The 53,154-nt window shown below is 63.9% G+C and carries 61 protein-coding genes and 6 pseudogenes; 33 read left to right on the top strand and 34 right to left on the bottom strand.

Annotated elements, in window-relative coordinates:
• Positions 1 to 304: 304 nt before the first annotated feature.
• Positions 305 to 466, top strand: a complete 162-nt coding sequence (locus AUC69_RS17330) for a hypothetical protein (protein WP_158008017.1) — start codon at positions 305 to 307, stop codon at positions 464 to 466.
• Here the strand turns inward: AUC69_RS17330 and AUC69_RS04950 are convergent.
• From AUC69_RS04950 to AUC69_RS04920, 7 genes and pseudogenes are all read right to left on the bottom strand, one after another.
• The gene (locus tag AUC69_RS04950; RefSeq protein ID WP_069441329.1) at positions 463 to 888 is read right to left on the bottom strand and encodes a VOC family protein; all 426 of its coding nucleotides are present in this window, start codon (positions 886 to 888) and stop codon (positions 463 to 465) included. The genes AUC69_RS17330 and AUC69_RS04950 overlap by 4 nt on opposite strands.
• Positions 885 to 1,802: an alpha/beta fold hydrolase gene (locus AUC69_RS04945; RefSeq protein WP_069441169.1), complete on the bottom strand. Its 918-nt coding sequence runs from the start codon at positions 1,800 to 1,802 to the stop codon at positions 885 to 887. The genes AUC69_RS04950 and AUC69_RS04945 overlap by 4 nt, the downstream gene beginning before the upstream one ends.
• Positions 1,803 to 1,853: 51 nt before the next feature.
• A complete protein-coding gene (locus tag AUC69_RS04940) occupies positions 1,854 to 2,096 on the bottom strand; it encodes a TOBE domain-containing protein (protein WP_083239103.1) in 243 nt (80 codons plus the stop codon).
• Between the two features lie 17 nt (positions 2,097 to 2,113).
• Positions 2,114 to 3,314, bottom strand: a pseudogene (locus tag AUC69_RS04935) (pyridoxal phosphate-dependent aminotransferase).
• Between the two features lie 173 nt (positions 3,315 to 3,487).
• The gene (locus AUC69_RS04930; protein WP_069441327.1) at positions 3,488 to 3,976 is read right to left on the bottom strand and encodes a YciE/YciF ferroxidase family protein; all 489 of its coding nucleotides are present in this window, start codon (positions 3,974 to 3,976) and stop codon (positions 3,488 to 3,490) included.
• A gap of 209 nt (positions 3,977 to 4,185) precedes the next feature.
• Positions 4,186 to 4,374, bottom strand: a complete 189-nt coding sequence (locus tag AUC69_RS04925) for a hypothetical protein (protein ID WP_069441168.1) — start codon at positions 4,372 to 4,374, stop codon at positions 4,186 to 4,188.
• A gap of 713 nt (positions 4,375 to 5,087) precedes the next feature.
• Entirely contained in the window at positions 5,088 to 5,981 is an 894-nt protein-coding gene (locus tag AUC69_RS04920) for an SRPBCC family protein (RefSeq protein ID WP_069441167.1), read from the bottom strand.
• A gap of 132 nt (positions 5,982 to 6,113) precedes the next feature.
• Here AUC69_RS04920 and AUC69_RS17325 point away from each other — a divergent pair, with 132 nt between their 5' ends.
• Positions 6,114 to 6,284 carry a hypothetical protein gene (locus tag AUC69_RS17325; RefSeq protein WP_158008016.1) on the top strand — a complete coding sequence of 57 codons (171 nt, stop codon included), beginning with the start codon at positions 6,114 to 6,116 and terminating at the stop codon, positions 6,282 to 6,284.
• Positions 6,285 to 6,351: 67 nt separating this feature from the next.
• On the opposite strand, the gene AUC69_RS04915 is transcribed toward AUC69_RS17325, so the two are convergent.
• Positions 6,352 to 6,729 (bottom strand): DMT family protein, encoded by a 378-nt coding sequence (locus AUC69_RS04915; protein WP_069441166.1) that lies wholly within the window; start codon positions 6,727 to 6,729, stop codon positions 6,352 to 6,354.
• A 322-nt stretch (positions 6,730 to 7,051) separates the two neighbouring features.
• Between AUC69_RS04915 and AUC69_RS04910 the strand changes: the two genes are divergently transcribed.
• Complete coding sequence (locus AUC69_RS04910; protein WP_141700592.1) at positions 7,052 to 7,735, top strand: hypothetical protein; 684 nt, start codon at positions 7,052 to 7,054, stop codon at positions 7,733 to 7,735.
• A gap of 268 nt (positions 7,736 to 8,003) precedes the next feature.
• Here the strand turns inward: AUC69_RS04910 and AUC69_RS04905 are convergent, their stop codons facing one another.
• Positions 8,004 to 8,717: a peroxiredoxin-like family protein gene (locus AUC69_RS04905; protein ID WP_069441164.1), complete on the bottom strand. Its 714-nt coding sequence runs from the start codon at positions 8,715 to 8,717 to the stop codon at positions 8,004 to 8,006.
• A 143-nt stretch (positions 8,718 to 8,860) separates the two neighbouring features.
• Positions 8,861 to 9,613 (bottom strand): bestrophin-like domain, encoded by a 753-nt coding sequence (locus AUC69_RS04900; protein WP_158008015.1) that lies wholly within the window; start codon positions 9,611 to 9,613, stop codon positions 8,861 to 8,863.
• Between the two features lie 166 nt (positions 9,614 to 9,779).
• Between AUC69_RS04900 and AUC69_RS04895 the strand changes: the two genes are divergently transcribed.
• From AUC69_RS04895 to AUC69_RS04880, 4 genes and pseudogenes are all read left to right on the top strand, one after another.
• Positions 9,780 to 10,631 carry a formate/nitrite transporter family protein gene (locus tag AUC69_RS04895; RefSeq protein WP_069441162.1) on the top strand — a complete coding sequence of 284 codons (852 nt, stop codon included), beginning with the start codon at positions 9,780 to 9,782 and terminating at the stop codon, positions 10,629 to 10,631.
• Positions 10,632 to 10,743: 112 nt separating this feature from the next.
• Entirely contained in the window at positions 10,744 to 11,049 is a 306-nt protein-coding gene (locus AUC69_RS04890; protein WP_083239101.1) for an MAPEG family protein, read from the top strand.
• A gap of 330 nt (positions 11,050 to 11,379) precedes the next feature.
• A pseudogene (uvrB, locus tag AUC69_RS04885) lies at positions 11,380 to 13,602 on the top strand (excinuclease ABC subunit UvrB); the annotation flags it as partial.
• An 88-nt stretch (positions 13,603 to 13,690) separates the two neighbouring features.
• Positions 13,691 to 14,098, top strand: a complete 408-nt coding sequence (locus AUC69_RS04880; protein ID WP_069441161.1) for a nuclear transport factor 2 family protein — start codon at positions 13,691 to 13,693, stop codon at positions 14,096 to 14,098.
• A 12-nt stretch (positions 14,099 to 14,110) separates the two neighbouring features.
• Here the strand turns inward: AUC69_RS04880 and AUC69_RS04875 are convergent, their stop codons facing one another.
• The 4 genes from AUC69_RS04875 to AUC69_RS04865 all read right to left on the bottom strand — a co-directional run bounded on the left by AUC69_RS04875 (position 14,111) and on the right by AUC69_RS04865 (position 16,732).
• Entirely contained in the window at positions 14,111 to 14,563 is a 453-nt protein-coding gene (locus AUC69_RS04875) for a DUF2267 domain-containing protein (protein ID WP_069441160.1), read from the bottom strand.
• A 111-nt stretch (positions 14,564 to 14,674) separates the two neighbouring features.
• Entirely contained in the window at positions 14,675 to 14,821 is a 147-nt protein-coding gene (locus AUC69_RS17730) for a hypothetical protein (RefSeq protein ID WP_193427401.1), read from the bottom strand.
• Between the two features lie 100 nt (positions 14,822 to 14,921).
• On the bottom strand, positions 14,922 to 15,869 hold the full coding sequence (ligD, locus tag AUC69_RS04870; RefSeq protein WP_069441159.1) for a non-homologous end-joining DNA ligase: 948 nt from the start codon (positions 15,867 to 15,869) through the stop codon (positions 14,922 to 14,924).
• 407 nt (positions 15,870 to 16,276) lie between these two features.
• Positions 16,277 to 16,732 (bottom strand): hypothetical protein, encoded by a 456-nt coding sequence (locus tag AUC69_RS04865; protein ID WP_069441158.1) that lies wholly within the window; start codon positions 16,730 to 16,732, stop codon positions 16,277 to 16,279.
• Positions 16,733 to 17,488: 756 nt separating this feature from the next.
• Between AUC69_RS04865 and AUC69_RS04860 the strand changes: the two genes are divergently transcribed.
• Both AUC69_RS04860 and AUC69_RS04855 read left to right on the top strand, forming a co-directional pair.
• The gene (locus tag AUC69_RS04860) at positions 17,489 to 17,968 is read left to right on the top strand and encodes a cupin domain-containing protein (RefSeq protein ID WP_069441157.1); all 480 of its coding nucleotides are present in this window, start codon (positions 17,489 to 17,491) and stop codon (positions 17,966 to 17,968) included.
• An 82-nt stretch (positions 17,969 to 18,050) separates the two neighbouring features.
• Positions 18,051 to 19,265, top strand: coding sequence for an MFS transporter (locus AUC69_RS04855; RefSeq protein ID WP_069441156.1), 1,215 nt, complete (start codon positions 18,051 to 18,053; stop codon positions 19,263 to 19,265).
• A gap of 876 nt (positions 19,266 to 20,141) precedes the next feature.
• Here the strand turns inward: AUC69_RS04855 and AUC69_RS04850 are convergent.
• From AUC69_RS04850 to AUC69_RS04840, 3 genes are read right to left on the bottom strand one after another with little or no spacing between them, the layout of a single operon-like run.
• Positions 20,142 to 20,372, bottom strand: a complete 231-nt coding sequence (locus AUC69_RS04850) for a hypothetical protein (RefSeq protein ID WP_069441155.1) — start codon at positions 20,370 to 20,372, stop codon at positions 20,142 to 20,144.
• An 11-nt stretch (positions 20,373 to 20,383) separates the two neighbouring features.
• The gene (locus tag AUC69_RS04845) at positions 20,384 to 21,637 is read right to left on the bottom strand and encodes a patatin-like phospholipase family protein (protein WP_069441154.1); all 1,254 of its coding nucleotides are present in this window, start codon (positions 21,635 to 21,637) and stop codon (positions 20,384 to 20,386) included.
• Positions 21,638 to 21,676: 39 nt separating this feature from the next.
• Positions 21,677 to 22,498, bottom strand: a complete 822-nt coding sequence (locus AUC69_RS04840; protein ID WP_069441153.1) for a 3-hydroxybutyrate dehydrogenase — start codon at positions 22,496 to 22,498, stop codon at positions 21,677 to 21,679.
• Between the two features lie 370 nt (positions 22,499 to 22,868).
• On the opposite strand from AUC69_RS04840, the gene AUC69_RS04835 reads away from it, so the two are divergent.
• Positions 22,869 to 23,756: a LysR family transcriptional regulator gene (locus AUC69_RS04835; protein WP_069441152.1), complete on the top strand. Its 888-nt coding sequence runs from the start codon at positions 22,869 to 22,871 to the stop codon at positions 23,754 to 23,756.
• Here AUC69_RS04835 and AUC69_RS04830 read toward each other — a convergent pair.
• Entirely contained in the window at positions 23,753 to 24,460 is a 708-nt protein-coding gene (locus AUC69_RS04830; RefSeq protein WP_069441151.1) for a peroxiredoxin-like family protein, read from the bottom strand. The two genes, AUC69_RS04835 and AUC69_RS04830, sit on opposite strands and share 4 nt — an antisense overlap.
• A 113-nt stretch (positions 24,461 to 24,573) precedes the next feature.
• On the bottom strand, positions 24,574 to 25,287 hold the full coding sequence (locus tag AUC69_RS04825; RefSeq protein WP_069441150.1) for a peroxiredoxin-like family protein: 714 nt from the start codon (positions 25,285 to 25,287) through the stop codon (positions 24,574 to 24,576).
• Between the two features lie 255 nt (positions 25,288 to 25,542).
• On the opposite strand from AUC69_RS04825, the gene AUC69_RS04820 reads away from it, so the two are divergent.
• The gene (locus tag AUC69_RS04820; protein ID WP_069441149.1) at positions 25,543 to 26,004 is read left to right on the top strand and encodes a DoxX family protein; all 462 of its coding nucleotides are present in this window, start codon (positions 25,543 to 25,545) and stop codon (positions 26,002 to 26,004) included.
• Positions 26,005 to 26,067: 63 nt separating this feature from the next.
• Here AUC69_RS04820 and AUC69_RS04815 read toward each other — a convergent pair whose 3' ends face one another.
• The 4 genes and pseudogenes from AUC69_RS04815 to AUC69_RS04805 all read right to left on the bottom strand — a co-directional run bounded on the left by AUC69_RS04815 (position 26,068) and on the right by AUC69_RS04805 (position 28,173).
• Positions 26,068 to 27,240 carry a lytic murein transglycosylase gene (locus AUC69_RS04815; protein ID WP_069441148.1) on the bottom strand — a complete coding sequence of 391 codons (1,173 nt, stop codon included), beginning with the start codon at positions 27,238 to 27,240 and terminating at the stop codon, positions 26,068 to 26,070.
• 94 nt (positions 27,241 to 27,334) lie between these two features.
• A complete protein-coding gene (locus AUC69_RS19260; RefSeq protein WP_342018530.1) occupies positions 27,335 to 27,556 on the bottom strand; it encodes a YbhB/YbcL family Raf kinase inhibitor-like protein in 222 nt (73 codons plus the stop codon).
• A 92-nt stretch (positions 27,557 to 27,648) separates the two neighbouring features.
• Positions 27,649 to 27,801 (bottom strand): annotated as a pseudogene (locus AUC69_RS19255) (YbhB/YbcL family Raf kinase inhibitor-like protein); the annotation flags it as partial.
• Between the two features lie 135 nt (positions 27,802 to 27,936).
• Positions 27,937 to 28,173, bottom strand: coding sequence for a DUF3072 domain-containing protein (locus AUC69_RS04805; RefSeq protein WP_069441147.1), 237 nt, complete (start codon positions 28,171 to 28,173; stop codon positions 27,937 to 27,939).
• 572 nt (positions 28,174 to 28,745) lie between these two features.
• Here AUC69_RS04805 and AUC69_RS04800 point away from each other — a divergent pair.
• The 5 genes and pseudogenes from AUC69_RS04800 to AUC69_RS04780 all read left to right on the top strand — a co-directional run bounded on the left by AUC69_RS04800 (position 28,746) and on the right by AUC69_RS04780 (position 32,486).
• Complete coding sequence (locus AUC69_RS04800) at positions 28,746 to 29,126, top strand: septal ring lytic transglycosylase RlpA family protein (protein ID WP_425283506.1); 381 nt, start codon at positions 28,746 to 28,748, stop codon at positions 29,124 to 29,126.
• Positions 29,127 to 29,515: 389 nt separating this feature from the next.
• Complete coding sequence (locus tag AUC69_RS04795) at positions 29,516 to 29,830, top strand: hypothetical protein (RefSeq protein ID WP_069441146.1); 315 nt, start codon at positions 29,516 to 29,518, stop codon at positions 29,828 to 29,830.
• Positions 29,831 to 30,063: 233 nt separating this feature from the next.
• Positions 30,064 to 30,279, top strand: coding sequence for a cold-shock protein (locus tag AUC69_RS04790; protein ID WP_069441145.1), 216 nt, complete (start codon positions 30,064 to 30,066; stop codon positions 30,277 to 30,279).
• Between the two features lie 102 nt (positions 30,280 to 30,381).
• Positions 30,382 to 31,807 (top strand): annotated as a pseudogene (locus AUC69_RS04785) (M20/M25/M40 family metallo-hydrolase).
• Positions 31,800 to 32,486 carry a ribonuclease T2 family protein gene (locus AUC69_RS04780; RefSeq protein WP_069441144.1) on the top strand — a complete coding sequence of 229 codons (687 nt, stop codon included), beginning with the start codon at positions 31,800 to 31,802 and terminating at the stop codon, positions 32,484 to 32,486. The pseudogene AUC69_RS04785 and the gene AUC69_RS04780 overlap by 8 nt, the downstream one beginning before the upstream one ends.
• Here AUC69_RS04780 and AUC69_RS04775 read toward each other — a convergent pair.
• The 4 genes from AUC69_RS04775 to AUC69_RS04765 all read right to left on the bottom strand — a co-directional run bounded on the left by AUC69_RS04775 (position 32,483) and on the right by AUC69_RS04765 (position 34,840).
• Positions 32,483 to 32,887 carry an outer membrane protein gene (locus tag AUC69_RS04775; protein ID WP_069441143.1) on the bottom strand — a complete coding sequence of 135 codons (405 nt, stop codon included), beginning with the start codon at positions 32,885 to 32,887 and terminating at the stop codon, positions 32,483 to 32,485. The two genes, AUC69_RS04780 and AUC69_RS04775, sit on opposite strands and share 4 nt — an antisense overlap.
• Positions 32,808 to 33,167, bottom strand: a complete 360-nt coding sequence (locus tag AUC69_RS17320; RefSeq protein WP_158008014.1) for a hypothetical protein — start codon at positions 33,165 to 33,167, stop codon at positions 32,808 to 32,810. Before AUC69_RS17320 ends, AUC69_RS04775 begins: the two co-directional genes overlap by 80 nt.
• 197 nt (positions 33,168 to 33,364) lie before the next feature.
• A complete protein-coding gene (locus AUC69_RS04770) occupies positions 33,365 to 34,048 on the bottom strand; it encodes a methyltransferase (protein WP_083239098.1) in 684 nt (227 codons plus the stop codon).
• An 81-nt stretch (positions 34,049 to 34,129) separates the two neighbouring features.
• Positions 34,130 to 34,840, bottom strand: a complete 711-nt coding sequence (locus AUC69_RS04765; protein WP_158008013.1) for a TorF family putative porin — start codon at positions 34,838 to 34,840, stop codon at positions 34,130 to 34,132.
• Between the two features lie 490 nt (positions 34,841 to 35,330).
• On the opposite strand from AUC69_RS04765, the gene AUC69_RS04760 reads away from it, so the two are divergent.
• The 6 genes and pseudogenes from AUC69_RS04760 to AUC69_RS04735 all read left to right on the top strand — a co-directional run bounded on the left by AUC69_RS04760 (position 35,331) and on the right by AUC69_RS04735 (position 39,728).
• Positions 35,331 to 36,080, top strand: a complete 750-nt coding sequence (locus tag AUC69_RS04760) for an SDR family oxidoreductase (protein WP_069441141.1) — start codon at positions 35,331 to 35,333, stop codon at positions 36,078 to 36,080.
• 97 nt (positions 36,081 to 36,177) lie between these two features.
• Entirely contained in the window at positions 36,178 to 38,100 is a 1,923-nt protein-coding gene (gene uvrC / locus AUC69_RS04755; RefSeq protein WP_069441140.1) for an excinuclease ABC subunit UvrC, read from the top strand.
• A gap of 39 nt (positions 38,101 to 38,139) precedes the next feature.
• Positions 38,140 to 38,747 (top strand): annotated as a pseudogene (gene pgsA, locus AUC69_RS04750) (CDP-diacylglycerol--glycerol-3-phosphate 3-phosphatidyltransferase).
• Positions 38,748 to 38,750: 3 nt separating this feature from the next.
• Complete coding sequence (gene moaD, locus AUC69_RS04745) at positions 38,751 to 39,002, top strand: molybdopterin converting factor subunit 1 (protein WP_069441139.1); 252 nt, start codon at positions 38,751 to 38,753, stop codon at positions 39,000 to 39,002.
• A gap of 1 nt (position 39,003) precedes the next feature.
• Positions 39,004 to 39,465: a molybdenum cofactor biosynthesis protein MoaE gene (locus tag AUC69_RS04740; RefSeq protein ID WP_069441138.1), complete on the top strand. Its 462-nt coding sequence runs from the start codon at positions 39,004 to 39,006 to the stop codon at positions 39,463 to 39,465.
• A gap of 80 nt (positions 39,466 to 39,545) precedes the next feature.
• Positions 39,546 to 39,728, top strand: coding sequence for a hypothetical protein (locus AUC69_RS04735; RefSeq protein WP_069441137.1), 183 nt, complete (start codon positions 39,546 to 39,548; stop codon positions 39,726 to 39,728).
• 9 nt (positions 39,729 to 39,737) lie between these two features.
• On the opposite strand, the gene AUC69_RS04730 is transcribed toward AUC69_RS04735, so the two are convergent.
• Together AUC69_RS04730 and bluB are read right to left on the bottom strand one after the other, a co-directional pair.
• Positions 39,738 to 40,079, bottom strand: coding sequence for a hypothetical protein (locus AUC69_RS04730; protein ID WP_141700589.1), 342 nt, complete (start codon positions 40,077 to 40,079; stop codon positions 39,738 to 39,740).
• A gap of 98 nt (positions 40,080 to 40,177) precedes the next feature.
• A complete protein-coding gene (bluB, locus tag AUC69_RS04725; protein ID WP_069441135.1) occupies positions 40,178 to 40,867 on the bottom strand; it encodes a 5,6-dimethylbenzimidazole synthase in 690 nt (229 codons plus the stop codon).
• Positions 40,868 to 41,045: 178 nt separating this feature from the next.
• Between bluB and AUC69_RS04720 the strand changes: the two genes are divergently transcribed.
• The 3 genes from AUC69_RS04720 (at position 41,046) to AUC69_RS04710 (ending at position 42,618) form a co-directional block, all read left to right on the top strand.
• Complete coding sequence (locus AUC69_RS04720) at positions 41,046 to 41,795, top strand: hypothetical protein (RefSeq protein ID WP_083239096.1); 750 nt, start codon at positions 41,046 to 41,048, stop codon at positions 41,793 to 41,795.
• A gap of 20 nt (positions 41,796 to 41,815) precedes the next feature.
• Complete coding sequence (locus tag AUC69_RS04715) at positions 41,816 to 42,163, top strand: DUF2019 domain-containing protein (protein ID WP_244500094.1); 348 nt, start codon at positions 41,816 to 41,818, stop codon at positions 42,161 to 42,163.
• A gap of 134 nt (positions 42,164 to 42,297) precedes the next feature.
• Positions 42,298 to 42,618 (top strand): DUF2019 domain-containing protein, encoded by a 321-nt coding sequence (locus AUC69_RS04710; RefSeq protein WP_069441133.1) that lies wholly within the window; start codon positions 42,298 to 42,300, stop codon positions 42,616 to 42,618.
• 166 nt (positions 42,619 to 42,784) lie between these two features.
• Here AUC69_RS04710 and AUC69_RS04705 read toward each other — a convergent pair whose 3' ends face one another.
• Positions 42,785 to 43,672 carry a branched-chain amino acid aminotransferase gene (locus AUC69_RS04705; RefSeq protein WP_069441132.1) on the bottom strand — a complete coding sequence of 296 codons (888 nt, stop codon included), beginning with the start codon at positions 43,670 to 43,672 and terminating at the stop codon, positions 42,785 to 42,787.
• Between the two features lie 172 nt (positions 43,673 to 43,844).
• Here AUC69_RS04705 and AUC69_RS04700 point away from each other — a divergent pair, with 172 nt between their 5' ends.
• From AUC69_RS04700 to AUC69_RS04685, 4 genes are all read left to right on the top strand, one after another.
• On the top strand, positions 43,845 to 44,339 hold the full coding sequence (locus AUC69_RS04700; RefSeq protein ID WP_083239140.1) for a MarR family winged helix-turn-helix transcriptional regulator: 495 nt from the start codon (positions 43,845 to 43,847) through the stop codon (positions 44,337 to 44,339).
• Between the two features lie 85 nt (positions 44,340 to 44,424).
• A complete protein-coding gene (locus tag AUC69_RS04695; protein WP_069441323.1) occupies positions 44,425 to 45,138 on the top strand; it encodes a response regulator in 714 nt (237 codons plus the stop codon).
• A 71-nt stretch (positions 45,139 to 45,209) separates the two neighbouring features.
• The gene (locus tag AUC69_RS04690) at positions 45,210 to 46,523 is read left to right on the top strand and encodes an ATP-binding protein (RefSeq protein ID WP_244500093.1); all 1,314 of its coding nucleotides are present in this window, start codon (positions 45,210 to 45,212) and stop codon (positions 46,521 to 46,523) included.
• Between the two features lie 20 nt (positions 46,524 to 46,543).
• Positions 46,544 to 46,900: a hypothetical protein gene (locus AUC69_RS04685; protein WP_069441130.1), complete on the top strand. Its 357-nt coding sequence runs from the start codon at positions 46,544 to 46,546 to the stop codon at positions 46,898 to 46,900.
• A 12-nt stretch (positions 46,901 to 46,912) separates the two neighbouring features.
• Here the strand turns inward: AUC69_RS04685 and AUC69_RS04680 are convergent, their stop codons facing one another.
• The 4 genes from AUC69_RS04680 to AUC69_RS04665 form a co-directional block, all read right to left on the bottom strand.
• Entirely contained in the window at positions 46,913 to 47,596 is a 684-nt protein-coding gene (locus AUC69_RS04680; RefSeq protein ID WP_069441129.1) for a hypothetical protein, read from the bottom strand.
• A 91-nt stretch (positions 47,597 to 47,687) separates the two neighbouring features.
• Positions 47,688 to 48,509: a pyrroline-5-carboxylate reductase gene (gene proC / locus AUC69_RS04675; RefSeq protein ID WP_069441128.1), complete on the bottom strand. Its 822-nt coding sequence runs from the start codon at positions 48,507 to 48,509 to the stop codon at positions 47,688 to 47,690.
• On the bottom strand, positions 48,506 to 49,003 hold the full coding sequence (locus AUC69_RS04670) for a type III secretion system chaperone family protein (RefSeq protein WP_069441127.1): 498 nt from the start codon (positions 49,001 to 49,003) through the stop codon (positions 48,506 to 48,508). The genes proC and AUC69_RS04670 overlap by 4 nt, the downstream gene beginning before the upstream one ends.
• A gap of 220 nt (positions 49,004 to 49,223) precedes the next feature.
• A complete protein-coding gene (locus tag AUC69_RS04665) occupies positions 49,224 to 49,496 on the bottom strand; it encodes an accessory factor UbiK family protein (protein WP_069441126.1) in 273 nt (90 codons plus the stop codon).
• Positions 49,497 to 49,669: 173 nt separating this feature from the next.
• Here AUC69_RS04665 and lgt point away from each other — a divergent pair, with 173 nt between their 5' ends.
• The 4 genes and pseudogenes from lgt to AUC69_RS04645 form a co-directional block, all read left to right on the top strand.
• Positions 49,670 to 50,494 carry a prolipoprotein diacylglyceryl transferase gene (lgt, locus tag AUC69_RS04660; RefSeq protein WP_069441125.1) on the top strand — a complete coding sequence of 275 codons (825 nt, stop codon included), beginning with the start codon at positions 49,670 to 49,672 and terminating at the stop codon, positions 50,492 to 50,494.
• Complete coding sequence (locus AUC69_RS04655) at positions 50,494 to 51,618, top strand: class I SAM-dependent methyltransferase (protein WP_083239095.1); 1,125 nt, start codon at positions 50,494 to 50,496, stop codon at positions 51,616 to 51,618. The genes lgt and AUC69_RS04655 overlap by 1 nt, the downstream gene beginning before the upstream one ends.
• Before the next feature lie 37 nt (positions 51,619 to 51,655).
• Positions 51,656 to 52,423: a peptidoglycan editing factor PgeF gene (gene pgeF / locus AUC69_RS04650; RefSeq protein WP_069441321.1), complete on the top strand. Its 768-nt coding sequence runs from the start codon at positions 51,656 to 51,658 to the stop codon at positions 52,421 to 52,423.
• A gap of 275 nt (positions 52,424 to 52,698) precedes the next feature.
• A pseudogene (locus tag AUC69_RS04645) lies at positions 52,699 to 53,154 on the top strand (hypothetical protein); the annotation flags it as partial.

Here is a 53,154-nt window from a genome sequence, read left to right as displayed (position 1 = left end):
GCGTGACTTTGAGTGCCGCCGCCGCCCCGGCTTTGATGCCGGTCACGCCGTCGGGCGCGCCGGACCAGCTTGTGCTGGATGCCAAGATCATCTGCGGGGATACCGGGGACGGATATAAGTGCCGGACCGAACCGGGGGCCTTACGGAGAGGCAAGATGCGGCCGATCCCCACCAGCCCGTCCGACAAGTCCAGCGGGGGCTGGTTCGGCGGCAGCAGCAGCGACGACTCCGACGCATTACCCCCCGCACCGGGCGATACAAGCGGCACGCAAGCGCGCCCGCCACCTGTCCGAGCAATACCGAAATGCTTGCCGGGCACTGCATCCCCTATACCCAGACCTGCAATCGCGGCCTGGCCGCCAATGCCAACCCGCAAGCGTGCCGAGCCGCCGAGGAGAAGCAGGTTTGCAGTTTCCGCGCCGACGGGCTGAAGGATTGCTGCTGCCGCATCTACAGCAAGTTCTAGGCGCGCCGCGGCTCGTCCTTGGCGTGCGGGCCCAGCGGCTGGCCGTATGAAAACTCGATGATGTAGCCGGTCGGGTCCTTGACGCCGCAGAGATAGCCGGTCGGCGGAGCATAATCGCGCGGCTCCCAGTGCAACAGCCCCTCGGCCTTCGCTTTCGCCGCGATCGCGTCGATGTCCGCCCGCGACGCGACGCCGAAACCGTAATGAGTCATATCGTCGGCGTCCTGGTCGCGCGGCGGCCCACCGCCGAGCAGGACCAGCACGAAGCGTTGCTCGGCGCCGGGGCTCGCCAGCCACACCACGCGCTTATCGCACGCGCCATGCTCCTTGACGATCTTCATGCCGCAATAGCGCTCGTAGAAGTCGATGGACTGGCCGAGATCCGCCACATGCATCGCGCAATGGGTGAATGACGGTGTCATGGCTTGCTCCATGCCGCCCGCACCGTATCGAGCACGAGGCCGAACTTCCCGAAGATCCAATAATGGCCCGCGCCTTCGATGACCTCGAGCCGGCAATTGGGCAATAAACCGGCCAGGCGATACGCCGCGTCGGCGGGTACGATGGTATCCTCGCTGCCTTGCCACATGAAGGCCGGGATAACGATCTCGGCGAGATCGAGGTTCCACGGTGCGCAATAGAGCCGCAAATCCTGGAGCGGGCCCTCGGCCCCGTTTCGCAAGGCTTCCCGCATCGTCGCTTGGAGATTGGCCCTGACCTCGGGACGAGCAAGTACGTCGCAATCCGTCACCGTCACCCGCTGCGTCAAGATGTGGTAGGCGACGCCGGGCGCCCAATCGAGCAGCATCCGTAGCCCCGCGAAGAACGCGCCCGCCGCGTGATGGGACGGCGCCATGCGGGTGAAGATGAGATGGTGCATATGCGACATGCGGATATGCTCGCCGCAATCGGCGATGGGCCCAACGGGGCCGATCAGCGCTAGGCGCAGCACCCGATCCTTGAGCAGCGCCGCGGCTGCCACCGCATGGGGTCCGCCGCCCGAGACGCCGACAAGGGCGAAGCGGTCGAGCCCGAACGCATCGACGATGGCTTCGACGTCGTGAGCGGTCTCGCCCAGCGTGCCGACATGATGGGTGTCGGAGAGACCGTAACCGGGACGCTCCGGCGCGATGAGCCACAACCCCCGCGCTCTCGCCGCCTCGTCGGTGAGCGCGAACATGAAGCGGGAGCCTGGCGTGCCGTGCAGCGCGATCACCGGCAGCCCGTCCGGGTCGCCGTATTCCGCGTAGCCGATGCGGCGCCCGTCGGGTAGACGGTGGACCCGCGACGTGCGGTCTCGCGTGCTCGGTCTCTCCGCTGTGACGATGCTGTCCATGGCTCCCCGCGATGGGCCGCGAGGCCCGCCTCCAGGGCCAAGCCCAAAACGCTAGTCGCAGCCGATCATGATGTCGCTGGGATTGATGATCAGCGCCACCGTCTTGCCTTCATAGAGCTTGAGCGTCTCGAGCGAAGCAATGGTGACGCTCGCCTCGACCATGGTGTCGTCGGCGATCTGCACATAGACGATGGCGGTCACGGCCCCTTTGCGGATCTCCATGATCTTGCCTTCGATCTGGTTGCCCGTGCTGAGCTTGCTGAATTTCATGCTCTCGCCCTCTGCTTTATCCATGCCGATTATTGACAACCCTAGCTGAGACTGGCGCAAAAGCGCTGGATGCGGCGGCACGCCTCTTCCAGCGCTTCCATGCCGGTGGCGTAGGAGATGCGGAAGAACGGCGACAGGCCGAAGGCCGCGCCGTGCACGACGGCAACGCCCTCCTCGGCCAGCAAAGCCACGGCGAAATCCTCGTCGTTGCCGATCACTTGCCCCTTCGGCGTCTTCTTCCCGATACAGCCCTCGCAGGACGGGTAGACGTAGAACGCGCCTTCCGGGGTCGGACAGCTAATGCCGGTCGCCTGGTTGAGCATCGACACCACCACTCGCGCCGCTCCTGGAACGACTTCACCCAGTCCTTGAGAAAATCCTGGGGACCGCGCAGCGCCTCGACCGCCGCCCACTGGCTGATGGAGCACGGGTTGGAGGTCGACTGCGATTGCAGCTTGCCGATGGCCTTGATCAGCTCCGCCGGACCACCCGCATAGCCGATGCGCCAGCCGGTCATCGAATAGGCCTTGGACACGCCATTCAGCGTCAGCGTGCGGTCCTTGAGCTTCGGCTCCACCTGCGCCGGCGTCGTGAAGTCGAAGCCGTCATAGACGAGGTGCTCGTAGATATCGTCGGACAGCACCCAGACGCGCTCGTGCTTGAGCAGAACGTCGGTCAACGCCTTGATCTCATCGCGCGTATAGGCCGAGCCGGTCGGGTTCGACGGCGAGTTGAAGATGAACCACTTGGTCTTGGGCGTGATCGCCTTCTCGAGCGCCTCCGGCGTGAGCTTGAAGCCGTCCTCGACCTTGGTCTCGACGACGACGGGCTCCGCACCGGCCAGCAGAACGATATCCGGATAGCTCACCCAATAAGGCGACGGGATGATCACCTCGTCGCCGGGGTCGAGGGTCGCCAGCAGCGCGTGTAGAGCACGTGCTTGCCGCCGCTGCCCACGGTGATCTCGGCGGGCTTGTAGTCCAGGCCGTTCTCGCGGGCGAACTTCTCGACGATCGCCTGCTTGAGCTCGGGGATGCCGTCGACGGCAGTGTATTTGGTCTCGCCGCGCGTGATGGCGTCGATACCCGCCTGCTTGATGTTGTCGGGGGTATCGAAATCGGGCTCGCCGGCGCCAAGGCCGATGACATCGAAACCGGCGGCTTTCATTTCGCGCGCCTTGTTCGTGATGGCCATGGTCGGAGAAGGCTTGACCCGTTCAAGCGTGCGGGAGACCAGTCCCATGAAGAACTCCTGGAAGAATGTCTAAGGGCTTCGGGAAAAAACGTCGCAACCCTATGCGGGCGCAGAAGGGCTCGCAAGTGCAATGCACAATAAGCCCGTGCAAAAGAAAGACGCAGCGCCGAGCAGGACCCCGCGCTGCGTCAATCTTAGGCAAAAAGGCCAGGAAACCTGGGTTACGCGGCTTCCTTGTTGAGCTGCCCCTCGGCCAGCTTGCTCAGCAGCTGGTCGGCTGCGTATTCCTGGTCAAGCGTCTCCTGGAGCAGCTTAGCGGCGTCGTTCTTGCCGAGTTGCTTGGCCCAGGCGATCAGCGTGCCGTAACGGGTGATCTCATAATGCTCCACGGCTTGGGCATCGGCGATCATGGCCGCGTCGCGAACATCCGGATCCTTGGAATCCTTGATGCCCTCGTCGCCTTCCTTGAGGATGCCGTCGATGGCCGGGCAGGTCTCGCCCTTGGCCTTCTCGCCGACGATAAAGACCTGCTCCAGGCGTTTCACCTGACCTTCGGTCTCCTTCAGATGGTCGTCGAATGCCTTCCGCAGCTTGGCTGAGTCGCACTTCTTCGACATCTTCGGCAGCGCCTTCAGCACCTGCTTCTCGGCGTAATAGATGTCCTTGAGGTGATGCAGGAATAGATCCTCCAGGTTCTTCATATTGGACATGGTGTTGGCTCCTTGGGTCACGGGGGTAAGCGGGGGTGTGGGCTGCCCAGCAAGGCGGCAGGGCGGCCCGGTATCATCAATGATGTGTTGTCAGTTACGCGGGGAGAAACGTGCGGACCCGTGTCCGGTTCCTCGCCCAAGCGAGCCGCCGAGCGGGCACCCATGGCCACAGTTGTGGCTAACAAGTGCTTTTTAGGGCCACATTACGGTTAAGCCTGCGCCCCATTGCCGTGGTCGATTAACCCTCGTGCCAGCCTCGAGGGATAGGCGATGACTGTGCGACGCAAAGCGCCGAGCCTCAATAAGACATTGGTAGCATTGTCTTTTTTGTTGCTGAGCGTGGCGGTCATGCGCGCCTTGCCGCCCATCGAGCCCTCGAATCCATCGGTCGCGGCCACCCCCGCCGCCGCAGAGCCAGATGGCGAACTTGTTACCAGGACGAACCTGCCCCTGAGCCTTCCAGACAGCCGGGTCTATGATAGACTTACGGCTCAAGTCCTTGGCGCTGAGCCATCGACCCGAAACGGCAAGACAGGACAATTCTCAATGTTCGTCCTTCTATTCACCTTCCTAAGCGCGGTGACGCTGGTTTTCTGGCGTCACCACCGCCGCGACTATGCCTCCCCGCGGCGGATCGGGAGGAGGATCTGATGCCGAAACGGGGGTCGGTGCAGCTCCTCCTCCTTTTCCTTCGCCCGCGCGCGACGCTCGGGTGGGGCATGGGAGCAGCTGTCGCCATCGGTCTCGTCGCCGGTCTGGTGCACTGAACGGGACTGCGCCTTTGCTGGATAAGGCTGGACTCGCGCAGACACTCCGCCAGGGCGCCTGGGAGAAGGCGCTTGCCGGTCAATCGACGCCGGCGCGCTGGCCGTGGCAGGACATGTCGGAGAACATGTCCTTCGCGCCCGGTGCGAAGGTTCCGCGGCTCGGCCTCAGCGCCGCCATGCTCAATCAGACCGTCGAGGTGCCGCAAGCGGCCGTCTCGGAGCCGTACCGCCCTGCTCATGCGAAGTCAGACAAAGACGTCGAAGCCGCCGGCGACGTGGCGATCGGCGACGTGAGAGATCGGCGACAGCATCACCTTCACGGCGGCCGACGGCGCCACCTGCGTCTACCGGGTCACCGGGCGCCGCGTGGTGGACCCGCATCTCGCCGATGGCGAGGCGATGCGCGCCGATGGCGAGGCTCCCTGTTCAATTGCGGGCCGCTCGATCGCTTGATCATGCAGGCGACGCAAGGCGAGCCCCCGGTCACGCCGCAAGCGACCGGCGACCAGCAGAAGCTCTAACCGCCCAGTCTCGAGAGATCCGCGGGTCCGCTGCGGGCTACCGCCGTTGTGGCGGCGGCGGACTTGCTGCGGGCGCGGCACCTTCCGCCGGCGCGCGGCGCGTGGCACCGCCGTCTCGCCCTCAGCCGGTGCGGCCTGTGGCGGCGGAGCTGGCGGCGGCACGACCGCCGGCTGTGCTGTCGGACGGCGATCTTCCTCGACCCGCGCCTTCAGCTTCGCAAGCCCGTTGCTGTATTCAGCCCCGACAAAGCCGTCGAGCATCAGCGCCTTCCAGCGCTTCAGCGGGCTCGAGCCCGTCGCATAACCGAAGGTCCAGGTGACCTTGCTGCCGGAGCCTGCCGGTGCCAGGTCGAAACCGCTGGTGCCCTCGAGCCCGTTGAAATTGGCGGTCATGCCGAGGCTCTTGGACTGTTCCGCCTCGACGATCTCCAAGCTGCCGGTGCCGACCGACGGCTCGTCGCTTTCCCACACGAGCTTCGAGCCCACACCTTCAGGCGGCCCCGAATAGGTCACCTTCATGTTCGGGTCCCTCGCCGCCCATGGCGACCAGGTCGAGAACCGGCGAAGATTGTTGAGATAAGGGTAGATCGCGTATTCCGGCGCATTGATCACCACCGACCGCGCCACCGTGACATGCGCCGGCAGTCCTAAAGACACCGCCGCGAAAATCACAACGAGCACCCCGAGCCCGAGGATCAGCCGCATCATTGGCGCCATTACAGTCCCTCCCTAAGCCTCGGCTAAACCCCCGCGAAGCGCCGTTTTCGTCACGTTTCAGCCACCCAAACGCGCTCGCTTTTTCACAAAAAACGATTACAGTCCGCTCGTCAACAAGAGGGAGGGCTGAAGATGAGTCTGTCACCACCGACAACCGTCGTCTTCGTAATTTCGATCTTTCTGGCCCTATTGGCCATCATCGGTAACTTCGTCGCGATTCCGTTCGTCACTGAGCACGGTTTCTGGGTCGCCGTCGTCGCCTATATCATCCTGGCTTGCGGCAATATCTTTAGAGGTTTCTAGCCTCGACTGACCTCCGGCGGGGGCCTCCCTCCGGAGGTCGAGCCGCAAGACCGGCCACGACAGACGCTCATGTCTGGCCGTAGAAGACGAGCGCCGCGCCCAGCGCGATCAGCAAAAATCCCCCACCCTGCATCCAACTCAGCGGCTCGTTGAAATAGACGGCGGCAAAGCCCGCAAACACGACCAGAGTAATCACCTCTTGGATCGTCTTGAGCTCGGCCGGCGAATAGACCGCACTGCCGAGGCGGTTCGCCGGCACGGCGAAGCAATATTCGACGAAGGCGATGCCCCAGCTGATCAGCACCACGGTGACCAAAGGCACGGACTTGTATTTCAGGTGGCCGTACCACGCCAAGGTCATGAACAGGTTGGAGCAGATCAGCAGCAGGACCGGCAGCAGATAGGGCAGCAGCCCCGGCCTGAGAAAACCGGAAAGAAGGGTCATGGGAGCCTCGGCTGAAAATCAAGAGAGTCACGCGCAAGGCGGCCACCTCGCAAGGCGGTCGCGCTTCGCTTTGCGTTTTAGCGGGAGAGAGTCTTTGGCGAATGCAAAAAGAAGGGCCGGCGCTTTCGAGCCGGCCCTCTTTGTCGATCTAGTCGGCGTCCCGGCCTAGTCGTCGTCGTCTCTCGCCCAGGACGGCCGGTACGGCAGCGGGGTCGGGCTCGGACTCGGGCTCGGACTCCCGCCTGGCGGCATCGATGGACGCGGCGAGCCGAAACCGGGCGAACCGCCCATCGGACTCGCCGGACGCGGCGGCGTGCTCGCCATGCCGCCCGACGGCGGAGCCATCGGCCGGGGCGCGGGCGGCGCCATTGGCGGAGCCGGTCTCACCGGCGCCGCGGCCATGGGCCTAGGCGCGGGCGCGGCCGGCTTGGCCACGACGGCGGCCTGCGGCTTCGCCGCTACGGGCTTCCGCTTCGCTGCCGGCTTGGACTTTGCCACCGCCGACTTGGCGGCCGGTTTGCGAGCCGGCGCTTTTCGAGCAGGCTTCTTCGCCGCCGGTTTACGCGCCGTCTTTCGCGCAGACTTCTTCGCCGCCGGCTTACGGGCGGTGGTCTTCCGCGCAGTCTTGCGGGCCGTCTTCCTGGCCGCCGGACGCCTGGTCGCAGTCTTCTTCCGCGCGGTCGACTTCCGAGCGGTCTTGCGAGCCGTCGTCTTACGAGCAGCCTTCTTCGCAGCAGGCCGCCTTGCGGTGGTCTTGCGAGCACTCGTCTTGCGCGCGGTGGTCTTCCGGGCGGCTGCAGTGCGGCGCGCCGGGCTCTTACGAGCAGTCTTCTTACTCGTCGTGCGTTTCTTCCCAGTTGTTCTCGTCGCCATAGCTTTGCTCCGATTCTGTTTTGATGACGCCATCTACCCGTTCAACAGGACGCGTACATCGAATCACGCTTCACTTGGTCCAGGCTTGCCGTCCCACATGGCAAGTCAATTATTTTTTTTGAGTATAAGCTGATCGCAGCAGAAAATGGCAATTTGGCGGGCACTCTTCGCGGAACTTCAACAACCAATTCTTTCCAAGCGCACCACGATGTGCCGGAAATTGTGCATCCGCTGCACAAAAACGAATCGCCTCGTTAAATACAAAAGCGTGCGCGCCGACGCGCAGCACCCGCATATCGGCCCGCGCGCAGGCGCTTGAGGGCATGTTGCAGTGCGGCCGTGAAGTTCGGAAAAGACTTTGAAGAGAAGAAAGTCGCGCACCGATGCGGACCGCGCGGCTCCTAGCGCAGGTCGTCGCTGACCGCCGCCATGATATCCTCGGTCTTCATCCGGCGACGGAAGTCGGGATCCACGAAGCGCGCTTTGACATGACCATCCTGGCCGACGATGAGAGTCGCCGGAATGGGCAGAAGCCACCCGCCATTTCCCTGGAACCGTTCGAGATCGATGCCGAACTGCTGGTACATGCCCTTGATCTTGTCACCAACCCAGAACACCAGGCCGAGCGAGAAGGCGTACATCAAGTCGACGTCAGTTAGCACGGAGAAGGGCAGACTGCGCTTGGCCTGCAGATCGCGCGCATACTGGCCGAGCTCGGGCGTGACGGACACCACGTCCGCACCGGCGGCGGCGATATAAGGATAAGCCCGCGCCAAGGCATGGAGCTCGAGGCCGCAATAGTCGCACCAAGGCCCACGATTGAAGCTGATCACCAGCGGGCCTCGCTTTAGATAGGACTCCAGGCCGACCAAGCGGCCCTCGCTATCGGCCAGTAAGAAGTCGGGCATCTTGTGGCCCACGGCCGGGACCAGCGTGCCGGCCCCGTTCTCCCGAATGCGCCCGACCAGATCGTCGTAGGTCGCCTCCAACTCGGGCAGAAGCTTGCGCGTTTCCCCCAGATAGAAGTCCAACCGCTCCGGCAGAGGTGCCTGAAGTGCGTCGGCCTGATGAAAGGCTTGGGTGAGCGCGTCTTCGCTTGTTGCTTGTTCACTCATGGGTCACCCGTAGTAGCGACCTTCCATCCCGCGAGCCAGTGCAAACCAGGCCGCAGCGGCCCAGCGCGGCCCTATCGTTTACGGATATCCTTTCCAGGGCCTAAACCCGGATCACCGCACGCCCCAAGCGAGCCGCGCCTTCTTTATTGGGACGGCGGCAGATTGGCGGACATCTGCTCCAACGCCTGATCGAAGGGCGAGACGGAGATGTGAGGATTTCCGGTGAAAGGGAAATCGAACGCCAGTCCAAGCAGGAGAGACAGCGCCACCAGCGCCGCAAGGGACGCGGTCATGAGAACCTGGGCTCCGAGATTGGACGATGCAAAGAACGCGGGATAGCCGAGGGTGATCGCACCGCCCACGATTAGCACGAACCACAGAATCCTGGGTACCGAACCGTTGGCGCTATCCAGACGCTCGGCGCGGCTATCGGTTATCACCGTCAGAAGCGTAAGAGCCCGCTGATAGAGGGCCAACTCTCGCCGCCCCTTGGGCTGTACGGCAAAGATGGCGGCGCTGAGCGTGTTCAGATCGTCGGCGACGGTGCTGCTCGCTTTGCCTGTTGCCATGGTTCGCCATTCGTCGTTCCGCACGGCTTTGACGTAGGTGAGCAGACTGCTTCTGATGTCTTCGCCGCCCTCCTCCGGGAGCGCAAACGTCACCCGGTACAGATCGCCGACCGCTTTTGCCTCGTTGCGCACGGCGGCCTCGGTGTCCCGGTACTCCTCCCACACCGCGATCACCACGAAGGCCAGAAGGACCGCATAAAAGACCCCGACCACGGCGAACTTAAAGCCTGCCACCTCGTTGTTGAGGCTCAAACGGCTGACGCCATAAGTATAGCGCGTGAGCAGCATGAGCCCCACGGAGAAGGTCTCCGCCAGGAGGACGATCATGAGCGCCATTGCCCAAAGGGGAATCTCATGCATTACGGGAAGCAAAGGCATCCTCCACGGCGGGCCTGGATGTCGGCCCCATCGTTGTAGCGGAAACCATCCCGATAGGAACGCCCCGTTCGCCGTCAATTTCGCCTAGAATCAGTCGATTCGCCAGGAAACGCCGATGACCAAGAAGAACCCGAAGCCGCCTGAGGCCCCGGCTCCGCCAGAGGGCCTGACCCGGGAGGAGAACAAGTCCGTCAAGGAGCGCAAACGGCTGCGCGCCGCGGTGGTCTACGAGATTATCCGGCATGAGGGTGAGGCGGAGCTTGCCCGTAAATTCACGGCGCTGTGGTGGTCGGCGCTGGCCGCCGGCATTTCCATCGGCTTCTCGGTGCTTTCGCAAGCTCTGCTCGAGGCGCGATTGCACGGCCTCCCCGGAGCCTCCGTCATCGCCGATCTCGGCTACTGCGTCGGCTTCCTCATCGTCATCCTCGCCCGCCAGCAACTCTTCACTGAGAACACGCTGACGGCCGTGCTACCCATCATGGTGCGCAAGGACTGGAGCGGCATCTGGGATGTCTTGCGCCTATGGGGGATCGTGCTCGGCGGAAACCTGGTGGGCTGCTTCCTGTTCGCCGCCTTCCTCGCTTATTCAGGGGCCTTTAGCCAGGAGACCCAATCGGCGATCACCGAAATCGGCAGGCACCTAATGGCCAACACCCCGAGCGAAATGTTCGTCAAGGGCATCATGGCCGGCTGGCTGATCGCGGCGCTGGTATGGATGTTGCCCTCGGCGGAAAGCACCGAGATCTTCATCATCACCCTGATCACCTACATTATAGCGCTCGGCGACTTCACCCACATCATCGCCGGCTCCGTGGAGGCGATCTATATGTGGTTGGTCGGTGAGGCGAGCCTTGGCCAAGTGGCCGGCGGCTTCTTCCTCCCCACCCTTCTCGGCAACGTGGCCGGCGGCACCGTGCTCTTCGCCGTCGTCAGCTACGCCCAGGTCCGCGAGGAGTTGGAAGGCTGAGCAAGCGGCGCACCCTCCGAGCTGAGGCTCCCTAGCCAAGACGCCAGCGTGCCGCCATAGTCCGGGTCATGCCCCAGCGCATTGCCAGGTCAGTCCGCCAGAGGGTCCGCCCGTGACCACGCCGCTTTGGGTTCTGCTGGCCTTCGTGGTCTGGACCATCCTGGTGCTCTTGGCCGGGGTCGGCATCCACCGCTGGAGCCTGATTCTGACTCGCCGGGCCGGGCCGGCCGACTTCCCCGGCGGCGTGGTCGAGGGGGCGCCAGCCTATCGCCGCGCCACCCGCGCCCACGCCAACTGCGTCGAGAATCTGCCGCTTTTTGCCGCCATAGCGCTCACCGCCGCAGTCGCCGGGATCGACACGCCCCGCTCGATCAGCTCGTCATCGTCTTTCTCATCGCGCGCGTCGGCCAGACCCTGACCCACATGCTATTTCTGGAGACTCACGTCACCGTGGGGATTCGTTTCAGTTTCTTCTTCGCCCAGGTCGGCGTCATGTTGTGGATGGCGGCGATCATCGCCGTGACGGCGGCGTTCGGCCTCAGCCCCTAGCCAAGGCCCTCCCCGCCGCCATATTCCGGCGATGTCTCATCGCGTGCCCAAGACCTTCGGCTCCCGGGCCGAACCGCGCGCCGTCACCGGCGAAGCCAGCGGCTTGCCGCTCGGCGCCGACCGGCGCACGCCCGGCTTCGGGGATGCAGCGCAACCGCTGATCCAAAATCATCCCTTGGTGACCGGCGCGATTCCCGACTTCACCCCCCACCGACCGCCGCGCCCCGAGAAGTCCGAGGGCGGCATTCCGATCAGGCTCCAGACGGAACTCGAGCCGAAAGGCGACCAGCCGACCGCGATTGCCGAGCTTGTGGCCCAGGTCGATGCCCGTGAGCGCGATCAGGTACTGCTCGGCGTCACCGGCTCGGGCAAGACCTTCACCATGGCTAAGGTGATCGAACAGACGCAGCGTCCGGCCCTGATCCTCGCCCCCAACAAGACGCTGGCCGCCCAGCTCTACGGCGAGTTCAAGAGCTTCTTCCCCGACAATGCGGTCGAGTATTTCGTCTCCTATTACGACTACTACCAGCCGGAAGCGTATATCCCGCGCACCGACACCTATATCGAGAAGGATTCGTCGATCAACGAGCAGATCGACGCATGCGCCACGCCGCGACCCGGGCGCTGATCGAGCGCGACGACGTGATCATCGTGGCATCCGTGTCGTGCATCTACGGTATCGGCTCGGTCGAGACCTACACGGCCATGACCTTCAGCCTGAAGCGCGGCGACAAGGTCGAGCAGCGGCAATTGATGGCCGACCTCGTGGCTCTGCAATACCGCCGCAACGACGTGAACTTCGTGCGCGGTTCGTTCCGCGTGCGCGGCGATACCATCGAGCTGTGGCCGGCGCATTTGGACGACCGCGCCTGGCGCATCTCGCTGTTCGGTGATGAGATCGAGACGCTCGTCGAGTTCGATCCCCTGACCGGCGCCAAGACCGACGAGTTCAGCTCGGTCAAGATCTACGCCAACTCCCATTACGTGACGCCAAAGCCGACGCTGAAGCAGGCCATCCGCGGCATCAAGGAGGAGTTGAAAGCGCGGCTGACCGAGCTCAACGGCGCCATGCGCCTGATCGAAGCCCAGCGGCTCGAGCAGCGCACGCTGTTCGACCTGGAGATGATCGAGGCCACCGGCTCCTGCGCCGGCATCGAGAATTACTCGCGCTACCTCACCGGCCGCCGGGCCGCGACCCACCGCCGACCCTGTTCGAGTATCTTCCCGACAACGCGCTGGTCTTCGTCGACGAGAGCCATGTCACCGTGCCGCAAATCGGCGGCATGTTCCGCGGCGACTTCCGGCGCAAATCGACGCTCGCCGAATATGGCTTCCGCCTCCCCTCCTGCATGGACAACCGGCCCATGCGCTTCGAGGAATGGGACGCCATGCGGCCGCAGACCGTCTACGTGTCGGCGACGCCCAGCGCCTGGGAGCTGGAGCAGACCGGCGGCGTGTTCGCCGAACAGGTCATTCGCCCCACCGGCCTGGTCGATCCGCCGGTCGAGATTCGCCCGGCCACCACCCAGGTCGACGATCTCATCGACGAGACGCGCAAGGTCGTGGACCAGGGCTACCGCGTGCTGGTCACCACGCTCACCAAGCGCATGGCCGAGGACCTGACCGAGTATATGCACGAGCAGGGTATCCGCGTGCGCTACATGCATTCCGACGTGGAGACGCTGGAGCGCATCGAGATCATCCGCGATCTTCGGCTCGGCGCCTTCGACGTGCTGATCGGCATTAACCTGTTGCGCGAAGGGCTCGACATTCCCGAATGCGCCCTGGTCGCCATTCTCGACGCCGACAAGGAGGCTTCCTGCGTTCGGAGACGTCGCTGGTGCAGACGATCGGCCGCGCCGCGCGCAACGTGGACGGCCGCGTCATCCTCTATGCCGACGGCATCACCGGCTCCATGGAGCGCGCCATGGCCGAGACGACGCGCCGCCGCGAGAAGCAGACGGCGTGGAACGAGGCGAACGGCATCACGCCGGAAAGCATCAAGAAGAATATCGGCGACATACTCTCCAGCGTGTATGAGCGCGACCATGTGCTGGTCGATGCCGGCACCGGGTTCGCCGACGGCGAGCAGACGCCCTACGGGCACAATATCGAGAGCGTCATCGCCGACATGGAGAAGCGCATGCGCACCGCCGCCGCCGATCTCGAATTCGAGGAAGCGGCGCGGCTGCGCGACGAGGTCAAGCGACTACGGCAGATGGAGCTGGCCATCGCCAACGATCCGCTCGCGCGGCAAGGGGAACTGGAACGCAGCGCCGCCACGGTGGACCTGACGCGGCCCCACAAACCAAGCCTCGATGAGATGGGCCCGCATAACCGCGAAATGCCGCTCAAGCGCTCCCGTCCGCGCTCGAGCGCCGGCAAGCCCGGCACCCGCGCCTTCAAGGGCAAGAGCCGCTAACTTTAGCGTGTTTTCCTCTTTCGCGGCTACGTTCTGTCAACCCTGGCGTGTTTAGCCTCAGGAAGCGGAGTAGCGAAAGAGGCCGGGAATGACCGCTAAGACCACTTTGATCGACATCTACGACGCCTGGCGCGCGAAGGATTTCGATTGGCTCGGAACCTATCTGCCGGCCGATTTCCGTCATTCGATGAACATCCCGCCCGAGACGCTCCGTCTGGGAGGAACGCGGCACGGCAAAGGCGCCGCGCTCAACCGCCTCCGTGAAATCTTCGAGGCCTACGACACGAGGCAATTCGAGGTGAAGACGCTGATCGTTAAGGCGGACCGCGCCCGCGTCGAAGTCACCACGCGCTGCCTGCTCAGGGGAACCGGCGCGTGTCTGCACACGACGAAGACCCATATTTGGCGGCTCGAAGACGGCTGGCCCGTGCAGCTTTCCGAATTCTACGACCTTGAAGAGTTCAAAGCCTTCATGAAGCAGGCATTGGCAGCCTGACCCGCGGCCGCCTCAGCCGCCATGCGCCGCCTGTTGGATGAAGGCAGGCCAGAACTTCCGCAGCTCCTCCGGAAACATGCCGGCGATCTTGATCGCCGCGCCACGGTCGATGTGCTTGGAAAGCACGTCGAGCACGGCAAGCGTCCCCTGCTCCACCTCGTCCGCGGAGGCGCGTGGCAACTCCCGGGCGATATGGGCGAGGAAGGCGTCTTCGTGGCGCTCTTTGGTCGGCTTGCCCGTCGGGTCCCAGCCTTCATAGAACAGGCCGCGCAGCAACATGGGCAGTTGCGCGCCGAGATGCGCGGCGCTCTCCGCGCCGATGCGATCGCGCAAAGCGTGCAGCACCGCGCGCAAGGTGGAATAGGCATGATGGCGGTCGTCGCTCTCCAGCCGCTCCATGATGGCCTTCAGCCAGAGATTGGACTCTTGAACGGTCTTGTCGAACGTATCGAGGCCGGTGCTCATAGGCTTACTCCTTTCGAGCAAGCCTATGGCGGGGCGATGGAGGCGCCTTGACCTCGGTCAACCCGTCCGCAGAGGAAAAATCGGCCCCTCCCGGCAGGCCTGGAGACGTGGCTATTTCTTCTTTTGACCGGTGCCCTTGGCGGCCTTGTCGCGCTGCTCGTTCGAGGCAAAGGGCGAAACGGACGCCGGCGGAAGCTTCTTCTTGTCTTGCTTCGGCTTCTTTTTCTCGCGATTGCTTTTCTGCTGACCTTTGGCCACATCAACCTCCCTGACCGAAAGCCACGGACGCCACGCGTCCAGTCAAGCCTCGGCCTCAAGCCAACCTTGTACCGCAAATGACGGCCCTCCGGGTCAAAGACTATGGGGAGGACTTCACGACCCTGAGGGACTTCGGCACTTCGCGGATCACCTCGCTCGCTGGCTTGTCAGTCCGCAATCCCAAAAACACCGGATGGCGCATCTCCCCGCCCGCCGTCCATTCGGTGAACTTGATCTCAGCCACGAGCTTCGGCTTGACCCAGGTGGTGTTGGCTTCGCTCGGCACCTTCTTGTCGATGGGCTTGGCCCGGGTAATCAGCGGCACCAACTTGGCGTAGATCTCGCGCAAGCTCTTCTCGCTGAAGCCAGCGCCCACCCGCCCCGCATATTTCCACCGCTTGCCATCGCGCACCGCGAGCAGCAGCGCGCCGAAACAGTTGCGCGAGCCGCGCGGTTTGGTGAAGCCGACGATCACTACCTCCTGCTCCTGGCTCGCCTTGACCTTGAGCCAATCGCGCGTGCGCTTGCCGGACAGGTACGGGCTGCTGGCGAGCTTGGCGATGACGCCTTCTTCTTGCGCGCGCTTGGCCTTGGTGAAGGCCTTGAGGCCGTCGCCCGTCACATGAGCGCTGTACAGCAGCAATGGGCTCTTCGGCAGGACCTTTTCCAGTGCTTCTTTCCGTCTCAACAGCGGCCACGCGCGCAGGTCCTGACCGTCGAGATAGAGCAGATCGAACACGCAATAGAGCAATCGGGCGGACTCGCGTCCGGCGTTCTGCAACAGCTGGAACCGGGAACGGCCATGGGCGTCGAGCGCCACGACCTCGCCGTCGAGCACGGCTTCCTTCTTGATGGCGGCAAGCGCCTCGCAGATCGCCGGATATTTCTTCGAGATGTCGTTGCCGTTGCGGGAATAGAGCGCGGCCTGACCTGGCGCGGCGACGGCGACAGCACGGAATCCGTCCCACTTCGTCTCGAAGATCCAGTCGGGATCGTCGAACGGCTTGTCGGTAAGCGTCGCCAGCATGGGATGGAGATCGTAGGTCATTTTTGTCGCCTAGGAGTTCCCCGGGTACCCGCGACGCTAGCACAGTCCTTGCCCTGGTCGCATCGACGCCAGCGAAGTTCCAAGTTTCGTGGTAGCCTGATGGGGAATCGAGGCTCGGGGCAGCGATGAATAAGTCCGATACCATTATCACCGACATCTACGATGCTTGGCGTATGCAGGACTTGGAATGACTCGGCTCCTACCTTCCGGACGATTTCTGTCATGCCGTGCTGTTTTCAACCCAGCTTGATGCCCGCGCGGGCGAGTGCCGCGGCAAGCCGAAGGTCCTCGAAGCTGGCGCGGCTATATGGAACTCTGTATGACGTCGACTGCATTGACGCGTTCGCCGCGGAGGTCCGCGCCCGAGCCTAGACTGGACCCATGTCTAGCGACCTCCTGAGCTATAATCAGGCCATGCCGCGCCTCTCTGTTTTTTTTACCATTCTGCTCATCCCTTTCGTCGCCGTTGCGATCCAGCTAGACGACGGCACATTCTTGTTTGATGAGGAAACGCCTATGCCGCCGCGCGTGATGGCGACGCAGAACTGCCGGCGACGACGAAGATCTTTGGCAGTCGCAGACCGTTCGCTGGCGGCTTCATTTTCACGATCAGGTGCGCAAGCAACAACGAGAACTTCAACGAGACACTCGTCTTCGCGGCAGACGCGCAAGGCAAAGACGCGCGGCTCCTGCTCTTCCCAGGTCCGGAAGGACGCCGTAACGGTTTCGAGGATGTGCTTTCGAATATCCGCTGGCACCCCGACAAGAACGAAATCGGTGAACTCGCGGTCGACAGTGATCCCGACTCGCGGCCAACCCCAAATGTCTGCCGCAGCGAAGGACAGTGGCGGCTCGAAGGCCAACCGCCTGAGCCCAAGCTCGTGTTCTGGCGCGAGACGGCTGATTGCAGGGGCAAGACCGGATGGACAGTTACGCTCGGAAGGCGGTAAGGCGCAGCATCTCAGGCCGGGAGGTGCAAGCGTCGGCCCAAATGCAATTCGGGCGCCCACTCTTGCGAGAGGACGCCCGAACCGGGGGGCGTAGGCTGGCCGCTCTGCGGCCACGCACGCATCGGATGATCCGTTTAGCGGCTCATCGTAGTGGCGTAGGGGTTCTCGAAGGTCTGCGCCGCGGCAGGGGCGGCAAGGCGCAACGACGAGAGCGGCGGCGATGAGAAGGTTCTTCATGGGGGTTATCCTTTCAGGGGTGTGGTATCAGGGGTGATGACGATCCGTTTAGCGGCTCATCGTGGTGGCATAGGGGTTGGAGAAATTCTCGGCCATGGCGGGCGCGGCGAAGGCGACAACCAGGGTCACGGCGATCAAGAGCTGCTTCATTTTTAGTCTCCGTTGTGTTGTTGGCCTTTGCGGGTTTCACGACGCCCCGAAGCGGATGGCCATAGTGTCCGTCGGAACACCCCCAAGGTAGGGACGGACACCCCTGCTTGCCCAATACCTTGTCGCTATCGAATGCGTGCATCTGCTGCACGGAATAGCGTTCGGCTATGGACTCGGAAGCCAACCGGCATTTCCGTCCGTGGCGGCTTCCGGCGATCCTCATGATTATCGACGCGGCCATTTCCTTCGGCCGACGCCATCAGCCAAAGGAGCAAGACGGACATGTTTCAAGCGAGCGAAAGAAGCGGTCACGGCCGCGGCCTTCTCACCGCCGGCGTCCTTGCCGGCCTCATGCTTGGTGCGAGCCTGATCGCGACCGGCGCATCGGCGGGCGAGTGCCCCGCCGGTCAGACAAAGCCCAACGCGCGCGAAGCGGCCGATGTCGGCCATGACGGCACGACCGACACGGTCATTGCCACGCTCGACGTGGACAAGGAGCAAGGCATCAAGGGCCGCAATTTCCGCATGCGCCGCCTCGTCATCGAGCCGGGCGGCACCGTACCCTGGCACAGCCACGCCGAACGCCCCGCGATCATCTACATCGTCGAGGGCACCGTCGAGGAATACGCCAGCAACTGCGCCGCCCCCATCGTGCACAAGGCGGGCGACGTCACCGCCGAGACCAAGGACATTTCCCATTGGTGGAAGAACACCGGCGACGAGACCGTGGTGCTGATTTCCGCCGACCTGCCGAAGATGTAAGATTCCTCCCCCCTGGATGTGGCGCCTGCCTCCCCCCGGAAGGCGTCACATCCCTCCTTTTCCGCCGAGGAGACCGGCAGACATGACCGAAGCGCCGGCCGACGCTGTGCCGAGCGGGATGCCGCGCAGCGGTGCGGCGCTCCTGCGCTTCGTCATCATCGCCGTGACGGCCTTTCTCACGCTCGTCGATCTTTTCGCGACGCAAGCGATCCTTCCCGAGCTCACGCACCATTACGGCGTCTCGCCTGCCGCTATGGGCACCGCCGTCAACGCCAGCACTTTGGGCATGGCCATTGCCGGCCTCTCGGTCGCCTATTTCAGCAACGCCATCGACCGGCGCTTGGGTATTTTACTCAGCCTAGCGCTCCTCGCCATTCCGACGGCGCTGCTGGCGCATGCGCCGGATCTCTGGACCTTCACCGCGCTCCGCGTCGTGCAGGGCCTGTGCATGGCGGCGGCCTTTACCCTCACCCTGGCTTATCTCGGCGAGCATTACAGCGCCGCGGACTCTGCCACCGCGTTCGCCGCCTACATCACCGGCAACGTGGCGAGCAATCTGATCGGCCGCTTCCTCGCTGCCGGCGTGACCGATCATTTCGGGCTCGTCTCGAACTTCTATTTCTTCACCGCGCTCAATCTGCTCGGCGCAGTCCTCGTGTTCTTCACCGTCGAGAAGACAACGCCAATGAAAGTGATGCACGAAACGCCGCGCTCCCCATTCGCCGCCTGGATCGAGCACCTCAAGAATCCGGCATTGCGCGCCAGCTTCGCCATCGGCTTTTGTATCCTGTTCGCCTTCATCGGCACGTTCACCTATGTCAACTTCGTTCTGGTCGAGCCGCCCCTCGGTGTCGGCATGATGACGTTGGGCCTCATCTATTTTGTCTTCGTGCCCTCGATCCTCACCACGCCGCTAGCCGGCCACGCCGTGAAGCGTTTCGGCACGCGGGCCACTTTCTGGGCGTCGCTCGTGGTGGCGGGTGTCGGTCTGCCGCTGCTGATCCTGCCCAACTTAATTGCGGTGCTCGTCGGCATGGTGCTGGTCGGCGTCGGCACCTTCTTCGCGCAAGCCTGCGCCACCGGCTTCGTCGGCAGCGCGGCGACCTCCGACCGCGGCTCGGCGAGCGGGCTTTATCTGGCAAGCTATTTCTTCGGCGGCCTCATCGGCAGCGCGGTGCTCGGCGTCGTCTTCGACATGTTCGGCTGGACCGCTTGCGTCATCGGCATCGGCCTCTCGCTCATCGTCGCCGGCCTGCTGGCGATCTCGCTTCGAACGCCGCTCTCACCGGAAGCCTGACCTGGGTCAGTTTCGACGCGCAAGGTGCATTTGATCTAACGCAAAGTCGATCCAGCGGATCGGCTCCACGCTCGACCTGGGCCGAGGCTGTCGCTTGTATGCGTGTCTTCCACCTCGCCCCGGCGGCCCGATCGACTCGGGCGAACGTGACGATCAAGGCCGCCGCACGGTTGCATTTGCCTACCCCCCTTACCCAGGTGGGCAACCCATCGAAAGAGAAGCTCGGCCTTTCGCCGGGCTTCTTTTTTGCGCCTGTGCGCCGGCGCGCCGCGGCCCGTTCTAAAATGGTCCGCGCATTAACCATTTTCTAAGCGGATCAGAGTGAGATGGGTGACGTACTCGAGTGTGGAGTACTCAGTAGCGTAAAGGGAATCAGTTATGCGCACCATCCTTGCTCTTGCGGTCATCACCGCGACCATCGCCCTTGGCGGGTGTTTCCATCACGGCCAGCAGACTTACGTCACGGAACTGCCGCCGGCACCCGTTCCTTACAAATAAGTCTTCCAGCCCGGTTCGGCCGTCATGGCCCATAAGGGTCGGCTTCGGATTGGAAGACGAGAGTTCTGCGTAAGAAGCCCGGCCGACCCGCCGGGCTTTTTTTTTAACGCCTGTAAACACCTCGGGCGGAACCATGACCTTTCGGCCGCGTTTCTAAGGCAATCCCGCTCCAACCAAATGGCTATTTGGCCGGGAGAACCTGAAAGCGGCGCGCTTGAGACCGGCGCGCGAGGATGGTGAGATGCCTTCGAACCGAAATCGCCCCGAGCAGGATCGGCTGAAGCTCCCCGCGTCGAGCTGGTGGATCCCGTCACTGACGTTTTTCGTCGCCCTGCTGGCGGTGGTCACCGCCTTCGCCTAGGGCCGGCGAGACCGGCTTCAGAACGCACCATTGGTGCAGACGTTCACCCAAACCCAGAGCAGTGCCGCCGCGCCGACGCCGCCCATGGCGACGAAGGCGTTGAGCCATCCGCGCTTGCGTAGCGCGCCGTGGATATCGTTGGGATCATTGGCCCGCACCCAGAACATGTCCAGCGACAGCACGACCAGCAGGAAGCCGAAGGCCGCCGCTAGAAGCTGTATCGCCGAGATGCTGGTGCAGGTGTCCATCGTCCGCGCCCCTATTCGGCTGCGAGCTTGCGCCCGTCCTGCCCCGGCGCGCCATGCCCCGGCCCGTCATGTCCCATTGTTTCCGGCGCCTGGCCCGGCTCGAACGCGGTGGCCGGCTCCGCGCCCGGCGCGGGTTCATGCAGGATGACGCCCTCGAGCGCATCGAACTCGCCGAGCCAGGCTTGCGCCTCCAAGGCGCGGCACGTGTCGGCATAGCCTGCCTGCCACCGCGCGCGAATGCCGGCGGGCGAGAAGTCGATGTCCTTAATGTGACTTTCATTGTCGAGACGTGGCGCCAGCAACCGCACCACATGCATACGCGTGCGGCAGGCATATCCGGCGAGCTCCCTCACCTTGGGATCGAGCTGCGCGTCGTCCGGCACATATTTCAGAAGCTCGGTGATGACATGGCGCAAGCGATGCGCCTCGCGCTGGCGGACAATATGGTTGGCGATCCGGCTCGAATATTGGATGTCCTTGTGGCGGTGCAGCGTGTCCCAGATGGTCGACGGCTCGGGCCCGGTGGGATTCCACAGATGCACGGCGAAGATCAAACCGTTGCGCCGCGGATTGTCCTCGAAGATGCGTTCCGCCGGAGTGTTGGACAGGATGCCGCCATCCCAATAGAGCTCGCCGTCGATGCGCACCGCCGGAAAGGCCGGTGGCAACGCGCCGGACGCCATGACGTGGCTGACGGTCAACGGCATGTCGCGGGAGTCGAAATAATGCATCACGCTGGTCCGCACATGCGCCGCCCCCACCGTAAGACGGACATCGCCCCGGTTGAGCAGATTGAAGTCGACCAGATCCTCCAGCGTCTTGCGTAACGGCGCAGTCGAGTAATAACCCGCATTGTCGGCACCGAGCGGCGTATGAGCGCCGAGAAAGGCGCGCGTGTGCGGCTCGAAGAATCCGGAGATGCCGGCGGTCATGGTCATCCAGGACGACAAGGCATCCGCCGCCCCGCCCCATGCGGGGAACGCGCCCCAATAATCGGCCGCCTCCACGCGATGCCAGAATTCCCTGAGCCGCGGCAGGCGCTGCTCGGGCTCGTTTCCGGCAATGATGCTGGCATTGATCGCGCCGATCGAGGTGCCCACCAGCCAGTCGGGCTCGATGCCCGCCTCGTGCAGCGCCTCGTAGACGCCGCCCTGATAGGCGCCGAGCGCGCCGCCTCCTTGCAGCACGACGACGACCTGGCCGTTATTGTCGTTGCGGATCTCATTGACCGCGTCGAGCGGTGACAGACGTTTGGCCGTGGTCATTGATGTTCCTCCCGGCTCACTGCCTTGTTGTCTCAGCCCTTAATGTGCCGTCCAGCCGCCATCGGCGGCAATCGTGGTGCCCGTGATCGACGCCGCCGCCTCCGACGTCAGAAACACGGCGATGCCGCCGAGCTCGTCGGTCGTGGCGAAGCGCTTATTGGGCTGCTGCGCCAGGAGCACGTTGCGGATGACCTCCTCGCGCGGGATGCCATGGGATTTCGCCTGGCCTTCGATCTGCGCTTCGACGAGCGGGGTATAGACGTAACCCGGGCAGATAGCGTTGCAGGTGATCCCCTGCTCCGCCGTCTCCAGCGCAGTCACCTTGGTCAGCCCGAGAACGCCGTGCTTGGCCGCCACATAGGCCGACTTGAAGGGCGAGCCCACCAATCCGTGGGCGGAGGCGATGTTGATGATGCGGCCCCAGCCTTTCTGCACCATGCCGGGCAGCGCCAGCCGCGTGGTGTGGAACGCAGAGCTGAGATTGATGGCGATGATGGCGTCCCATTTGGCGGGCGAAAACTCGGGTAGCGGCGCCACGTGCTGGATGCCGGCATTGTTCACGAGCACATCGACCGCGCCGAATTGGGTGAGCGCCATCTCCATCATCTCGGCGATCGAATCCGGCTTCGACATGTCCGCCCCGGAATAGGCAACAGGCACGCCCAGTTCGGCGATGCCGGCTTGCGCCGCCTCGATCTCCTCGGGCTTGCCGAAACCGTTGAGCACTACGGCCGAACCGGCGGCGGCAAGCGCCCGGGCAATGCCGAGGCCGATGCCACTGGTCGACCCGGTGACCAAGGAAACCTTGTCCTTGAGCGGCTGTGTCGCGACAGCCCCACGCTCTGCCATGGTGACGTTCATGAAACCGGCTCCCTTTCGGCTTTAGGCACACTCTATCGTGAGCAACATGATGCCGCGCCCGGGCACCAACGGAAAATGCCCATTCGCTACGGAGTCGATAGGGGCGCGCTATGGGCATCGCCGCCAGGAACACATGGAGAATCTATCCCCGGGGACAGCTCACGTCCGCTCAAATATGCGGGAAGAGCTTTCAAATCCCTCGACGGCAAAGATGCATCAAGCGTAAAAGCGGCTTTAGGCATGATGCGAACACGCCGCTGGGGACAATGACGGTCGACATGCTAAGACAAGTGAACGAACAGCGGCGGATTGGCGATGCTGCCGATGCGATTCTCCAACGGGTAGAGCAGGATTAGGCGGAGCGAGCTGCATGGAGATGCATCAGGTCCGCTATTTCCTCGCCGTGGCGCGAGCGCTGAACTTCACGCGCGCGGCGGAGGAGTGCAATGTCGCCCAGCCGTCTCTGACGCGGGCCATCCGTCAGCTCGAAGGCGAACTCGGCGGCGATCTCTTCCGGCGCGAGCGGCCCCATGCCCAACTGACCGAGCTCGGCGAGCGCATGCTGCCCCTCCTCAAGCAATGCTACGACAGCGCGCTCAGCGCCCGCTCGCTCGCCAGCGCCATCAAGAAGGGCGAGGTCGGCTCGCTTAGGCTCGCCTTGTCACGCTCCATCGATCCGGCGCTGGTCACCCCCCACGTCGTCGAGCTCGGCAAGCTGTTCAGCGGCCTGGAGCTGAAATTGTTGCGGGGCAGCAGCGCCGAGGTGCTCGAATATCTCAAGAGCGGCGAGGTCGAACTCGCCATTGCCGGCCCCGTGGACGAGGAATGGGACCGCCTGGACAGTTGGCCCCTGTTCACCGAATCCTTCCACCTCGCCGTCAGCAGCGACCATGCCCTGGCCAAGACCGCTGCCGTCGCGCTCGACGATCTGCGCCACGAGCGGCTGATGCTGCGCACCTATTGCGAGAGCACGGAAACCCTACTCGATCTCTTGCGCGGGCAAGAATTCGATGTCGGACGGTTCCACGAGGTGAGCGCCGAAGCGGATCTCCTGTCATTGCTGGAAGCGGGATTTGGCGTGGCCTTCGTACCGAATAGCGCTCCGAATCCGGCCACCTTGACGCGCATCTCCGTGGCCGGGGTCGATCTCGAGCGCACCATCTGCCTCTATGGCGTCGCCGGACGGCAACGCACCGCCGTCGCCTCATCGATGATGAAGATGCTGCGTGCTTACGACTGGACGCGGCTCGACGCCTAGGGCGCATCCCTCAGCGCCGCGACTAGATCCTCGATCGCCATACGCTTCCGGTAGTCCGGGTCGACGAAGCGCGCTGTGACGATCCCGTCGGTGCCGACGACAAAGGTGGCGGGAATCGGCAGCAGCCAGGTGTCGCTGCCTTGCGACGGGGCCACGTCCCAGCCCGCTTGGGTCATCAGCGCCTGCATCTCGGTGCCGACCCAGAACGCAAGACCCAGCGACATCGCGTAGCCGTTCTCGAAATCGGTGAGGATCGGAAAGCTGGCATCCGACTCCGCCTGGAGCCGCGCGGTGTAATGCTGGCGGTCCGGCATGATCGCGGCGATCTGGCCGCCGGCAGCGGCGATCTGGTCCTGCGCCTCGGCGAGCGCCCTGGTGTTGATCCGGCAATAGGGGCACCAATGCCCCCGATGGAAGGTAACCGCGACCGGCCCCCTTTCCAGAAGGTCTTCGAGGCTGACGAGGTGACCGTTCTCGTCGGGCAACACGAAGCTCGGCATCGGCTCGCCGGGCTTGGGCGCGTGCTCCCCCACTTCGAAATCGCGCAACCTTGCCACCAACGCATCGACGGAGTCTTGGAATACGGCGCCCATCGCCCGCACCTGATCGGCGAAGGCCTGAAGCCGGTCGGCCAGGGACGCATCCATGTCGCGCGACTGGATAAACGCGGCCTCGAGCAGTTCCGATAGCGGTCGGGCGGTCATACCCAACTCCAAATAAACAGCGGTGTGGCGGTCTTCGCGGCCCCGACGATCCCCGGTTTCCTACGTCTTATCCGGGCTTTCTCGATACCATCTGGCGCCACGTCTGGGTAGTCCTAGGCTTGTGCCCGCGCGGCCCGCAGGGCGGCGAGAAGATCCTCCACGGCCATGCGCTTGCGGTAGTCGGGGTCGATGAACCGCGCCACGACGCGGCCGTCTTGCGCAACCACGAAGGTCGCCGGGATCGGTAGAATCCAAGCCTCGTTGCCTTGATAACTCGGCAGATCCCGGCCCGAGCGAGCCATCAAATCCTGCACCTCCTCCCCCACCCAGATCGCCAGATTGATGGACAGCGCATAGCCGTTGTCCATGTCGGAGAGCACGGGGTAACGCAGGCCTGCGTCCGCCTTGAGGCGCGCGGCGAAATGCTCGCGCTCGGGAACGATGGCGACGATCGACGAACCGTCCGCGAGGATGGCGTCTTGAACCTCCGACAGCGTCCGCGTGTTGATCCGGCAAAAGGGACACCAATGGCCGCGATGAAAGGTGATCGCGGCGGGACCGCCGGCCAGGAGCGCATCGAGAGTGACGATACACCCGGTCTCGTCCGGCAGCGCGAACGGTGGCATGAGATCTCCCGGCCCCGGCGACAAGGCTCCGGCCTCGTGCGCCCGTAGCCGCTCCACCATGCGGTCGACGGCCTCTTGCGATTCCGGCCGTAGCGCGCGCGAAGCCTTGGCGAACGCATCGAGCCGCTCGCTCAAGGATGCATCCAGGTCACGACAGTAGACGAAGGCCTCTTCGACGGTGGCGAAAGCCGGTTGCTTCATTCACAGGGTCCCCCGGAGCCGGCGTCTCGAACCTGAGATCACGCTTCTTTCCACTTCAACAGACGATGGCCGAGTCCTCTACTCAAGACCTTGTGAGGAGATATGAGCCGCAATTGAACGCGAGGTCCAATAGCGTCCGGCTATGGTGTTTATCGGCCTTCGGTAGTTCCCCGCGAGGGCCTGCCGGACATAGCTTGCGTCATGGAAATCGCAGGATTTGGTCTCCGCGCGGGGCCATCAGGAGGGAGACGAGAGATGTCCATGCTCATCAATTCGCTGGAAGCCGGCCGGCGCCTCGCCGAACGTATTCCCTACAGCATCGTGGCGCTGGTGGCGCGGCTTGCCGCGGCCAGCGTGTTCTGGCGCTCGGGGCAAACCAAGGTCGAAGGCTTCCACATCACGGACAACACCTTCTTCCTCTTCGCCGAGGAGTATAAGGTCCCGCTCCTGCCCCCGGACCTCGCCGCCTACCTCACAACGTTCGCCGAGCACATCTTCTCGGTCGGCCTCATCGTCGGCTTAGCCTCGCGCCTCTCCGCGCTCGGCCTGATCTTGATGACGCTGGTGATCCAAGTCTTCATCTATCCCCAAGGCTGGCCGGAGCACATCCTCTGGTTCGCCGCGCTGCTGCTGATCTTGGCGCGCGGGCCCGGCGCCATCTCGCTCGACCATCTGATCTGGTCGCGCGCGGAAGGCGCGCCCGCCCCGGCGCGCTAGGCGCAACGGGAGGACCGGACAGAAGAAGCGTGCCGCTGCGTTAGCGGCCGCGCTGCAACTGCCTCAGCAGCTCATGACTGGGATAGAATCCGCGGGAAGCCCATACTTGATCTGCATGGCGCGAATGGCCTCGCGGGTGCCGGCGCCGATCACGCCGTCGATCTTGCCCACGTCGAACCCTTGCCGGGCGAGCAGTGTCTGCAACTGCTTGGTCTCCGCTGCGGTGAACGGTTCCGGGTTGCCACGATTGAGCGGCGGCGCCCCGGCGAGCCGCGTGGCGTAGTAGGCCGCGGTCGTCGAATAGACGAGCGAGTTGTTCCAATCGAGATAGACCGTCGTGAAGTTCGGATAAGCGAGGAACGCCGGCCCGTTGCGCCCCATGGGCAGGAGCAGCGACGCCTGCAGATTATCGGCCGGGATTGGCTTGCCGTTGCGGTAGGTCACGCCGTTCTGCGCCCAGAACGCGCGCGGCTTCCGGATGGTCACGTCGGCCTGGTCCCACGGCACGTTGCCCGAGACGCGAACCTCCTCGAGCCAAGGCTGACCGGGCTGCCACCCTTTCGACCGGAGATAGTTCGCCGCCGAGGCGAGCGAATCCGGCGCGCTGCGCACCAGGTCGCGATGCCCGTCACCGTCGAAATCGACGGCGTAGTTGTAATATGTCTTCGGCTGGAACTGGAACTGACCGACCTCGCCATGGGCAGGTCCGCGCATCTGTCCCGGCTGGAGATCGCCGCGGTCGATCACCTTCAGCGCGTACATCAGCTGTTCCCGGAACTCCTCGGGACGGCGGCAGTCATAGCTCAAGGTGGCGAGCGATTGGATGCTCGGCAGATTGCCCATCACCTTGCCGAAATCGGTCTCCAGCCCCCAATAGGCGACCATCACCGGTCCGGGCACGCCGTATTGCTGCTCGATCCTGTTGAACACCGAGGCGTATTTCCGGAGCATCGCCTTGCCGACCTGCAGGCGATTGTTCGACACCATGCGGCCCTGGAATGTCAGAAAATCCTGGGCAAAGACGCCCTGGCGCCGGTCGTGGGCAATGGCTGTCGGAAAATACGTGACGCCGTTGAGCGCCGAGGCGACCGTCTGAGGAGAGATGCCCTCGGCGATCGCTTGCTGCTTGAAGCCCTGCAGCCATTTGCCGAAACCAGCGGGGCCGGGACAAGCGGCAAGGGCGCTCGAAGCTGAACCGAACAGCACCGCCGCGCAGAGGCCAGCGCGCGCTGTCATAAGGGTGACGCGTGTCAGGGGGTGTCTAGCCATGCGCGTCACTGAACCCAGTCGGGAGGCTCCAGTCAAGCTAAGAGGTCGTCATGTTCACGGCCTAGGGGTCACCTTTCTGATAGGTGCCCATGAGCTCCGTCTGCGCCAGAATGTGACCGTCCATGGCCGATTCCAGCTCCGCCTTGGTCATCGCCCTTCCGGGAAGCACGGTATCCAGCGCATAGAGCTTGTGAAAATAGCGATGCCGCCCAATGGGCGGGCACGGCCCCCTGTAGCCCGTCTGCTTCCAGTCGTTGAGACCGTCCACAGCGCCTGGCGGCAACCCCGTGCTGCTCGCATTCTCCGGCAGAGCTCCGTCGCGGGAGGAAGATTGTAGGCGACCCAGTGCACCCAGACGCGCCTCGGCGCTTTGGGATCGGGAGCGTCGGGATCGTCGACAATGAGGGCCAAGCTTTTCGTTCCGCTCGGCACGCCGGCAATCGCCAGCGGCGGGGACACGTCCTCACCCTCACAGGTGTATTTTGAAGAAATCGTGCCGCCGGGCTCGAAGGCCGGCGATGTCAGCATGAGAGTCATGACGGCGCTCCCAGCCCAAGCAAACATGAGGGCGAGAAGGGCAACAAGCCCGAACACAGGCCGCCGAAGATTTGCCGATGTCGGCCCAACAACCATCGTCCCCCGCTTCCGAAACAGCGGGCGCGACTAGTCGGTGTGCGGCGGCAGCTCACCGATGCGAAGCCGCTCCATCAGCGCATTGATGCGCCGGGAAGCCTCGCGCTTCGTCAAGTCCTGCCGATATGCCCCCGGCTCCTCAACCTCTTCAGCCAGCGACTTGAGGTAGGACGCCTGCGCCCCGGTCATCGGCTCCCATGCGGGAGCCTCCGCCGGTGAAAGCTGTTGGCTTTCCTGGTGCTCAGGAGCTCTCTTCTTCTGTTGCATCGCAATAAATCCTGGACCGTCCTTGGTGTTTCCCTATGGGATTCTTTTTCTACACATGATTGTTACAGTAGGAATCGAAAAGGGCAAGGATTTGGCGCTCCTTGGCCAAGGTTTGGGCATGGCGATCTTCCGCTCAGCAAACAGGCGCTATTCGGCTGCCCTCACCCAACCCATCCAATGAGTCTTAGATCGGCTTTCCCGGGCCGCGCTTGATTCAGCGCAAATCCTCACGCCGGACTGCCGAGCCTGTGGGGCGCGCCGAATTCCCGGCGCATCGGGTGGAATCGGCCCCTTCAGTCCCCGCGACTTGTTGAAGCAGGCAACGCCAGATTCATTTTAACATGCTGTAAAGCATAGAGAAAAAAGTCTAAAACGCCTACAAATCGCCTTCCAATAAACGTCGGCCAGCCGATCTTTCGCCCCCTTTTCCCGTAGTTTATTGCACTGCACCAACGCGTGCGCGACCGATTCGAATCGTCATCGGTCCTCAAAAAAAACCTCCCAGAAAATTGGAAGTGTAAGGAGCACAACGCATGGTCAAAGTGCGAGCTAAAATGATGTCGGTGGGGCTTATGGGCGCTGCAATGATGCTGCCGCTGAATGCCGCCAAGGCAGACCAGGTTGGCCACGCCTCCTGGTATGCCCTGACATCCCAGACAGCCAGCGGGGAACGGATGAACCCGAATGAGCTGACCGCAGCGCATCGCTCGCTGCCGTTCGGCACCAAAGTCCTGGTGGAGAATCTCAGCAACGGCCGCTCCGTAGTCGTGCGAATCAATGACCGCGGTCCGTTTATCGGTGGCCGCGTGATCGACCTGTCCAAGGCCGCTGCCGCGCAGATCGGCATGATCGGTTCCGGCACCGCCAAGGTGCGGATCACCAAGGCCAGCGGCGGCTCTCTCGAGGCCCTGGGCAAGGCGACGTCCAAGTCTCGGCGCACCGCCAAGAACTAAGCCTGGGGGGTGGCCGGGCAGACCCGATCCACCCCTCAAGCAACTGAATTATAAGAACGATTGGCGCCTTCGGCGCCACCCACGAAGAACAAGAACGCCGGGCCAGCGCCCGGCGTTTGCCGTTGTAGTCTCGCCATCGCCACCGGCGGCGCGGTAGAGCCCCCTCTGATAGCGCCCGTCGCGAAGCCCCCGCCGCGCAAAAGATCGCCGCCACCTGTTGCACAGATGCGCTAGGCAGCCGAACCCAAAGTCTGCATAGTTGCCCAAACGGGCTTTCGGTAGCTGAATCGCTGGATCCTTATCGGGGACGTGGTGACGCAATCGTAACCAACAAAGTTCAGGATTCGCAGGGGCTTGGATGCCCCACCCCGATGGAGTCACGATCAGACATGGCCATGCTTCCCGCACTTCGCAAAGCCCTCCCCCGCGCGGCGATCGTCGCCGCCGCTCTTTTCGCCCTCGCCGCCGTCGACACGACCGAAGCGCAACAGCGCCGCGGCGATGGGAACGGCTATGGCAACGGAGCGTCCAGCAGCGACCGGGGCCGCACGCGCGGCGTCGGCGGAACGTCCTGGACCTTGAGCGACGTGTGGGGCGAGCCCAAGATGCCGCCGCCTGCCAACGATTTCGGGCCCGGTTTCGACTATCAGGGCGGCGGTTACAACTTGAACGGCGTCCCCAACCAGTCTCCCTATCCCAACTAATCCCGCGCGTTCATCCAACCTAGCGGGTTCGCGTCAAAGTAGATGGGTCTTGCACACAATAGCCTCGCGCTTTTACAGTGAGGCGCTTTGTGGGCAGACAGCGAACCAGGGTGGAGACTGGCCGCGTACTACGCTCCTTGGGAAGCAACGCGGTTTCTTTCCCCGTTTCCTAGACTTGCCTGATTTTCCGTGCGCGTCGCACGGACCATTTGGAGGGGAAAAGGAGCTTCCCAATGCGTCAGACCGGCACGGTCAAATTCTTCAATCATTCTCGGGGTTTCGGCTTCATCACGCCGGACGATGGCGGCAAGGATGTGTTTCTGCACATCTCCGCCTTGCAGAAGTCGGGACTTCCGGCGCCGGATGAGGGCGCGCGCATCTCATTCGAGACCGAACCAGATCGCCGCGGCAAAGGTCCTCAAGCGATCAACGTGCAGCTCGGCGAATAGCTCAGCTTCGCAAATCGAACATTTGCCCCGCTGCGGTAGTGGCGTCTTTTGACACCGCTATTGTCAGCGGGATTTTTTTGGCCTCGCCGCCGGCGAGAAATGATGGAGGGTTCACGCGTGTCAGACCGCGCGCTTGACGGCGTGCTCAATCGTCTTGCCGAGGGACGCAAGGGTGCTCTCGAACGATTGTTTGAGTTCCTCGCCATCCCGAGCATCTCGACCGACCCGGCTATCACGAAGCCTGCGTGCAAGCTGCGGAGTGGTCGGCGAACGCCTTACGCGAGATCGGCTTCACCGCCACCGTCGAGCCGACCGCCGGCAAGCCCATGGTCCTGGCGCATTGGCGCGATCCCGATGGCGGCGCGCGTCCGCGCGTTCTCTTCTACGGGCATTACGACGTGCAGCCGCCCGACCCGCTCGAGGCCTGGACCGCGTCACCCTTCGAACCGCAGCTCGTCGAGAATCCGCAACATGGCGAAGTCATCGTCGCGCGCGGCGCTTCCGATGACAAAGGCAGGTGATGACATTCATCGAGGCCTGCCGCGCTTGGCGCGATGCCCATGGCGCGCTTCCCGTCGACGTCACCGTGCTGCTCGAAGGCGAGGAGGAATCCGGAAGTCCGAGTCTGGCGCCGTTTCTCGCCACCCATGGTGAGGCCTTGCAGGCTGACATCGCCCTTGTCTGCGACACCGGCCAGTGGGATGCGGCCACCCCCGCCATCACCGCCTTCTTGCGCGGCCTCGCCTTCTCGGAGATCACCATCACCGGGCCGTCGCGCGACTTGCATTCGGGGATCTATGGCGGCCCGGCGCGCAATCCCATCCGCGTTCTCGCCGAGATCGTGACAGCGCTCCATGACGCGCAAGGCCGCGTCACCATCCCGGGCTTCTATGACGATGTACAAGACCCTTCGGCCGAGCAGATTTCCGCGTGGCGGAAACTCGGATTCGACGACAAGAGCTTTCTCGGCGAGGTGGGTCTCAGCACACCGGCCGGCGAGACGGACAAGAGCATTCTCGAACAGCTCTGGTCGCGGCCGACGGTCGAGGTCAACGGCATCGTCGGCGGCTATACCGGGCCTGGTACCAAGACGGTGATCCCCGCCAAAGCCTCGGCCAAACTGTCCTTCCGCCTCGTCCCCAATCAAGATCCCGGCAAGATCCTCGACGGCCTGCACCGCTTCGTCGCGAGCCTGCTTCCCGCCGACGCCGGCGTCTCCTATGCCGGCGAAGGCGGATCGCCCGCGGTCGGCTTCGATGCCGAAGCGCCGGCCTTTCGCGCCGCCTCGCGCGCGCTCGCCAACGAATGGGGCAAGGCGCCGGTGATCGTCGGCTGCGGCGCGTCCATTCCCATCGTGGAATCGTTTCGCACGCTGCTTGGCATGGACGCACTCCTTGTCGGCTTCGCGCTGGAGGACGATCGCATTCACTCGCCCAACGAGAAATACAATCTGACCAGCTTCGAGAAGGGCGCGCGCAGTTGGGCGCGGATTCTCGCGAGCCTTGGAGACACCGATACCGATGTTTGATCTGCGCCGCACCGGCATGGTTCTCACGGCCGTCGCCTCGCTCATGTCCGGCAACGCCGCGGCCTATGACGACGACGGCTTGCACGCCTATCGTTACGCCGAACCCGGCAACTTCGATTACTATGTGCTGGTGCTCGGCTGGTCGCCCGCCTACTGCCTCAAGGAAGGCGATGCGCGCGGCGACCCGCAATGCGACACCAAACTATCGCACGACTTCGTTCTGCATGGACTGTGGCCGCAATACGCGAAAGGTTGGCCCGAGGATTGTTATCAGGGGGAGCGTCCATGGATCCCGTCGCAAGTGCTCGACGAGATGCGCCCCATCATGCCGAGCAAGGAGCTCATCATCCACGAATACAAAGCGCACGGCACCTGCACGGGGCTGTCGCCGGAGAAGTTCTACGACGCCGCACGCGCCGCCTACGACAAAGTGAGCGTACCGGCAGGCTTCGACGATCCCGAAACCCAGCGCTTTCTATCGCCCGATAACATTGAGGCTGAGTTCATCGCGGCCAATGCGTGGCTCAAGCCGGACATGATCGCGGTGACCTGCCGGCGCGGGAACCTCTTCGACATCCGGCTCTGCTTCGATCGCGACCTTAGTCCGCGCGCATGCGGCGCGAATGTCGATCAGCAGCGCCTCTGTCCGCTGAAGCGGATCACCGTGACGGTTCCCTAGAAGCGGTAGATCACCGAACCGCGGAACTGATTCATGTCCGGGTCGAATGTTGCCTTGCCACCAGGATAGTTGAGCGTCTCGGAGCCGAAATCGGTGAACTGATAGTCGAACCGCGCGCTCCAATTCGGATTGAGCGCGACCTCGGCACCGGCGCCGGCGCTCCAGCCGAAGAAGGTCGTCTCGCGGAAGGCGCCGCCGGGCCCGGAGATCGCGAGGTCGGCATCGGCCCATGCACCGCCAAAGGTGCCGAACAGCAGGATGTTCGGCCGGATAGCGTAACCGGCGCGAAGGCGCACATCCCCCATCGTGTCGATGCTGGTGTCAGCCTTGTTCAGACCTCCATTGAAATGACGGCTTCCGGTGATGTCGGCGGCCAGGAAATCGCCCTCGACGCCGAGCACGAAAGGACCGCTCTGGAAGCTGTAGCCGCCGATCCGCGCCGCCGAGCACGCCGCTCGAGGAGACGGAGCCGTTCGCCGGCTCGAGATCGTAGCTCACCGAGGCGCCACCGATGGTGCCGCCGAGATACCAGCCTTCGAAGATGTCCTGGGGCGGAATAGGCGCCGCGTCGTAGATCGGCGGCGTATCGTAGAGATCGGCACTGAATGCTGGGGTTGAGGCCGTGGCGCCGGCCGTTAACACGGCGGCAACAGCCGCCACCTGGTACAATCGCCTACGCATGACAGACTCCCTCACGATTGGAGGCTCGGTCCGTCCGCCGCGCAGCACGGGAGAATCGTGCTGGACCAAGCGCTCACGGCCCCAGGGTAGTGCCCCACCCTTACCGACTGTTAACAACGAACCGGGGCAAAAACGGGCAAGGTAAGCGGCAGGTTAATGACGATCCCAAGGCGGGATTGGTACCTGAGCGAAGCCCTTCAGCTGGCGCGGAACAGGGCCACGCAGCCATGCCTGTCGATCTCGACGGTGTCGAAACGCGCTTTGAGTCCCTGGGTCAGGGTCTCGATGTCGTCCTCGCGGTTATCGAACACGCCTTTGGCGTTATAGATGTCGAGCAACGCCCGCGCCGGCGCGTTGACCGGCACGCCACGGCCGAGAATCGTGGCCCCGAACAGCACCGCCCCTTCGGCCATTAGGGGCCGGAGATGGTCGAGCACCACGAGCTTGTCTCCCAGGGCGCCCGGCAGGCAATGCAGCACATAGGTGAGGCCGACCGAGTCGAAGGACCCGCCTGCGATGGGCTCGAGGGTAGCCAAGAGATTCGCCTGGCGGAGCGCCGGCTTGAAACGGACGAGCCGCCGGGCGGCACGTTCCAGGCAGTGCTCGTTGATGTCGAGCAGGACCAAGCGGTCGAAATCGATACCCGCGCGGTCGAGAAACAGACCCGTTCCGGGCCCCGCTTCGAGATGATTGGCCGAGAGATTGGCCGCGTAGAGCTCAAGCAGCCGTTTCGTCGGACATCGCCAGGCGAATCGGTTGGACAGCCCATGCACCACGACGTCGTAGAAGGCGAGCGCCAAGGGCGTATACACCGCATGCGCCCGGGCGATGGCGTCGGGGTCGGCCGCGCGACTGGCCCGATATGCGAGATCCTCAGCCATTGTCTGCATCCGGCACCAAAAAAAGGGCGCCGAAACGGCGCCCTTTTAGGTGGGAAGTGCTTTTGGGGAAGTTATTAGGCCTTAGAAGGAGGCCGAAATGGTTCCCACAACACGTGCGTCGCAGTTGGGTCCGCCACAAGTGGCGTCGCCAATATCGGTGTCCCAGTAGCGGATGTCGGCTGACCAGTTCTCCATGAAGCCGAGGGTCAGGCCGGCGTTCCAGTAAGTGTAGTCCACGCCTTGATCAACCCACTGCCAGCCAACGAGGCCGCTGACGCTAGGCGTGAAGAAGTTGAAGAGTTTGTTGCTGAAGGCATACTCGCCCGACAGTTCCAGAGCGTCGGCATCGCCGGTCTCACCGAAGAATTCCGGCGACCAGTAGTTGCTCACGCCGACGGTGAAGGCCTCACCGAACGTGTAGGACGCAGCGGTCTTGAATTCCCAATAGTCGAACTCTCCACCCGGGTCATAGGCACCAGGGTAGGTATAGTAGAGAGCGCCGAAGTCGAAGCTGATGCCCTTCCACTCCGGCGTGATGCCGGCGTAGTAGTCGATTTCGAGATTGGCGATGTCTTGGCCGAACGGACCGCCGCCGAAGTCGACGTTGGAGCCCCACATACCGGCATAGAAGATGCCATAGCTCGCATCGATCGAAGCCTGCACCGCCGGGTTCTGCATCGTCTGCGAGATACCACGGAACACGTAGTCAGTCGTGAACGTGGCGGAGCCGCCAAGCGTGAGCTCTTCGGCCTGTGCCGGCAGTGCCAGACCGCCGATAAGAGCCGCGCTCAAAATCCCAAGTTTCAAAGTCCCCACTTCCCGAGCCATTGTCCAGTCTCCTGCTTTTTTCGCCTGTCCCTGCGATATGATTTCGTTATGTGGGGATGTGCTTCTGCCTGCGTGACCGCAGTGCAACGTCCCCCGTTCCATTGACAATAGTCAGAGGCCCCCTTGAAGCAATGAAAAAGCAAGGCTTTCTAAAAACATCTCGGCCTGTGTGACTATTCTGCAATGGTCCAAGCACTTTGATGCCACATTGGGCTCATAGGGCTCGTGGCGCTGCACAAATGCTCAATCAGATTGCACATTCGTAAGGCAAATGCCCAACGTCGAGGCGCGATCCAATCAGCGCGCGGTTTCATGGGCTTGGCCGTCTCGCCTTCTCACCTGTCTGCGCCGCCGCCTGCTGCGCCTTGTTCGGATTTAGACGGTCCCCTAGAGTGCCGTTTCGCCAGTGCGAGACGCTTGACAGTTCGATTCGACACCTTCCTCCAAGGCAGCCATGGCTCACGACAACACTGACGCGACCGTGCTGGTGACCGGCGCGGGGCGCCGCCTCGGCCGGGCCATTGCGCTCGATTTGGCGGCCCGTGGCTGGCGGGTCGGGGTCCATTTTCACGCCTCCACGGCGGCGGCGGCGGGCCTCGTCGACGAAATCGAGGCCATGGGCGGTCAGGCCGCGGCCCTGCAGGCCGATCTCGCCTGCCTCGATGACCTCCCGGCCCTGATCGAGGCCTGCGGCCAGGCGCTTGGGGTCCCCACCTGCCTCGTCAACAATGCCGCCTGCTTCGAGCGGGATTGCGCGGATTCGCTGGATGCCGAGAGCTGGCGGATGCATCTCGACATCAATCTGCGTGCGCCGGTGTTCTTGAGCCAGGCCTTCGCCAGGCAGACCCCCGACGGCGTCCCGGCCAATATCATCAACCTGCTTGACCAAAAGGTCCGGCGGCTCAATCCCGACTATTTCTCCTACACCATCGCCAAATCGGCCCTGTGGACCGCAACCCGGACCCTCGCCCAGGCCCTGGCGCCGAAAATCCGCGTCAACGCCATCGCGCCGGGGCCCGTCTTGCCGTCACGGGACCAAAGCGAGGCGGATTTCGCCGCCGAATGCCGCTCGACGCTCCTGAAGCGCGTGGTTTCGACCGATGACGTGACCGCCACGGTCCGCTTCCTATTGGAGACCCCCTCCATCACCGGCCAGATGATCGCCCTCGACGGGGGTCAACACCTGGCTTGGAACGGCGACTGACCGCCTTCGGCCCTTGAATGGTTTGGGGCTTAGACCTTACCTTCACTCAGGTATGGCGCATGCTTGCCCGGCATCGCGCGAAAGCCCTCATGATCCCATGCCATTAGAGAACCCCGACAGCGCCCCCTCGCTCCTTTCGCGCGCGAAAGACGCCTTACTCGGCCCGGAGACCGGCGCCACGGTGATCGCCCGATTCGCCAAGACCGCGCCCGCGGGCCCGGGCGTCTACCGCATGTTCAATGCCGAGGGCGAGGTGCTCTATGTAGGCAAGGCGCGGCACCTGAAGAAGCGCGTGCAGAGCTATGCCAGGGGCACCGGCCACAACAACCGCATCGGCCGGATGATCGCCGACACGGCGACCATGGAATTCGTCACCACGCGAACGGAGATTGAGGCTCTTCTTCTGGAGGCCAACCTCATCAAGCGATTGAAGCCCCGCTACAACGTGGTGCTTCGCGACGACAAGTCCTTCCCCTTCATCCTCATCGCCCGCGACCATCCGATCCCGCAGATCCTCAAGCACCGCGGCGCGCGCAACCGCAAGGGCGACTATTTCGGGCCCTTTGCCTCGGCCGGCGCGGTCGGCCGCACCGTCAACACGCTCCAGCGCGCCTTCCTGCTGCGCTCCTGCACGGACTCCTACTACGAGACGCGCACCCGGCCTTGCCTGCTGTTCCAGATCAAGCGCTGCAGCGCGCCCTGCACCGGCGAGATCTCCGAGAAGGACTACGGATTGCTGGTCGACGAGGCGCTCGGCTTCCTGCGCGGCGAGAGCGACGAGGTGAAGCACCGGCTGCACGCCCTGATGGACGAAGCGAGCGCACGCCAGGACTATGAGCGGGCGGCGAGCTTCCGCGACCGGCTGACGGCGCTGAGCCACATCCAGTCGCGCCAAGGCATCAATCCCCATACCCTGAAAGAAGCCGACGTCTTCGCCGCCCATCAGGATGCGGGGCAAACCTGCATCCAAGTGTTCTTCTTCCGCAGCGGCAACAACTGGGGCAATCGCGCTTATTACCCCCGTGCCGACAAAGCCCTTCCCGCCGAGGAGGTGCTGGAAGCCTTCATCGCCCAGTTCTACGACGACAAGCCGCCGCCGAAGCTCATCCTGCTGTCGCATGAGATCAAGGGCCGCCGGCTCCTGGCCGAAGCCTTGTCTCTGAAAGCCGACCGCAAGATCACCGTGACAACGCCCCACCGTGGCGAGAAGCGCGAGCTCGTCGACCATGCGCTGGTCACGGCCCGCGAGGCCCTGGCCCGCCGTCTCGCCGAATCCGCCTCGCAAGCGGCGATCTTCGCCCGTCTGGCCGACGCGCTCGATCTCGACGAGCCGCCCGCTCGCGTCGAGGTCTACGACAACAGCCATATCTCGGGCACCAACCCGGTGGGCGCCATGATCGTGGCCGGCCCCGAAGGCTTCATCAAAGCGCAGTATCGCAAGTTCAATATGAAGGGGGAGGATCTCGCCGCCGGCGACGATTACGCCATGATGCGCGAGATGCTGACCCGGCGTTTCAGCCGTCTGGTCAAGGCCAAGGACAAGGACCCGGCCAACGATACCGGATGGACGGCGCCGGATCTGGTGCTGATCGACGGCGGCCCGGGCCAATTGTCGGCGGCCCATGACGTGCTCGACGAGCTCGGCCTGTCGGAGCTCAAGATCGCCGCGGTCGCCAAGGGCCCTGACCGCAATGCGGGCCGCGAGCGCATCTATCTTAAGGGAAAAGAGCCTTTGCTGTTGGAACCGCGCGACCCTGTGCTTTATTGCATACAGACGCTTCGGGACGAGGCGCACCGGTTCGCCATCGGCGCCCATCGTGCGCGGCGCAAGAAGACGCTCACCGCCTCGCCGCTCGATGAGGTGGCCGGGATCGGGCCGTCACGCAAGCGCGCGCTGTTGCAGCATTTCGGCTCGGCCAAGGCCGTGAGCCGCGCCGGCATTGCCGATCTCGAAGGCGTTGGCGGTATCAGCGCGCAAATGGCCAAGGCGATCTATGATCACTTCCATGAGCGCGGCTAAGACGAGCGCAGCAATTGGAGTTGAAGGGTTGAGTTTGAAATGGCGCAACTAGGACTGGCAGAACGGGGTGCCCCCAAGGGCCGGTTCGGCAGTTTGCCGAACCTCCTCACCTATGGGCGCATCCTCGCCATCCCGGCGCTGGTCGCTTGCTTCTTCGTGAGCGCCGATTGGGGCCGCTGGCTCGCCATGTGGATCTTCATAGCCGCCGGCGTCAGCGACTTTCTCGACGGCTATCTCGCCCGCGCCTGGCAGCAGCAGAGCGCTATCGGCAAGATGCTCGACCCCATCGCCGACAAGCTCATCGTCGCCGCGAGCCTAATGATGCTCGCCGCCAACGGCACCATCGCCGGCTGGTCGCTTTGGGCCGGCATCATCATCCTGTGCCGCGAGATTCTCGTCTCGGGTTTGCGCGAGTTCCTCGGCACGCTCGCGGTGAGCGTGCCCGTGACCAAGCTCGCCAAATGGAAGACCGTGGTGCAGATGGTCGCCATCGGCTTTCTGCTGGCGGGCAGCGCCGGCGACAAGGTGTGGTCCTACACCACGCTGTTCGGCCTCACCCTATTGTGGATCGCCGCCGTGCTCACCCTTTACACTGGCTATGATTATCTGAGGCCACCTTCCGTCACGTCATGGCCGACGAGGAGTAAGCCATGCGGCTGCTCTATTTCGCCTGGGTCAAGGAGAAGACCGGCATCGCCGCCGAGGACGTGGCGTTGCCTGACGGCGTCGCCACGGTCGGCGAGCTCATCGCCTGGCTGAAGACACGAGGACCGGAATTCGCCCAAGCCTTCGACCGTGAAGAGGTGATCCGCGCGGCGATCGATCAGACCCATGCCCGTCACGACGCTGAGATCGGCGGCGCGCGCGAGATCGCCTTCTTCCCGCCGGTCACCGGAGGCTGACATGATCCGCGTCCAGACGCAGGACTTCGACGTCGGCACCGAGATCGCGGCCCTCAGAGCTGCGCGCACCGATATCGGCGCCATCGTGACCTTCACCGGCGCGGTGCGCGACCAAGATAACACCATCACCGAGATGACGCTCGAGCACTATCCCGGCATGACCGAGACCGAGCTCGAACGCATCGAACAGGAAGCGCATGCGCGCTGGCCTCTGCAAGCCACTCTCATCGTGCATCGCGTCGGCACACTGCAAGCGGGCGACAATATCGTGCTGGTCGTCACCGCCTCGGCCCATCGCGACGCTGCCTTCGACGCCGCCAAGTTCCTGATGGACTATCTCAAGACATCCGCCCCCTTTTGGAAGCGTGAGAGCGGGCCTGGCGGCGACCGCTGGGTGGAAGCCAAGGCGGACGACGAAGCCGCGGCGACGCTCTGGGCGCCGCGTAAAGACGCCGCCGAATAGCGTCACACAAAAAATCGCCATGAACTTTCGGCTACCGTCCTCGTTCTAGACGGTGTCCTCACAGCCATGCGGGTTCTTCAATGCTCAGCCATGCAAAGCGATGGAGCTCGCAAGTAACCGTCGGCATTCTGGCGATCGGGATTGCCGCAAGCCTGGCCGTCGCGCTCGGCTGGCTCGCCGTCCAGTTCACCGTGGACCTCGCCGGCACGTTCGAGGTCATCGCCGAGATCGTCGGCTGGATTCTTCTGCCGTTCCGCGTCTGACCCTTGCGGCTAGCGCCGGATGATCCGCGCGCCCGGCGGCAGCACCTTCAGGTAAGGCCCCCACACGCAGACATCGCCCCAGCTGCACAAGCCCCCGGCGCAGGTTCGTTTGTACTCGCAGGAGCGGCACTTGTAGCGGGGCTTGCAACCGGCACAGAGGGCGATCTCCTGGCAGTCGCGCCACACCTTCACCGGCGTGGCGATCGGTGCCGGGCTCACGGCGTCGCTCACGCCCCGGGGCGACCAGACGCCGGCCTCGCCATCAAGCGCCATGAAAGCGACGAGCCCGAAGACCACGGCGCCAAGGGCCAAGAGCCCCGCCAAGCCCGGAATAATGCGTGCGTATCGCAAGGAAGCCCCCTCCTCCGCGATGCCCCCATCGCGTGCAGCCCGAAAGCCAGCCGGCCAAGAGTGCCCTTTGATCGCCGCCGGATCAAGCGCGCAAGGATCTATCGCCGGACCACCGCCCCGTCGGGCGCGTGGCGGTGCTCCCAGCCCGCCCGCTCGAGCGCCGGCGTGTCGTCCTCCGCTTGCGGATAGCCGAGACACAGATGGCCGATGAAGATCCACTCCGGCGGCACCTCCAGGATCTCGGTCATGCGGGCCGGATCGAGGATCGATACCCAGCCGAGCCCGATTCCTTCGGCCCGGGCGGCGAGCCACAGCGTATGCACGGCGGTCACCACCGAGTAATCCAACGTCTCCGGCATGGTCAGGCGCCCGAGACCGGAGCCTTGCGCCGTGGCGCGGTCGGAGAACACGGCGATCTGCACCGGCGCCTCGTCCAACCCGGCGAGCTTGAGCCGGGCATAAAGCGCCGCCTTGTCGGCGTCCTGCTGCTGGAGCGCCTCCTTGTTGCAGGTCTCGAAGCACGCACGGATTGCGGCGCGGCGCCCCCCATCGTCCACCAGAACGAAGCGCCACGGCTCGGAGAGACCAACGGAGGGTGACAGGCAGGCTAAGCCGATCAGCCGCTCGACGGTTCCCTCGGGCAAAGGCTCGCGCTTGAAGCGGCGCACGTCGCGCCGCCAGCGCAACAGCTCGTAGAGCCGGGCGCGGGTCTCGGCATCGAAGCGCGGCGGCGTATGCGCGGTGCGCTCGCTCTCACGCTGCGCGAACTGTTCGCTTGAACGCTCCATGGCGCCCGAGATTAGCACGGATCGGAGCGCACGCTCGTCTTGCGTAACCCTGTGCCCCGCCAGCCCCCAACCTTATCCCCGCCTCGCCACACTGGAATATATTCCTATCTCGGATTGAATGAGCGAGGAGTGAGTGCGGGTGCGAGCGTCGGCGGCAAGTTGGCAGACCAGCCTTCGGTTGCGCCGCCTGCGCGCTCTTCTCTGGGGCAAGGTCGCCGAGGCCAAGCTCCGCGATCTCGATCGCGCCATCAAGGCCTTCGATCCCAATCAGCCCCGCGTGCCCGCTGGCAATCCCGATGGCGGCCAATGGACAGACGGGAGTGGCGATGGAGCATCATCAGGCGGAAGCGACGAAGATCGCGGCTCAAGTTCCAACCGCCAACCGAGCAATGTTGTACTCGCCTCCTTCACGCCTGGAAGCGACGACGAACCGCCAAGGGTTCCGAAAGAGAGACCGCTAACATCCCGTGCGCGCACGCGTGTCTACAAAGAGCTGGCGAGCTGGATTGCAAGAGGTGTGGTGAAGGAGGTGGTGGGAAGGCGGGTAACGGCCTTGCTCACGATTCTGGACGAAGCCGGCTGGCTCGAACCGGCCATCGACTCCATTCGGACGTTTGCCGATCCTCCCAAGAGCCTGGAGGAGTTGCAGCAGGATGTTTACACGCCCGCGCCAGGCTATGATGTGCATCATGTTGTCGAGCAGACTTCGGCTTTGAGAGACGGCTTTCCTCCGTCCAGGGTCAATGCACCCGAAAACCTGGTTCGCGTCCCGAGACTGAAGCATTGGATGGTCACGGGCTGGTATATGATCCCCAATGAGGATTACGGCTGGATGCCTCCACGCCAATATTTGCGGGGGAAGGCCTGGGAGGAGCGAGTAAGGGTCGGCCATGAAGCGCTGATGGAAGCCGGAGTGCTCAAGCCATGAGAGGACTCGACCTCAAAGCAATGGCCGTCGACCAGCTGGTCGAGCGCTTCATTGAGATATGTCTCGGCCAGGACGAGGCATTGCTCGATGACGATCTCGCGAAATTCCGCCGACTGTTCGAACAGATGCGAGCTGTTCTGGACGAGTTGAAGTCGCGCCCTGACGATCAGAGAACGGCCCTCATCGCGCTCTATGAGCATCCAAACATTCAAGTACGGCTCAAAGCGGCCAAGAACACACTCGCCGTTGCCCCGGCTGAAGCGCAGGAGGTCTTAGAGGCGATCAAAGCATCCCAATGGTATCCCCAAGCGATGGAAGCCGGGATGTGTCTTCGTAATCTGGAAAGTGGTCTTTTTGAACCGAGCTAGCGCCAGCGCAACAGCTCGTAATGCCGGGCGCAATTCGGAGGAGCATCTCCACGCACATATCTTCGTGGGAAAGACTGGTCGGAACGCGTGAGGGTTGGGCGTGGAGCCCTCATTGAGTTTGGAGTTCTGAAGCCATGAAGCAGATGCTATCGGACATGACCGTTGCCCAGTTGGTTGAGCGCTTCATGGCAATGGCGTTGGACCAGGACGACGCCCTCCTGGACGGGCGCCATGCAAAATACAATCGGCTGTACGATCAAATGGTGACATTGGAGACGGAGTTGCGGCTGCGCGCCGGCGATCAACGAGAGGGATTGCTGCCACTGCTACTGCACCCCAATGCACAGGTGCGACTGAAGGCAGCGATCGCGACCCTGACGGTAGCGCCTGAGCGCAGCGCGAAAGGCCCTTCAGAACATTTACTCTACTGCAAAGCCCGGCTTTTTCTCCGATGATCAAAAGTACGGTGGAATCGGATTCGATCCTGATGGCGACGTGGAGGCGCAGCTTCAGGAAATCGCCGATATGTTGTGCAAGAAGCTTGTAGAGGAGCGGCGGGACGGCCTTGTTACAACAGCCGAGAACGCGACCGCGCAACCTATCACAGAGTGACCCGCACCCCTACCCCGCAGCGGCGACGGCCTTCGCCGGGCGCACCAGCGCCGCGTAGTCGTCCATCAGATTGCGGGTGATGTCGCCGACGGTGAAGCTGTATTCGCCGATCGAGCCGACGGGCATGACCTCGGCGGCGGTGCCGGTGATGAAACACTCGGTGAAGCCCTCGAGCTCCTCGGGGAGAATCGCTTTCTCGATGACGGTCAGCCCGCGCTGCTTGGCGAGCCCGATAACCGTGCGCCGCGTGATGCCGTCCAGGAAGCAATCCGGCGTCGGTGTATAGATCACCCCGTCCTTGACGAAGAAGATATTGGCGCCGGTACATTCGGCGACCTGGCCGCGCCAGTCGAGCATCACCGCGTCGGCGAAGCCCTCGCGCTCGGCCCGATGCTTCTCGATGGTACAGATCATGTAGAGCCCCGCCGCCTTGGAGTGGACCGGCGCGGTGCGCGGATCAGGCCGGCGGTATTTGGCGAAGGTCAGCTTCAACCCTTTGTCGCGCGCGGCCGGATCGAAATACGAGCCCCAGTCCCACGCGGCGATGGCGACGTTGATCCTGGTCTTCTGCGCCGACACGCCCATCTGCTCGCTGCCGCGCCAGGCCAGCGGCCGGACATAGGCGTCGGAAAGCTTGTTGGCGCGCACCACGTCGCGCGCCGCCTTGTCCAGCTCGGCCACGGAATACGGCACCTCGAAGTCGAGAATCTCGGCGGATTTGTGCAGGCGCTGATTGTGCTCGGTGAGCTTGAAGATCTCGCCGTCATAGGCGCGCATGCCCTCGAACACGGCGCTGCCGTAGTGAAGCGCATGGGTCAGGAGATGGACGCGGGCATCGTTCCACGGGATCAGCTCACCGTTGAACCAGATAAAGCCGTCGCGCTGATCGTAGTCCATGAACTTTCCTCCAGGACGGGCCGTTCTTTGGCGCGGCCGCCGTCTCATAAACACCAGAACTGCCCCTCATACCACCCACCCGACGGCAATTGCGCGAGCGGGCCGCGAGGCGTATCAAGGACCAAATTAAGTCAACATGGCTGACATAAACCAGGCCAAAAAATATGTCAACATGACTGACCTAAATCCACCTCTGGCGCGCGGCAAGGCCGCGGACGCCAAGCACGGCGACGGCTCCCGGGCCGCCAAGGGCGGCGCTTTGCCTGAAGCCAAGCTACAGGAGTTCGCCGAGCTGCTGTTCTTCGCCTATCGCGACTTCACCGGCGACCCGGACGCGATCCTGGCGGATTTCGGCTTCGGGCGGGCCCATCACCGGGTGCTCCATTTCGTCAATCGCCACTCTGGCTTGCGCGTCGCCGACCTCTTGGAGATCCTGAACATCACCAAGCAGAGCCTGGGCCGCGTCCTCAAGCAGTTGATCGATCAGGGCTATATCATGCAGCAGGCCGGCGCCGCGGACCGCCGGGAGCGGCTCCTGTTCCCCACCGAGCGCGGCCGGGCCCTGGCCGAGCGGCTGGCGGCGCCGCAGATCGTGCGGCTCGCCGCGGCGCTGGAGGCCGCCGGGCCCGCGCCGAGACGGCGCTGCGCCTTTTTCTCGAAGCCATGATCAATGCCGAAGATCGGCCTAAAGTCTCCTCCATAATGTCCACGCCACCGGTTCAGCCGACCGCCGGCGGCAAGGGGGAGTGATCATGCCGACGCCGATCAAGGTCCATCGCGCCAGCGGCCCGGACGACAACGCGCCGCATATCCTCGTGGTGGACGACGACAGCCGCATCCGCGACCTGCTCGCCCGCTATCTTCACGACCACGGCTTCCGCGTCACCACCGCGGTCGATGCCGCCTCGGCCCGCGCCACCATGCGTAGCCTCTCCTTCGACCTTCTCATTCTCGACGTGATGATGCCGCAAGAGTCCGGCATCGACTTCGCCCGCGCGCTGCGCACCGAAAGCCAAGTGCCCATCCTCATGCTCACCGCCCGCGCCGAGCCCGAGCAGCGCATCGAGGGCCTTGAGACCGGCGTCGACGACTATCTCGCCAAGCCCTTCGATCCGCGCGAGCTGCTGTTGCGCGTGAGCAATGTGCTGCGGCGCGGCGCCTCGGCCCCCGCCACCGGCGAGGTCCGCATGGGCAGTTTCATCTTCCATGTGTCGCGCGGCGAGCTGAAGCGCGACGGCGAGAGCGTGCGCCTCACCGAGCGCGAGCGCGATCTGCTGCGCTATTTCGCCCAGCGTCCCGGCATGCCGGTGTCGCGGCACGAGCTCGCCAAGGATGCCGATAGCGGCGGCGAGCGCGCCGTCGATGTGCAGATCAACCGGCTCCGGCGCAAGATCGAGCATGACCCGGCCAACCCGGTCTATCTCCAGACCGTGCGCGGCAAGGGCTATATCCTGTATCCCGAATGATGGACGCCATCGCCGAAAGCGCCACCACCCCACTTGCCGCCGAGCCGCGCCGCCGACCGCTGGGGCGCCTCATGTCCGCCCTTGGCGACAAGATGCCGAAGGGTCTCTATGCGCGCGCCCTGATCATCATCATCGCGCCCATGGTGCTGTTGCAATCGGTGGTGACGTTCGTGTTCCTGGAACGGCATTGGCAGACGGTGACGCACCGCTTGTCGACGGTCACCGTGCAGAACATCTCCATGCTGATCGACGTTTACGAGGAGCTGCCGAAAGCCCAAAGCGTCGAAACACTGACGGCGCTGGCGGAAAAGAACTTGGGCTTGCGCGTCCGTTTCGCCAAAGGCGAGGACTTGCCGCTGGCGCGCTCCAAACCGTTCTTTGACCTCCTCGACTCGACACTATCCGATGAATTGAAACGGCAGATCGGCCGTCCCTTCTGGATCGACACGGTGGGGCGTTCCGAGTTCGTCGACATTCGCATCAAGCTCGACGACGCGGTGATGCATGTGCTCGCCAAGCGCAGCCAGACCTACGCATCAAACTCCCACATCTTCATCGTGTGGATGCTCGGCACGTCCTTCGTGCTGCTGACCGTGGCGATCCTGTTCCTGCGCAATCAGATCAAGCCCATCCTGCGCTTGGCTCACGCCGCCGAAAGCTTCGGCAAGGGCAGGCCACCGCCGGACGATCTCGCGCGCGCGGCGCGCGAGGTACGCCAGGCGGCTCATGCCTTCATCGAGATGCGCGACCGCATCGAGCGTCATGTGGAGCAACGCACCGTCATGCTCGCCGGCGTCAGCCACGATCTGCGGACCATCCTCACGCGCTTCCGTCTTCAGCTCGCCATGTTCGAGGAGAATGCGGAGCTCGATGCCATGCGCGCCGATGTCGACGAGATGCAAGCCATGCTCGAGGACTATATGGCTTTCGCCAAGGGCGATTCCGGCGAGGCCATCGGCCGCGTCGATATCGGCGAGATTCTGAGTGAGGTGCAGGCCCAAGCCCATGGCAACAAGACCATCCAGATCGCGGTGGATGGCGGCCCGCTCGTGGTACCGGTGCGCCGCCATGGCTTCAAGCGCGCGATCGCCAATCTGGTCAATAATGCCGCCCGCTTCGCCGAGCATGTGAATGTCAGCGCCGCCAAGCGAAATGGCTCCCTGACCGTCGAGGTGGAGGATGACGGGCCGGGCGTTCCGGAGGCCGAGCGGGAGAATGTGTTCCGGCCGTTCTACCGGGTCGACCATGCGCGCAATCAGGATTCCGGTTCGACGGGCCTGGGGCTCGCCATCGCCCGCGACATCGCCCGCATCCACGGCGGCGACATCACCCTCAGTCAATCCCGCTTAGGCGGATTGAAAGCCGTGCTAAAGGTACCCGTCTAAATTCTTTTGGAGATGCTTCCATGCAAAAGATTGCCGCCGGATTCGCCGCATTGTTGGCCGTAGCCGTAGCAGGACCCGCCCTGGGTCAATCCGTTCAGGACGAGATCCAAGACGAAGAGCAGCCCGGCTCGGAGTTCGAGCTGGAGGACACGGGCGGCAAGGTGGAGTTCGGCCGCAAGAGCAAGCTCGACGCAGAAGATGCCGCCGAGGAGGCCGAGGCCGATAGTGCGCCAATGGCGCTGGATGACGACGTCCCGCTCGATCCGTTGGACGACCCGGACAATCCGGACGACCCCGACCCCATCGACGAGGAGCTTCCCGGCGAAGGTCCCGAGAGTCTCTCCGGGCCGGACGACGAGGACCCGCTTCCTTACTAGGCGGCGATCCGATCAGACCGCCGGCGCCGGGCCCGTATCCGGCGGCGGGGTCGGTCGTGACGGCGCATCCGCGCCGCCCTTCCGCTTCCAGCCGCGCGGCACCAGACCGCATAACATGCCGCAAACCTGATCCATGTTGGCGAGCATGCGCTCGCCATTGCTCAGAGCCCGGTCGAGCGCCGCCATGGTGCGGTCTAGCGAGGGCGATGAATCTTCGAGCCAGACCTGGAAGACCTTGCCGTAGACCGTCGCCAGCCCCGCCACCCGCACCGCGGCGCGCGCGCCATCGAGCTTGGCGCCCGCCCCGGCCAGCATCCAATATTGCGAGGCGAGCGACGAGCAGGCGAGCAGCGAGGCCTCGCCCGGGCGGCAGCGCAAGTAGCACGCGATCCGCTTCAGCGCGGGCTTGTAGGGCGCCATCACCTCGAAGCGCATCATCATCAGATCGAATAGCCGGTCGCGCACGCTCTGATCGGCGCCGGCTTGCTTCGCCTTGGCCAGCACGTCGGCATCAACCTCCGCCTGGAAGGCGCGCAAGATATCGCTCTTGCAAGAAAACTCGGCCCTGAGGTCCGCGAGGTCGAGGCCCGCCTGCTTGGCGATATCGATCAAGCCGATCTCGCCCCAGTCGCGCTGTTGCGCCAACTCCAGCGCGGCGCGGACCGCTTTGCTGCGTTTGGAGAACTCATCGAACATGGCATGCTCCTTGGTTCCCCTAAAGATAAGCGCTCTTGGTGGCTATCTAAAGACGGGCCAAGCCCAGTTGTGACCCAAGCCCAGTTGTGACCTAGGACGACAGCTCGCGGGAGCGCTTGGCGGCGGCGGCCACGGCCTGGGTCAGCAGGTCCTTCAGCGCATCCTCGCCCATCAGGACATCGAGCGCGGCCGCCGTCGTGCCCTTCGGCGACGTCACGTTCTTGCGGAGTTGCGCGGGCTCCAGATCCGACCGGCGCAATAGCTCCCCAGCACCTGCCACGGTGGCACGGGCCAGCCGCTCGGCGAGCTCGTGCGGCAGCCCCGCGGCGATGCCCGCCTCCTCCAGACATTCGGCAAGCAGGAATACGTAAGCCGGCCCGCTGCCGGACACGGCCGTCACGGGATCGAGCAACGCCTCGTCCTCGACCCAAATCACCTCGCCCACCGCGGACATCAGTGCATCGCATTCGTTCTTTTGCTGCTGCGTGACATTGGCATTGGCGATGGCCACGGTCATGCCCTGGCCGACCGAGGCCGGCGTATTGGGCATGGCGCGCACAACGGCAACAGTCTCCGGCAGATAGCGCGACAAGCTCTGCAAGGTCCGGCCCGCGGCGATCGACAGAACCACGGTCTCATCACCGACCATCGGCTCGACTTCGGGCAGTAGCTTCTCCGCGACGTCCGGCTTCACGGCGATAAGGATGACGGCGGGGCGGCGACGGTAGCTCGGGCGCATCGCTTGCCACGATGCCGTGCGCTGCGGCGAATGCTGCCATCGTGTCCGACAGCGCGGGGTCTTGAATGAGACCGTGGCCGGGTCGAGGCCCTGCTGGAGCCATCCCTCAAGCAGCGCCCCGCCCATCTTGCCCGCGCCGACGAGGAGCAGCGGACCGGCGAGGCGGAGTGTCATGCGGTTCCTTGCGTCTCAAGCATGGTGGCGGCGAGCGCCTCTTCGGCCGACTTGCCCGCCCACAACACGAACTGGAAGGAGTCATAATAGCGCTCGCAGGCTTCCAGCGCTGCCTTTAACAGCCCTTCGCATTGGCCCGCATGGGTATGCGCGCCGGCGAGCAGAAGGCCGTTCCGGTAGAGAAGCATGCCGTCGTCGCGCCACAGGTCGAAATGGCCGAGCCAAAGTTGCTCGTTGATCTGCGCCATCAGCCGGTAGACCTCGGCCAGCCTGACCTTAGTGACCCTGAAATCGAAGGCGCATGCGAGATGGAGCGCCTCCAGATCCTCCCGCCAGGTCAGCGAGATATGATAGTCGCACCCGGTTCCAGCCACCGAGAGCGTCAGTTCGTCCGGCGCGCTGCGCTCGAAGCTCCAGTCGTGGATGGTTGCAATATGCTCGACCATGTCCACCGGGTTGGCGAATTGGTCGTAGTTCGTTTGTATCGAAGCCATGCGTGTCCTCTGGGGGCCTCAGCAGAGTTCCGCGCACGAGAAACACGCCGCGCCGCGAATCAGTAGATGAATCAGTTATATATCGCGGAGTCTGCGAGCACCAAGGCGGCCAGAGTCTGCACACGCGAATTGCTGTGGACGGCTTAAAAAAGCTGTGGATAGTTTTGGCTGCGGACTCGACTCCGAGCCTCGCGTCTTCGGGCCGCCTCCTGGGGGTCAGCTAGCCGGACTTCTTGTCCTTGCCCTTGGCACTTTTGACCTCGAGCGTGGCGACCCGCTCTTTAAGGAGTTCGTTCTCCTCGCGCGCTTTCTGCGCCATGGCCTTGACCGCTTCGAACTCTTCCCGCTGGACCACGTCGAGATCGCGCAACACGCGCTCGGCCTGCGCCCGAACGACGCCCTCGACCTCCTTGCGCACGCCGTCCGCCGCCCCCGCCGCATCGGTGAGGAGCTTGCCAAGCTCGTCGAAGAACCGCCCAGAGGTCTGCGTCATGTCGAGAAAATCCTTGGATCGCGTTCGAAGGCCTTTGAGGCCAAACTGTCATCTTCGCCGACTATGGGATGCCGCGATGCCGGAGGCAAGCCGCCGCTGGCTTCGGGCTTGAGTGCCTTGACAGTCCAGAGAGAGCGGTAAAGGGTCGCCCGGTTTTCGCGACCTGAGGCTTGATGCAACTCTTCGTCCTCCCCTACCCCGTCATCGATCCGGTGGCGATCGAGTTTGGCCCGGTGGCCATCCGCTGGTACGGCCTCGCCTATATGGCTGGCATTCTCTGCGGCTGGCTCTACGCCCGCCGTCTTGTGTCGCGCGCGGATCTCTGGGCCGGCAAGCCGCCCATGACCGTGAGCCAGGCCGACGACTTTCTGCTCTGGATCACCCTTGGCATCGTGCTCGGTGGACGCCTCGGCTTCGTGCTGTTCTACGAGCCAAGCTTCTTCTGGCAACACCCGGAGGAGATCCCCGCGGTATGGAACGGAGGCATGGCCTTCCACGGCGGGCTGCTCGGCGTCGCCATCGCCGTCTATATCTTCTCGCGGGTGAAAGGCATCAATCCGCTGTCTCTCGGCGACATTGCCTCCGCCGCCACGCCCTTCGGCCTGTTCTTCGGCCGCATTGCCAATTTCATCAATTCCGAGGTGGTGGGACGGGCGACCGACGTGCCGTGGGCGATGGTGTTCCCCGGCACCGACGGTCAGCCCCGGCATCCGAGCCAGCTCTACGAGGGCGCGCTCGAAGGCGTCGTGCTGTTCATCATCCTGCGCATCGCCACGCATTACTTCCATGCCTTGACCCGCCCCGGCACGGTGTTCGGCCTGTTCCTCGTGTTCTACGGCATCTTCCGCAGCTCGCTCGAATTCGTGCGCGAGCCGCATCCGGACCATCCCATGGATATCGGCTTCCTCACGCCCGGTATCGCCTACTCCATCCCCATGATCCTTATCGGTGCTTGGCTGATCTGGCGCGCAAGGCAGAAGCCAGCCCTGGGCGCGTGATGAGCGCCGCGCGCAGCTCCCAGAGTCCGCAAAGCAGCCTGCTCGCGGCGCGCCTGAAGGCACGCATCGCCCGTGGGGGCCCGATCAGCGTCGCCGACTACATGGAAACCTGCCTCGCCGACGCAACCGCCGGCTACTACCCTTCACGGCAGCCCATCGGCGCCGCCGGCGACTTCATCACCGCGCCGGAGGTCAGTCAGATCTTCGGCGAGTTGCTCGGGCTATGGGCCGTGGCCGCGTGGCAGTCCATGGGCGAGCCGCGCGATGTCATCGTCGCCGAGCTCGGTCCTGGGCGGGGCACGCTCATGGCCGACGCGCTGCGTACCTGGAAGAGCGTGCCCGGCTTCCTCGCCGATGTGTCGGTCGCCCTGGTCGAGACCAGCCCCGTATTGCGCGAGACCCAGCGCGTGGCGCTGCACGGCGCGGAGGTGCCGATCCATTGGTACGACGATCTCGCCGGGCTGCCGCAAGGACCGCTGATCGTCATCGCCAATGAGTTCGTCGACGCCCTACCCGTCCGCCAGCTCATTTGGCGCGACGGCCAATGGCGCGAGCGCGCGGTCACCATCGGCCGAAACGGCGGCTTCGCCTTCTGCGAGGGACCCGCCGTCCGGAACGAAAACCTGCAGCAGGTGGCGCACGCGCTTCAAGTTCCCGACGACTCGATCCTCGAGGTCAGACCGGCCGCGGCCGCCTTCATCTCCGCGCTTGCCGCACGCGCCGCCGCCGTGCCGCTGGCCGCGTTGATCGTCGACTACGGTCATACCGAAACGGCCTGCGGCGATACGCTGCAAGCTGTTTGGCGCCACAAATACGCCGATCCGCTCAGTCACCCTGGCGAAGTCGATCTCACCGCGCATGTGGATTTCGCGGCGCTGAAAGACAGCGCGTCGGCACACGGCCTCACCGCCTACGGACCCATGCCGCAAGGAGAATTCCTGTTGAAGCTCGGACTGGAAGCGCGCCGCGACCGGCTCTGCGAGATGGCAAGCCCGGAGCAGCGGGAAGAGATCGCCAGCGCCGTCAGCCGGCTTGCCGATCCCCAAGCCATGGGGCTTCTCTTCAAAGCACTCGCTTTGACGAGCGCGGGGCTTGCCCCGCCGCCGCCCTTCGGAGAGATTTAGCGTCTAGCGAGCGCACCACATGGTCACACAAGACAAGATGATGTTTCAGGCGCCGAGCCTCGCCGCCATCGACGGGCTCGCCCACGGATTCTTCACGCGGCTCGGCGGGGTCTCGGACGGCATCTATGCTTCGCTCAATTGCGGCCCCGGCTCCCGCGACGACGCGACGAATGTCGCCGAGAACCGTGCCCGGATCGCGGGCATTCTGGGCGCTATGCCGACCAACCTCGTCACCGCCTATCAGAAGCACACCAACACCGCCGTGGTGGCCGACAAGGCTTGGTCGAAAGACAAGATGCCCGAGGCCGACGCCATCGTCACCAACGTCCCCGGACTTGCCGTCGGCATTCTCACGGCGGATTGCGCGCCCGTGCTCTTCTGCGACCCGCAGGCGCGCGTCGTCGGCGCCGCCCATGCCGGATGGCGCGGCGCTTTGTCCGGTATTGTCGAGGCCACGGTCGATGCCATGACAGGCCTCGGCGCCAAGCCGGAGACTATTCGCGCCGTGGTTGGGCCCGCCATTTCGCAAGGCGCCTATGAGGTCGGACAGGACTACCAGGACAGCTTCGTCGCCGAGGACCCGGATAGCGCCGCTTTTTTCGTCACCGACGAAGGCTCGGGCGAGCCGCATTTCGACCTGCCGGGCTATGTGGCCGAGCGCCTGGCCAGGGCCGGGGTCGGCGAGATCGTCGATCTCGGGTTCTGCACCTATTATGACGAGACCAGGCTGTTCAGCTATCGGCGCTCGCAGCATCACGGAGAGGACGACTACGGCCGCCAAATTTCCGCCATCCTGCTTACCTGATCTGCGTTCACTATGACTGGCATTCGCCCCGCCAGCCGGGAACGCTAGAACTGGACGCAAGCGGGGCGGGCAGGTAAGCTATTGTTAGGTAGAGGGTTGGGAGTCCCGTCGCGACGAATTTCCGCGAGCGGAGCTGTGCGGCCAACAGAGGGAGTATTTTGTTGGACGCGGACTCACGACAGATACGCGGCCATCTTTGGCGTATTGCTGGGATCGCGCTCGCCGCATTAGCGGCTGTAAGCCTCGCCGGATGCGGCGGCGGCGGCGGTTCGAGCATGAGCGGCCTCCTGAGCGGAGCCTCGGGCATTTTTGGCGGCACACCGAAGGTCAATATCGCCCCCATCATCGGCGCGCCGGAGAACGTCACCAGCGAGCTGACCCAGGCTCTGGTTGTCGCCGGTAACGAGCGCAATCTGACACTCATCCCGGGCACGACCGGGGGCACCTACACGATGCGTGGCTATCTCCTCGCCTCGCCCGAGCGCCGTGGCGCCAAGATCTCTTATATTTGGGACGTGAACGACGCCAAGGGAGCTCGCGTGACCAGGGTTTCTGGCGAGCAGGCTGTGTCCAAAGGCTCGCGCAGCGATCCCTGGAGCGGCGTCGACAGCACCGTCATCCGCAGTATCGCCGGCGAGACCGCCTCCAAGCTCTCGGCCAACCTGGGCGGAAGCCGGGCCTCGACGCCCGTCGCCGCGGCCCGGCGCGCGCAGCGCCGCCACCGCATCCAC

Origin of the sequence: Methyloceanibacter superfactus, from assembly GCF_001723305.1 — a bacterium.
Lineage (GTDB): Bacteria > Pseudomonadota > Alphaproteobacteria > Rhizobiales > Methyloligellaceae > Methyloceanibacter > Methyloceanibacter superfactus.
This window is presented reverse-complemented; position numbering and strand designations above follow the sequence as displayed.

Coding starts and splice junctions, on each gene's coding strand:
- AUC69_RS04855 (WP_069441156.1), top strand. CDS start 18,051: ATGACCGAAGCGCCGGCCGACGCTGTGCCGAGCGGGATGCCGCGCAGC.
- AUC69_RS04815 (WP_069441148.1), bottom strand. CDS start 27,240: ATGACAGCGCGCGCTGGCCTCTGCGCGGCGGTGCTGTTCGGTTCAGCT.
- AUC69_RS04665 (WP_069441126.1), bottom strand. CDS start 49,496: ATGACGCAGACCTCTGGGCGGTTCTTCGACGAGCTTGGCAAGCTCCTC.
- AUC69_RS04735 (WP_069441137.1), top strand. CDS start 39,546: ATGCTCAGCCATGCAAAGCGATGGAGCTCGCAAGTAACCGTCGGCATT.
- AUC69_RS17330 (WP_158008017.1), top strand. CDS start 305: ATGCTTGCCGGGCACTGCATCCCCTATACCCAGACCTGCAATCGCGGC.
- ligD (WP_069441159.1), bottom strand. CDS start 15,869: ATGACCTACGATCTCCATCCCATGCTGGCGACGCTTACCGACAAGCCG.
- AUC69_RS04800 (WP_425283506.1), top strand. CDS start 28,746: ATGGGCGCTGCAATGATGCTGCCGCTGAATGCCGCCAAGGCAGACCAG.
- proC (WP_069441128.1), bottom strand. CDS start 48,509: ATGACACTCCGCCTCGCCGGTCCGCTGCTCCTCGTCGGCGCGGGCAAG.
- AUC69_RS04835 (WP_069441152.1), top strand. CDS start 22,869: ATGGAGATGCATCAGGTCCGCTATTTCCTCGCCGTGGCGCGAGCGCTG.
- AUC69_RS17325 (WP_158008016.1), top strand. CDS start 6,114: ATGAGTCTGTCACCACCGACAACCGTCGTCTTCGTAATTTCGATCTTT.
- AUC69_RS04705 (WP_069441132.1), bottom strand. CDS start 43,672: ATGGACTACGATCAGCGCGACGGCTTTATCTGGTTCAACGGTGAGCTG.
- AUC69_RS04655 (WP_083239095.1), top strand. CDS start 50,494: ATGAGCGCCGCGCGCAGCTCCCAGAGTCCGCAAAGCAGCCTGCTCGCG.
- AUC69_RS04680 (WP_069441129.1), bottom strand. CDS start 47,596: ATGTTCGATGAGTTCTCCAAACGCAGCAAAGCGGTCCGCGCCGCGCTG.
- AUC69_RS04945 (WP_069441169.1), bottom strand. CDS start 1,802: ATGGACAGCATCGTCACAGCGGAGAGACCGAGCACGCGAGACCGCACG.
- AUC69_RS04760 (WP_069441141.1), top strand. CDS start 35,331: ATGGCTCACGACAACACTGACGCGACCGTGCTGGTGACCGGCGCGGGG.
- AUC69_RS04830 (WP_069441151.1), bottom strand. CDS start 24,460: ATGACCGCCCGACCGCTATCGGAACTGCTCGAGGCCGCGTTTATCCAG.
- AUC69_RS04740 (WP_069441138.1), top strand. CDS start 39,004: ATGATCCGCGTCCAGACGCAGGACTTCGACGTCGGCACCGAGATCGCG.
- AUC69_RS04940 (WP_083239103.1), bottom strand. CDS start 2,096: ATGGATAAAGCAGAGGGCGAGAGCATGAAATTCAGCAAGCTCAGCACG.
- AUC69_RS04840 (WP_069441153.1), bottom strand. CDS start 22,498: ATGAACGTCACCATGGCAGAGCGTGGGGCTGTCGCGACACAGCCGCTC.
- AUC69_RS04820 (WP_069441149.1), top strand. CDS start 25,543: ATGTCCATGCTCATCAATTCGCTGGAAGCCGGCCGGCGCCTCGCCGAA.
- AUC69_RS04900 (WP_158008015.1), bottom strand. CDS start 9,613: ATGATCGTCCTCCTGGCGGAGACCTTCTCCGTGGGGCTCATGCTGCTC.
- AUC69_RS17320 (WP_158008014.1), bottom strand. CDS start 33,167: ATGCGTAGGCGATTGTACCAGGTGGCGGCTGTTGCCGCCGTGTTAACG.
- AUC69_RS04910 (WP_141700592.1), top strand. CDS start 7,052: ATGCCGCCCGACGGCGGAGCCATCGGCCGGGGCGCGGGCGGCGCCATT.
- AUC69_RS04860 (WP_069441157.1), top strand. CDS start 17,489: ATGTTTCAAGCGAGCGAAAGAAGCGGTCACGGCCGCGGCCTTCTCACC.
- AUC69_RS04700 (WP_083239140.1), top strand. CDS start 43,845: ATGACTGACCTAAATCCACCTCTGGCGCGCGGCAAGGCCGCGGACGCC.
- bluB (WP_069441135.1), bottom strand. CDS start 40,867: ATGGAGCGTTCAAGCGAACAGTTCGCGCAGCGTGAGAGCGAGCGCACC.
- AUC69_RS04875 (WP_069441160.1), bottom strand. CDS start 14,563: ATGAGCACCGGCCTCGATACGTTCGACAAGACCGTTCAAGAGTCCAAT.
- AUC69_RS04825 (WP_069441150.1), bottom strand. CDS start 25,287: ATGAAGCAACCGGCTTTCGCCACCGTCGAAGAGGCCTTCGTCTACTGT.
- AUC69_RS04710 (WP_069441133.1), top strand. CDS start 42,298: ATGAAGCAGATGCTATCGGACATGACCGTTGCCCAGTTGGTTGAGCGC.
- pgeF (WP_069441321.1), top strand. CDS start 51,656: ATGATGTTTCAGGCGCCGAGCCTCGCCGCCATCGACGGGCTCGCCCAC.
- lgt (WP_069441125.1), top strand. CDS start 49,670: ATGCAACTCTTCGTCCTCCCCTACCCCGTCATCGATCCGGTGGCGATC.
- AUC69_RS04770 (WP_083239098.1), bottom strand. CDS start 34,048: ATGGCTGAGGATCTCGCATATCGGGCCAGTCGCGCGGCCGACCCCGAC.
- AUC69_RS04920 (WP_069441167.1), bottom strand. CDS start 5,981: ATGGCGCCAATGATGCGGCTGATCCTCGGGCTCGGGGTGCTCGTTGTG.
- AUC69_RS04715 (WP_244500094.1), top strand. CDS start 41,816: ATGGCCGTCGACCAGCTGGTCGAGCGCTTCATTGAGATATGTCTCGGC.
- AUC69_RS04805 (WP_069441147.1), bottom strand. CDS start 28,173: ATGCAACAGAAGAAGAGAGCTCCTGAGCACCAGGAAAGCCAACAGCTT.
- AUC69_RS04915 (WP_069441166.1), bottom strand. CDS start 6,729: ATGACCCTTCTTTCCGGTTTTCTCAGGCCGGGGCTGCTGCCCTATCTG.
- AUC69_RS04850 (WP_069441155.1), bottom strand. CDS start 20,372: ATGGACACCTGCACCAGCATCTCGGCGATACAGCTTCTAGCGGCGGCC.
- AUC69_RS04895 (WP_069441162.1), top strand. CDS start 9,780: ATGACCAAGAAGAACCCGAAGCCGCCTGAGGCCCCGGCTCCGCCAGAG.
- uvrC (WP_069441140.1), top strand. CDS start 36,178: ATGCCATTAGAGAACCCCGACAGCGCCCCCTCGCTCCTTTCGCGCGCG.
- AUC69_RS04780 (WP_069441144.1), top strand. CDS start 31,800: ATGTTTGATCTGCGCCGCACCGGCATGGTTCTCACGGCCGTCGCCTCG.
- moaD (WP_069441139.1), top strand. CDS start 38,751: ATGCGGCTGCTCTATTTCGCCTGGGTCAAGGAGAAGACCGGCATCGCC.
- AUC69_RS04845 (WP_069441154.1), bottom strand. CDS start 21,637: ATGACCACGGCCAAACGTCTGTCACCGCTCGACGCGGTCAATGAGATC.
- AUC69_RS04790 (WP_069441145.1), top strand. CDS start 30,064: ATGCGTCAGACCGGCACGGTCAAATTCTTCAATCATTCTCGGGGTTTC.
- AUC69_RS04950 (WP_069441329.1), bottom strand. CDS start 888: ATGACACCGTCATTCACCCATTGCGCGATGCATGTGGCGGATCTCGGC.
- AUC69_RS04880 (WP_069441161.1), top strand. CDS start 13,691: ATGACCGCTAAGACCACTTTGATCGACATCTACGACGCCTGGCGCGCG.
- AUC69_RS04690 (WP_244500093.1), top strand. CDS start 45,210: ATGTCCGCCCTTGGCGACAAGATGCCGAAGGGTCTCTATGCGCGCGCC.
- AUC69_RS04930 (WP_069441327.1), bottom strand. CDS start 3,976: ATGTCCAATATGAAGAACCTGGAGGATCTATTCCTGCATCACCTCAAG.
- AUC69_RS04685 (WP_069441130.1), top strand. CDS start 46,544: ATGCAAAAGATTGCCGCCGGATTCGCCGCATTGTTGGCCGTAGCCGTA.
- AUC69_RS04670 (WP_069441127.1), bottom strand. CDS start 49,003: ATGGCTTCGATACAAACGAACTACGACCAATTCGCCAACCCGGTGGAC.
- AUC69_RS04695 (WP_069441323.1), top strand. CDS start 44,425: ATGCCGACGCCGATCAAGGTCCATCGCGCCAGCGGCCCGGACGACAAC.
- AUC69_RS04905 (WP_069441164.1), bottom strand. CDS start 8,717: ATGAGTGAACAAGCAACAAGCGAAGACGCGCTCACCCAAGCCTTTCAT.
- AUC69_RS04795 (WP_069441146.1), top strand. CDS start 29,516: ATGGCCATGCTTCCCGCACTTCGCAAAGCCCTCCCCCGCGCGGCGATC.